The sequence below is a fragment of the Kitasatospora sp. NPDC018058 genome (assembly GCF_044327205.1).
Classification (GTDB): Bacteria; Actinomycetota; Actinomycetes; order Streptomycetales; family Streptomycetaceae; genus Kitasatospora.
Genome location: NZ_JBIRFA010000007.1, coordinates 1 through 53,752, shown reverse-complemented (window position 1 = coordinate 53,752; position 53,752 = coordinate 1). Strand labels below are relative to the sequence as shown.

Below are 53,752 nucleotides of genomic sequence, written 5' to 3'. Positions count from 1 at the left end.
CGGCACCATCCCCGCCGGCACGGTGGGCACCGTCGTCAACGTCACCGTGACCACTCCCGGGGGAACGGTGTCCGGCGGAACCATGACCTACGTGGCCGTCCCGGTCGTGACCGTGCCCATCGTCCCGTCGGTCAGCATCCCGGCGGGTGGCGGTGTGTTCACCATCGCGGGCACCGGCCTCGCAAGTGCGACCGTGACCTTCGGGACGACCACGGCGACGATCACCTCCAACACCGGCACCGTCATCACCGGCACCATCCCCGCCGGCACCCCGAGTACCACCGTCAACGTCACCGTGACCACCCCGGGTGGCACGGTGTCCGCCGGAACCATGACCTACACCGCCTGATCAACCCGGCGGCGCTGCCGGCCTTCGGGTGACACTCCGAAGGCCGGCTACCCGTCTTAACGCGCTGATCCTTTCGGGGTGGGCGCTGGCCGGGTGACGGCCCGGCGGTTGAGGTGAGGGCAGAACAGGCGAGGCTCCGGGCGGTTGAGAGAGACGTCTCATGTCTCAAGCAACCAGCCAGGGAGCCTCGTTGGTCAACGCCGCCGCTCTCGGCGGAGGGGCGGCGAAGACGTGGCAGAAAGCATCTGTGTCTGACACTCGACGCAACTGAAGCCACAGACGTCTGCTGGCAAGCAGTACCTGTTCAACTGCCGCCAGATTCTGGTGGAGTCCGGCCGCTGGCGACCGCACACGGTCACCAGCGGCCGGACTCCCGTTTACCTTCCCGGATGTCTGACAACGCCCCGCGGCCCGCTGGCACGAGGACCTGGAGCGCCGGTTCGAGGAGCGCGAGCAGCGGCGGCAGGGCGAGGCGGGGTGAGGGATTGGGCTCGTTCTCGTGAGCATCCGGTTCAGGTGTTGCCTCCCGAACCGCTGTCGAAACGCTGCTCTGCGACCGCCTCCTCCATAGGGGACAGCGCGGGCCTCCGGTTCGGAGTCCCGCGCTGTCGTTGTTCGTGGTGGGCCGGGTGCCGGTGTCCTCAGGTGCGGTGGTCGCAGCGCGGCCACTCGTCGTGGTCACAGTGGTGCCAGTGACCCGGACCGGGGTCGATGATGGTGGGGTCGGTGGCGGTAGCGGTGCCGTTGCCCCCTCCGCTGACGGTGGCGGTGTTGGTAATCGTGCCGGTGGCGGTGCGGGAGACGCGGACCCGCAGCGTGATGGGCGGGTAGGTGCCGCCGGGGTTGAGGACGCCGCTGCGGGTGCAGGTCAGGGTGGACCGCACGCAGTTCCATCCGGAGCCGACGAGGCGGACGGCGGTGAGTCCTGCCGGGAGGGTGTCCTGGACCCTGACGGTGGTGCCGTCGGTCGGGGCGGTTCCGTTGTTGCCGACGGTGATGGTGTAGGTGCCCTGCCGGCCTGGGGCGAAGGTTCCGGTGTGGGTCTTGGTAATGGTCAGGGAAGGTCTGCTGGCAGGGGCGATCGCGACCTGTTGCGGACTGTTCCCCACGGGGACGGTGGCGGTGACCGTGTTGCTGGCCGTGTCGATCACATCGACGGCTCTGGGGCCTCCGGGGGCGGCGACGTAGGCGTGCGCGCCGTCCTGGGTGATCGCAACACCGACGGTGGAGGCGTTGGTGGCCACGGTCCCGGAGACCGTGTTCGTGGTGGTGTCGATCACGTCCACCCCGCCGTCCGTGCCGACGTAGGCGCGCGTGCCGTTGGGGGTGATCGCGATGCCGGACGGTGCAACATCGACGGTGATGTTGGTGGTGACCGTGTTGGTGGCGGTGTCGATCACCGACACGTTGTGCGAATTGCCCTGGTTGGCGACGTAGGCGCGGGTGCCGTCGGGTGTGATCGCCACAGCGGCAGGGAAGTTGCCCGTGAAGTTGGCGATGGTGGCAGTGACCGTGTTGCTGGCGGTGTCGATCACCTGCACAGCCCCGGCGTTCTGGTAGTTCGTGACGTAGGCGCGCGTGCCGTCCGGGGTGATCGCCACAGCGAACGGGGCGGCGCCGGCGTTGTTGATGTTGGTGGTGACCGTGTTGCTGGCGATGGCGATCACCGACACCGTGCTGTTGGGGCTACCAAAGGGGTTGCCGGTGTCGGCAACGTAGGCGCGCGTGCCGTCGGGCGTGATTGCCACACCGTTCGGGCCAGCGCCGGCGAACAGAGGGATGGTGGTGGTGACCGTGTTGGTGGCGGTGTCGATCACCGACACGTTGTCCGAGCCCTCGTTGGCGACGTAGGCGCGCGTGCCGTCCGGCGTGATCGCGACGCCGAACGGCTTCGCACCGACGGGGATGGTGGCGATGACGTTGTTGGTGGTGGTGTCGATCGCCGAGACCGTGTTGTCGGTCTGGTTGGTGACGTAGGCGGTTGCGGCGGTGGCGGCCCGCGCCGGGGTTGGCGTAACGGCCGGCAGAGCCAGTCCTGCCAGCACTGCCAGCGCCGCCATGCAGATCCGCACCCATGCCGATGGCCTTCGCCACGGTCTATGCCCCGCCTCCTCGGGCCCCGTATCGCGATGCGACCCGGTCTGCTGTCTCCCATGCCTGATCACCAGCACCTCCACCTCACGTAAGGGCAGCCTGCGCCAGCCGTATCGGGCGCGGCGGCGACACGCCAGGGATCACCTAGCGTGAAAACAGAATTACTTTATGTAGCGCATGGTGGTTCCGGTGATCTCGACACGCTTCGATCCAGCACGGCCAGCGCCGCCGACTGCGTACCGCGTCGGAGAGCGACGCCTCGAAGCATGACCAGCAACCCTTGAGCCGGCTCGCGCGGAGCGCGATCCGCTGTACGGGGCGTACGTGATGATCCTGGTCTTGGCCAGCGCAGGGGGGAGGTGCCCGGGCTGCGCTGGTCGGACGTCATGCTGAACCGAGGGGAGATCCCCATTCGGCAACAGCTCCAGCCCCAGCGCAAGATCGCGAAGTCACACTGCAGTATTAGGAGCCGTTTCGCTGGATGCGCAGCGGCGAAGCGTCCCTCACCGTGACCGGTAGGCCCGGAGCAGCAGGGTGTCGGCCGAGCGCGGCCCCGATGCCGTCGGGGGGAGTCGGTCGATGCTGATCGCCGTGAATCCGGCCTCGTCCAGCAGCTTCTCCCAGACGTGCTCCTGGAGGACCCAACGCTGCATGGTCGTCGGGACGCCGTCCGGGGTGCGGGCCGGGATGTCGGTGTGCTGGACGTCCGGTTCGGCGGGCGCTCCGCCGATGTAGTGGCCCAGGGTGGAGGCGGCGAACAGGCCGCCGGGACGCAGGGCGCTGGCGGCGGCCGGGAGCAGCCGGCGGGGGTCGGTGAAGTCGAGGGCGCCGAACACCGAGTAGATGACGTCGTACTCGCCCGGGTGCCCGTCCAGGTGCTCGGCCACGTCGGCGTGCACCGGCCGCAGGCTTGGCGCGAGATGACCGTAGAGGTCGCAGGCCATCGTGTGCTGAGCGAGGGAGGCGTCTACGGCGTCGACCCGGGCGGGCGCCGAGCGGGTGACGAGGTGGGCGGCGTGCCGGGCGGCGCCCGCGCCGAGGTCGGCCACGGTCAGGCCGGTGATGTCACCCAGTACCTCGGCCCCCGGCCCGCCGTCCTGGGCCCAGACCCAGGAGAACGAGCCGGGGACGGACCGGTCGGTGTCGGTGCGGGTGCGGCCGTAGTGGTGCCACAGGTCTGGCGCTGCGCCTTGGGCGGGGGAGGTGATCTTCACGCGGGCCATCCTGGTGCCCCAGGCGCCCGGGCGTTGCGGTTTGGGTGAACTTCACCCGCCCGCGTCGCGGTGGCCCCAGCCGGGCCGGGACCACCGCAACTGGCCGATCAGTGCGAGTCGTTGCCGGGGTGGCAGGGGCTGCAGTTCGCGGCGTCGGCCCACAGTGGCAGGTCCACGTCCCAGCCGTCGGCCGCGATGAGCTGGGCGGTGCGCAGGACGGTGTCGTCCTGCTTGAACTCCACGGCCGGCACGTGGTGCAGGAACTGGCCACCGTTGTGGATCCGGCACAGCTCGGCGTAGGCGACGGTGTCCAGGATGATCGTGTGGACGCCGATGTCGACCAGCGAGCTGGGGCCGAGGCTCAGCTGCTCGCCGCGGTGGGCCATCGCGGTCAGCAGGTAGGCATAGCCCTGTCCGAGGACGCGGGCGGCCATGATGGAGTCGTACGGGTAGTCGCGCATCAGGAGGCCGATCTGCTTGTCCCACAGATCGGTGGGGACGTGGTCGCGCACGTTCCGGAGCGGGCCGATGATCGGGTCGGTGGGTGCAACTGCGGTTGCCATGGTTCCTCCGACTGCTGTTGGGGCACCTGGTGGCGCCGGGCTATGCCCGGCGACCCCGTGAACGCTACGGACCAACCAGGTTGCGCCTCAACGAAGTTGCGAGAATTTGCGGACCTCAGCCCAGGTCGCTGATCGCGGAGGTGATCAGCGCGCGGGCGGCGCCGCCGTGAACGGCGAGCGCGGCGAAGCGGGCGAACGCCTGGGCGTAGAGCGCGAGGTCGGAAGGCGCGGTCACGGTGACCTGCGCCGACAACAGCTCCACTCCCGCCTGCCGGTCGTCGAAGAGGTTGAAGGTCTCGACCGGCCACATGTGGCGGGCGGCCGTGAACGGGATGATCCCCAGCGACACCGATGGCATCGACATGACGCGCAACAAGTGACCGAGTTGGCCGGCCATCACCTCGTCGTCGCCGATCCGGTACCGAAGCACGGACTCCTCGATGACCGCGACGAAGCGGCGCCCGCCCTCGAACACGACGCTTGACCGGGCGAGGCGGGCCTCAACCGCCTCTGCCACGTCGTCCGGGGTCTGGCGGACGTCGGCCACCGTGCGCAGCAGCGCGCCGGCGTACTCCCTGGTCTGCAAGGCGCCGGGGATGACGCGGGAGGAGTAGGCGCGGAAGTGGCGGGTGCGGACGTAGAGCGGCACGCGGGCTTCCTGTGCCTGGCGCAGGCCGGCGCGGGTGATCCGCCTCCACTCGACGTACAGGGAGTCCGCAGCCCTGTTCGAGGCGATCAGGTCGGCGGCCTGGTCGTCGGCCCCGCAGGCCCGGCACCATGCCCGGATGTCCGAATCCGAAGGCGCGATACGGGCGTTGAGGATGCGGGAGGTCTTGGCCGCGTGCCAGCTGCAGCGGGCAGACAGCTCCCCGCCCTTCAAGCCGGCGTCGCGCATCAGCTCGCCAAGGCGCGTTGCCAGAGCCTTGCGGGCCGCCTGGACACTGGAGGACGGGGAGATCGACATCGATGCTGCTGTGGCCGGTGCTCGGGCTCAGACGCTGTACTTCTCGTGCGGCACGGCCCGCTCCCACGCCGAGGCGAAGGCGGTCGAGCACAGCAGGGCCACCGCCGGATCGTCGCTGAACGACGGCCCGGCGGACTCCCCGTCACCGGTGAAGTGGTTGAACCGCACCAGCCGGTCGTCGAACAGCCAGAAGTCGTTGCCCGGCAAGGCGATGTCCGACGCCTGCCGTCGGGGCAGCCATCGGATCTGCTCGCCCGCAGCGATGTTGGTGAAGGTCCCGGAGTGCTCGAACCGGATGTACTCCGACACCGGCTCGGAAACGATCCGAACTCGCCGGACCTCGACGCCCCGGGCGACGGTCTCCTCGATCAAGGTCAGCCATGGACGCCACCAGGACGCCCGGTCGTCAGGGTCGTGACGGAAGCCGTCCCGCCACGCCGCGAACGCCTCGGTCTCCTTGGCCACGCTGTAGGAGTCGCGCATCTCCAGGTGGACCGCGGTGGAGCGAGCCGCGGCCAGCTGCTCAGCGAACGTCGGCACCTTCGGCGGCATCGCACGCCTTCCTCAAGATCGGCACCATCCGCGCCGGCAGCCGGACCACATCCTCCGAATCGGGGATGCTCCCGGTCTCCCGGCACTTGGCGCGCAGCTTCTCGGTGGCCTTCCAGCCCTGCACGACGATCTCGTCAGCTTCGTCGTCGTACCAGACGGTCGGGCACTCGTCGTCCCCTGTGTTGGGGTCGATCCCGATGAACCGTAGTGCCATGCCGACTCCCCCTTACCACTCGGTTGCGTGGATTTGCATGACGATTCCCGACTGAATGGCCATCGTCAAGAGCGCCGCCGCCGAACGCAGTTGGAACCCCCCTGCCGACATCCGGCAGCGCCGCCACGTCGTCACGGAACGCTCGGCGCGGCATTGTGCCCACCCGGACCCCGCAAATCTGCGCAACATTCTGGCACCGTACGCGACCGCCCGACTACGGTCGATCACGTCTGCCAGGGCGAAGCCAGCCGCTCCGCCCCGGAAAAGCAGGCATGCCGACCGCAACCGCAACGCCGCGCCAGCACCACCACTGCCAGCGCCCGACAACGCCCAAAGAAACAGGACCAGTGGCACATCCCTGGGACGCCGTTGCCCAACTCGTCGACTGGCTGGACAGCAACGCCACGCTGCCCCCAGAACAAGAGCAGCTGATGCGCATCCTCAAGATCAGCGAGGAGGCCGGCGAGGTCAGCGAAACCCTGGCCGGCATCCTCAACTCCAACCCGCGCAGGGGTCACAGCCACACCGAAGCCGACCTGCACGCTGAGCTGTGCGACGTGATCCTCACCGCCATGGTCGCCCTGCGCAGCCGCACCCCCGACGCCGACCAGGTCTTCCGCGCGCATCTCGACCGGGTAGTCCGCCGCTCTCTGCCTGATCACCGCGGCCCGGTGAGGACGCACGACCTGCACCTGCGGCCCGAGTACCACCAACTGGTCGCCGCCGGCGCCAAGACCGTTGAGGTACGCACCGCCAGCCCGACCAAGACCGTAATCCGCCCCGGCGATCGGATCGCCTTCCGCACCGACGCCGCCGCGACGGTCACCTGCGAGGTCGTCCGCATCGACCGCTACCCGGACTTCACCGCCCTCCTCGACCACGAGGACCCGGCGGCCCGAGGCCGCCCGCCCGGTCGTGCTGACGGCCTTTCGGATCGTCGTCGGCCTGCTCTTCGCCTGCCACTGCGCCGCCTCACTCTTCGGCGTCCTGGGCGGCGCCAAGGGCGACACCGTCCCGCTCGGCCAGTGGCCCGGCTGGTGGGCCGCGCTGATCCAACTGATCGGCGGCACCCTGGTGTTGCTCGGCGTCGGCACCCGCACCGCCGCCCTGCTCTGCTCCGGCTCGATGGCCTACGCCTACTTCACCGTCCACCAGGAGCACGCCCTGGCACCGCTGCAGAACGGGGGCGAACCCTTGGTGATGTTCTGCTGGGCCTTCCTGGCCATCGCGGTGCTCGGCTCCGGCCCGTACGCCCTGGACCGCGCCCTGACCCGCCGTTCCGCCGCCGGCGCACCGGCCGAACCTGCCGGACCGACCGGACCGACCGGACCGGCCGCGGCCGACGCGCCGAGCACCACGCCCTGAGGACAGGGCCCGCCGTGGGCGGGGCCCCTCAGTTCCCCGTGTCGGCGAGTCCGGCCACCACGCGGTCGATGGCCTTCTCCACCCCGAGCCTGCCCTTGCCCGCGTCGCCGAGCCGTCGCGTCATCAGGCGGACCAGCGCGTGCTGGAACAGGGCCGGGCCGCAGGCCGTCCAGTGCTCCCGCACTTCCGGGTCGAGCATGAAGGCCAGCACGTCATCGGGCTCGGCCGGGACGAAGCGGAACTCGCTGTGCTCCCACTTGTCGCTGCTGGGCGGCGAAGCTGCGCGACCGGGCGGAGGAGTTCCGGCAGGTCCTGGCCTCGGGGCTGGACGAGGCCCTGGACCACGAGATCCGGGCGCTGGACACGGCCGCACCGGGCGCGGCCTCCGCCGCCGGCTGGGCTCTCGGGCTCCTGCTCCCCCTGGCGCTCTCCTTCGGCGCCGGTCTGCCGGAGGACGACGGGATCTGGCTCCTGGCGGCCCGGGCACTGGCCGGGGCGCGGGGGGAGAGCCACAGCTACGAGGCCCGCGACATCGTCGCGATGCGCGCGCTCGGCGGCGCGCACATCGTGGCGCACGGTGAGGCCGGCCAGCCGGTCTTCCGGTTGAACCACGAGGCGCTCGTCAGCCACGTGCTGCGCGCCTCCGGCCTCCCGGACGCCGCGGCGCACGCCACGATGGCCGCGGTGCTCCGGCAGGTCCACGAGACGCTGTACCGGGGACGCGACGTCACCAACCCCTACGTCGCGCGGTACGCCGCCGCCCACGCCGCCCGGGCCGACCGGTTGACCGCTCTCCTGCAGGACGCCGAACTGCTCGTCCGGCTGGATCCCGAGCGGCTCGTGGCGCAGCTCGACCAGCCCGGCGCCGCCGCCTCGGCCGAGGCGCGCCTGTACCGGCCGATCGCCGAGGACCTGGTGCGCAGGTCGCCGGGCGAACGTGCCGCCCTGCTGCAGGCGGAGGCCCTGCGTCAGCAGCCGGAGCTCAGGCCCTGGGCGCGTTCCGCGGCGCACCTGCACTGGACCGACGAGTGGACCACCGCCGAGCGGTCCGCCCCCGAGCGCAGCCTGGGCCTGCCGTTCGGCGACGTCCTCGTCGTGTCGGCGAGCCCGGACGGGGGGCTCTACGCCGCGGCCGAACGCCTCTGGCACTGGAGCAGCCCCGGCGGCCCGCCCGACCTCGTACGGGGCCACGTACCCGCCGCACTGGGGGCGGCGACCCGTCGGCTGACGGCACTGGCCGCTCCCTCCCACGCGTGCGGGATCGCGGCGGTGGCGGCGGACGCCGAACGGGTCCTGGTCTGGCCGCGGGGCGGGCCGGGGGTCGTGCACGCGCTCGGCTGGGCGACGCCCATCAGCGCCGTCGCCGTGGGGGTCGCGGCCGGCCGGGAGATCCTCGCGGCCACCTTCGGCACCCACGTGGCCGTCTGGGAGTGGCGGGAGGGCCGGCTTCGGCACCGCGGGTTCTGGCGGAGCCGGGTGGGCGAGGTGTTCGCGACGGCCGTCACCACCGTCGGGGGCTCGCCCTGCCTGTCGCGGCCGATCTGCTGGCGGGCCGCCCCGCCGCGTACCGGGTGTTCGCCTCGGGCGGCAAGGGCGAGCCGACCGACGTCGCGCTCGCCGTGACCGGGGGGACCATCACCTACACGGACCGCCTCAAGGGCCAGGACCGCTGGCAGGGGGACGGCACCGTACCGTGCGTGTCGGCCACGCCACCCGAGTGGGAGGACGGCGCCCGGGTCGACTGGTTCCGTCTCGGGCACACCGCGCTGCCCAATGACGCCCTGCTCCACCGCCAGCTGTACGACCGTTACGAAGCGCTGGACCACCGCCCCTACCAGACACTCGGCACGGGGTTCGGCATCGACGTACCGGAGGCCGTGGCCGCCGGCACCCCGCTGCCGGTGACCGCGGTGTCCGAGGACCCCGGACTCCTCCTGGAGGCCCGCCTCGTCTCGGCGGACAGCGGGGAGACCATCGAGCGGCGGCGGCTGCGCCCCGACGGCGACGGCGGCTACAGCGCCACCTTCTCGCCCCCGCCGGGCGTGTGGACGGTGGAGGCGAAGGCCGCGCAGGCCACCGGCATCCCCGTGCAGCGGGAGGCAGTGCTGGTCCTGGACTGAGGCCGCGCCCATGTGCTGCCCGGCGTCGCACCGGCTCCCGGCGCCGGACACCACGTGGGCGCCGGTCGCCGAACGAGGGAGGCGCGCTAACCCTCGGCCAGATGCCGCTCGACCGAGGCGACCTTGGCGGTGAGGCCGTCGGTGACCCCGGCCCGGTCGTCGATCTTGATCACCGTGCTCACCCGGTTGCCGTAGGCCTTCACCGCCTCGATCGCCTCCTTGATCACCGGCATCACCTCGTCCCACTCCCCCTCGACGCTGGTGAACATGGCGTCCGTACGGTTCGGCAGCCCGCTCGCCCGGACCACCCGGACGGCGGCGGCCACCGCCTCCCCCACGTCCTCGCCGATCCCCAGCGGGGTCACCGAAAAAGCTGCGATCACGGCTCTGCGCTCCTCACCGTCCGACGGCACCGGTCACGGCCCGGACCTTCGCCGGGCCGCGACCAGGCTAACCGGACGGACTCTCAGGCCACCGTCGGCAGCGGCGGTTCGACGGCCAGGGGCGCCGTGGACCGGGCGCGGTGTTGGGCCGCCCAGGAGGTGAGGGCCAGGGTGCAGGCGTGGTCCAGATGGCGCAGCCCGGACCAGTCCAGCTCCACCGGGCGGTCGCCCGGCAGCCGTTCGAGGGTGTCCAGCAGCCGGGGCAGCCGAAGGAAGGTGGCGTTGCCGCTGAGCCGTACCCGGTGCAGCGGCCGCCCACCCGGCAGCACCACCTCCTCCACGGCGATCTGCAGGTGGGAGGTCTGCCAGGCGGACTTCACCACCGCCAGCCCGACGCCGATCAGCACCCCCTCGAACAGGTCGGTGGCGATGATCGCCGCCGCCGTCACCCCGAGCACCAGCGCCTCGCCCCAGTGGCCGCGGCAGAGCGCGGCGATCCGGCGCAGCGGCACCAGCTTGGCGCCGGCGTGCACCAGGACGGCGGCCAGCGCGGTGAGCGGGACCAGCCCGAGCGCGCCGGGCAGCAGCGCGGTGAACAGCAGCAGCCAGAGCCCGTGCAGGACGCGCGAGGCCTTGGTGCGGGCGCCCGCCTGGACGTTGGCCGCGCTGCGCACGATCACCGCGGTCATCGGCAGGGCGCCGAGCAGCCCGCAGACGGTGTTGCCGAGGCCCTGGGCGGTGAGTTCGCGGTCGTAGTCGGTGCGCGGGCCGTGATGCATCCGGTCGACGGCGGCGGCGCTGAACAGGGTCTCGGCGGAGGCGATCAGGGTGAAGGCGACGACCGTGCCGAGCCCGGCGGTGCCGGCCAGCGCACCCAGCGAGTCGCGTTCGGGCAGGTGGACGACGTCGAGCAGACCGGCGACCCGGACCCGGGCCACCGACAGGTCGGCCGCGGCGGTGACGGCGGCGGCCAGGCCGACGGCGGCCAGCGGTGCGGGGACGGCACGAACCAGGCGGCCCGGCAGGTGCTTCCAGGCGACGAGCACCAGCAGGGTGCCCAGGCCCAGGGCGACCGCACTCGGGTTGGCCGCGGCGGTGACGGCGTCGGTCAGCAGGGCGGGCACTCCGGCGATCTTCTCCGGCCCGGTGGCGGGGGCGCGGCGGTCGGCGAGCGCGTAGAGCTGGCCGAACAGCAGGGTCAGCCCGATGCCGGCCAGCATGCCGTGGACCACGGAGGCGGACATCGCCCGGAACCAGCGGCCGAGCCGCAGGGCGCCCATGGCCAGCTGGAGCAGGCCGGTGCCGAGCACCAGGAGGCCGAGCGCGCCGACGCCGAAGTCCTGGACGGCGTCGGCGACCAGCACGGTCAGTCCGGCGGCCGGCCCGCTGACCTGCAGGCTGCTGCCGGGCAGGGCGCCGACGACCAGGCCGCCGACGATCCCGGTGACCAGTCCCAGTTCGGCCGGGACGCCGGAGGCGACGGCCACCCCGACACAGAGCGGGAGGGCGACGAGGAACACCACCAGCGAGGCGGGCAGGTCGTGCTGCCAGGGCACGGCACGCAGCGCGGCGAGTGGGGGCCGGCGGCGGCCCGGCGGGGCGTTCTTACGGGGGCGGCCCGGCGGACGACCGGGCCGGTGCGGCGGTCGGTTCACCCGGTCACCGCCGGGGGTCGGGCAGGGGTGCAGCGCATGGGGACGTTCCTTCCGCGTACCCGCCGCTGCGGGCACGCCGTTTGCAGGGCACAGACAGGGCGCAGAGAGGAGCCGTTTGCAGGACGCAGGGGGGAGAAGAGCCCAGGAGGACCGCACGGTGGGGGGCGACAGCGGTACGGCCGCGTGTCCGGGCGGGCCGGAGGGCGGCGGCGGATGTCGGGTCGGTGCGGCCGGGGGGCGCGTCCCCCGCTCGGGTGCGGCGGGACCGGGCGCGCTGGTCCTGGACGGGACCGCCGGCGGACTTCCCCCGCTCCTCGGCGCTCCCAAACCCCCTTGCCGCGGCCTCAGTTGGACGTCACGGGCCCGGCGTGCCACCGACGGTACCCAGGTCCGCGGGGCGGACCGACCTCGGGCACGATCCCTTCACCCTCGCTGCACACCGGGGGCGCTTTCCGGGCCGGAGCGTCCGCTTCCCCGGGCACACCAGCACGAACGAGGCTCAGGTGTACGAACCTTCGCCGTTCACCCGACCGCCACCCGCTTCCACATTCTGTTGAATCCCCCCTTGACGCTCCGACGGGCCCGACCCTACCGTGCTTCCACATACAGAAACCGTTCTTCCGTATGGTGGAATTCAGGAGATGAGCCCTCCGAGCCACTGCGGGCCGACGCAGGAGAGATTCGATGCCTCGTATGACAGCCGCCCGCGCGGCCGTGGAGATCCTCAAGCTCGAAGGCGTTGAGGTCGCCTTCGGCGTGCCGGGCGCCGCGATCAACCCCTTCTACGCCGCCCTCAAGGCCTCCGGCGGGATCCGGCACACCCTCGCCCGGCACGTCGAGGGCGCCTCCCACATGGCGGAGGGCTACACCCGGGCCAAGGCCGGCAACATCGGCGTGTGCATCGGCACTTCGGGCCCGGCCGGCACCGACATGATCACCGGCCTGTACTCGGCGATCGCGGACTCCATCCCGATCCTGTGCATCACCGGCCAGGCGCCCGTCGCCCGGCTGCACAAGGAGGACTTCCAGGCCGTCGACATCGCCTCGATCGCCAAGCCCGTCACCAAGGCCGCCACCACCGTCCTGGAGGCCGCGCAGGTCCCCGGCGTGTTCCAGCAGGCCTTCCACCTGATGCGCTCCGGCCGTCCGGGCCCGGTCCTGATCGACCTGCCGATCGACGTCCAGCTGACCGAGATCGACTTCGACCCCGAGGCCTACCAGCCGCTGCCGGTCTACAAGCCGACCGCCAACCGGATCCAGATCGAGAAGGCCGTCGCGCTGCTCCAGGAGTCCGAGCGCCCGCTGATCGTGGCCGGCGGCGGCGTCATCAACGCCGACGCCTCCGCGCTGCTGCTGGAGTTCGCCGAACTGACCGGCGTCCCGGTCGTCCCGACCCTGATGGGCTGGGGCATCGTCCCGGACGACCACGAGCTGAACGCCGGCATGGTCGGCCTGCAGACCTCACACCGCTACGGCAACGAGAACTTCCTCGCCTCCGACTTCGTCCTCGGCATCGGCAACCGCTGGGCCAACCGCCACACCGGCGGCCTGGACGTCTACACCGCGGGCCGCACGTTCGTCCACGTCGACGTCGAGCCCACCCAGATCGGCAAGATCTTCGCCCCCGGGCTCGGCATCGCCTCCGACGCCAAGGCCGCCCTGGAGCTGTTCGTCCAGGTCGCCGAGGAGCTCAAGGCCGCCGGTCGGCTCAAGGACCGCAGCGCCTGGGCCGCCTCCACCCAGGAGCGCAAGGCGCAGCTGCAGCGCCGCACCCACTTCGACAACGTGCCGCTCAAGCCGCAGCGCGTCTACGAGGAGATGAACAGGGCCTTCGGTCCGGAGACCCGCTACGTCACCACCATCGGCCTGTCCCAGATCGCCGGCGCCCAGATGCTGCACGTCTACAAGCCGCGCCACTGGATCAACTGCGGCCAAGCCGGCCCGCTCGGCTGGACCATCCCGGCCGCGCTCGGCGTCGCCACCGCCGACCCCGAGGGCCAGATCGTCGCACTGTCCGGCGACTACGACTTCCAGTTCATGATCGAGGAGCTGGCGGTCGGCGCCCAGCACCGGATCCCCTACGTCCACGTGCTGGTGAACAACTCCTACCTGGGCCTGATCCGCCAGGCCCAGCGCAACTTCGACATCGACTTCCAGGTCAAGCTGGAGTTCGAGAACATCAACGCCCCCGAGCTGGGCGTGTACGGCGTGGACCACGTCAAGGTCGCCGAGGGCCTGGGCTGCAAGGCGATCCGGGTCACCGAACCCGAGGGCCTGCTGCCCGCCTTCGAGGAGGCCAAGAAGCTGGCCGCCGAGTTCCGCGTCCCGGTCGTGGTCGAGGCCATCCTGGAGCGGGTCACCAACATCTCGATGAGCGGCACCGACATCGACAAGGTCAACGAGTTCGAGGAGCTCGCCACCCTCCCCGAGCACGCGCCGACGGCCATCAAGCCGCTCGCGCTCTGACCGGTCGCGCTCGACCGGTCGCGAGGGGGCGTACGAGCCGCTCCGTACGCCCCCTCGCAGCCGGAACACCGGCGGCACCGGCACGGTTGAGCCGTCCGGGGCCGCTACCGTGTGCCCGGGCGAAAACCCGCTACCGACCTGCTGAGAGGACCACCACCGTGAGCCTGTACGACATCCCGCTGCACACCCTGGCCGGCGAGGCCGCTTCCCTAGCCGACTACAAGGGCAAGGCGCTGCTGATCGTCAACGTCGCGTCCAAGTGCGGCCTGACCCCGCAGTACACCGGCCTGGAGAACCTCCAGAAGCGCTACGCCGGGCGCGGGTTCACCGTGCTGGGCTTCCCCTGCAACCAGTTCGCCGGGCAGGAGCCGGGCAGCGCCGAGGAGATCCAGAGCTTCTGCTCCACCACCTACGGGGTGACCTTCCCGCTGTTCGAGAAGATCGACGTCAACGGTGACGGCCGGCACCCGCTCTACCAGCAGCTGACCCGGGTCGCCGACGCCGAGGGCCAGGCCGGGGACGTCAGCTGGAACTTCGAGAAGTTCCTCATCTCGCCGGACGGCACCGTCGTCGCGCGCCTGCGCCCCCGCGTCGAGCCGGAGTCGGACGAGCTGATCGCCGCGATCGAGGCCGTGCTGCCGGCCTGACCGCAGGCACGACGAAGGCCCGGGGCCCGCAGCCCCGGGCCTTCGCGCTCGAGCACACTTGGAAAGCGTGTCGGGGGCAACCCCTCAGGAGTTCGAACCTCGTATCCTCCACCCCGTCACACAGCCGACGGGCCTTCGAACCGGCTCACGCGGGTGTGAGTCAGAGAACATGAGGTCGCGGGCCACACCCGAGACCTCGGGGAAGTGTTCGGAGTCGCCGACGGCCGAGAGACGGTCGCGCGGGCTGTCGACGTCATTCGTCACACTGCGCGAGTCGGATCGCCGTGCTGAGCCGGCGAGCGTCCTGAATGACGCAGGCCACCATCGCCCTGTGAAGCACGTCGCGAAGGCCGTTCGAAGGGTCGATGCTTCCGGCTACCCCGACTCGTCCGCAGGCTGCGGACGTTGGCCTGCCACACTGGTACCGCTCCCGGGGATCGGGCCGATGATCCCCGTGATCTGAGCCCCTTCGATGTTCCATCCCGCCCGCTCTCGTCGGTGACCGGTTGTCCTCTCCTCACCTTGATCTGCCTGCTCGGAGGCCACGCCCAGGACCGCGGCCGACCTGCCGCCGCCCCGTCCGGACGGTCGTTTTCCGACATCGCACACAACCGTTCGAACAATGCAGCGCCATTAGGCGAAACCCGGCCCGGGAGGGCCGGAATTGCGCTGGGATTGCCCGAAATCACCACCGACATCGAGGCGGTTGAGGTCGACATGGCAGAAGCGGGCGGGGCAACGACTGATCCGGCCAGACCCGGAAGCGGTACGTCGGTGGTCGCCGAAGAACTCTTCCGCGGGCTGCTGGAGGCGGCGCCCGACGCCATGGTCATCGTGGACGACACCGGGACGATCAGGCTCGTCAACGCGCAGACCGAGGCGCTGTTCGGCTACCGCCGCGAGGAACTCCTGGGAAAGCCGGTGGAGTTGCTGGTCCCGGGCCGGTTTCGCGGGCACCACGTCCGCCACCGCGAGCACTACGCCGCCAACCGACAGCTGCGCCCGATGGGCGCCGGGCTGGAGCTGCACGGACTGCGCAAGGACGGCACCGAGTTCCCGGTCGAGATCAGCCTCAGCCCTCTGGAAACCGTCGACGGGCCGCTGGTGTCCGCAGCTGTCCGTGACGTCAGCGAGCGGAAGGCCGCCGAGCAGCGCATCAATGAACTGGCCGGACTGGTCGAGTCCTCCCAGGACGCCATCCTCGCCATGACCCTCGACGGGTACATCACCTACTGGAATGCCGCCGCACACCGGATGTACGGCTATACGGCCGCCGAGGCCATCGGCCGGCACGTGGGTCTGTTGGCACCGACCGACCGGACCGACGAGGTCGGTGCGATCCTCGACCGGCTGTGCGGCGGGGAGAAGGTCGAGCACGTCGGAACCCTACGGGTCACCCGGTCGGGTCGGCTGCTGGACGTCGACGTCACGCTCTGGCCCACCCGCAGCGCCGACGGCACCGTCACCGGTGCGTGCGCCATCATCCGCGACATCAGCGACCTCAAGCGGGTCGAGGCCGAACTCACCGCCCTCTACGAACAGCAGCGGCACATCGCCCTCACCCTCCAGCGCAGCCTCATGGGCACACCCCCCTCCATCCCCGGGCTCGCCACCGCCCACCGGTACCGGCCCGCCACCCAGGGCGCCGGTGTGGGCGGCGACTGGTTCGACCTCATCCCGCTCGGCGCGGGCCGGGTGGGAATCATGATCGGCGACGTCATGGGCCGCGGCCTGGAGGCGGCCGCCGTGATGGGGCAACTGCGCTCCGCCGCCCACGCCCTGGCGGCCATCGGGCTGGAACCCCGGCGACTGATGCACGCCCTGGACACCTTCGTCGCCGGCCTGGACGTCCCCGACCAGCTCGTCACCTGCTGCTACCTCGTCATCGCTCCGGACACCCGGGAGGTGACCGTCTGCTCGGCCGGGCACCTGCCCGTCCTGATCACCGCCCCCGGCGAGCGGGTGCGCCGCCTGCCCGCTCCGGTGAGCGCTCCACTCGGTGTCGGAGGCGTACCGCACCAGCAGAGTTCCGTCGTCCTGCCGCCCGGCACCACCCTCGCCCTCTACACCGACGGACTGATCGAGACCCCCGGGAGCGACATCGAGCAGCGGCTCACCGACCTGACCGCGATCCTGACCGGTGCTCTGGCTGCCACCAGCGACCTGGAGGCCGCCGCCGACCACGTCCTCGGCGTCGTGCTCCCCGACGCCGCCGAACACGACGACGACGTCACCCTGCTCCTGGCCCGACTCCCCCAGGCGCCCCTGGCCACCGCCGCGATCGACCTGCCCGCCATCGCCGCTTCGGTGCCCGAGGCCCGGGCCTTCGTCGGCAAGGTCATCGCGTCCTGGGGCGAAGTCCACCGGGCGGCGGACGCCCGACTCCTCACCTCCGAGTTGCTGGCCAACGCGGTCCAGCACGCCAAGGGCCCGGTCCGCCTGAGCCTGTACCGGCACGCCTCCGAACTCGCCATCGAGATTGCCGACCGCAGCCCGCACCTGCCGCAGCCCCGTCTGGCCGAGAACGACGACGAGTCCGGCCGCGGCCTGCTGCTCGTCGACGCCCTCGCCGACAACTGGGGCGTGCGCCCCGCCGTGGAGGGGAAGACGACCTGGTTCACCCTGTCCCTGGACCCGGCGGAGATGCCACCGGACCGGTAGCGGCCGGCCCGGGCCGTTCACGGCAGCAACAGCCTGGTGCCCGGCGGGAGTTCGCCGTCCCGGGCGGCGGCGCGCAGGTGCGCCAGCAGGGTGGTGTGCAGCGCCTCGGCGGCGCGGGTGAGCGGCACCTCGTGCCCGTGCGCGACCGCGATGGTGCGGCCCAGGCCCGGCCCGGCGAACGGGGTGACGGTCAGGCCCGAGCGGGCCGCCACCATGCCGGGGAGGACGGCCGGTCCGAGCCCGGCCCGGACGAAGCCGAGTACCGCGTCCATCTCGCCGCCCTCCACCGCGAACTCCGGCTCGAACCCGGCCGCCCGGCAGGCCGCCAGGGTCGCCTCGCGCAGGTCGTAGCCCTCCCGGAACATCACCAGCGGCCGCCCCTGGAGTTCGGCCACCCGCACGGTGCGCCGGGCGCGCCCCGTGGCGGAGACCAACACCAGTTCCTCGTGCAGCAGTTCGGTGACCGCGAGGGCGGGGGCCGCCTCCCCGCTCGGCGGGGTGATGATCAGCGCGAGGTCCAGCTCCCCCGCCGCCAGCCAGCGCACCAGGTCGCGCGAGCCGCCCTCGCGCACCCCCAGCGCCACGCCCGGGTAGCGGTCCCGGAACACCCGCAGCACGTCCGGCACCAGGCTGGTGCACAGGCTCGGCGGCGCCCCCAGCCGTACCCGGCCACGGCGCAGCTGCACCGTCTCCTGGACGGCGAGCCGGGCGCTCTCGGTGTCCGCGAGGATGCGCCGGGCCAGCGGCAGGAGGGCGTCCCCGGCGTCGGTCAGCGCGATGTTGCCGCGGGTGCGGTGGAACAGCTCGGCACCCAACTCCCGCTCCAGCGCCCGGATCTGCTGCGAGAGTGACGGCTGGGCCACGTGCGCGGCCTCGGCGGCCCGGGTGAAGTGCCGGGTCTCGGCGACGGCCAGGAAGTAGCGGAGTTGCTGGAGCTGCACATGACCAGCTTAGGCGGCTTCGATAGGCCACGGCTATCGTCACCAGCCGCAGCATGTCTTGGACGCACCCTGGCGGCCCTCCCTACCGTTGCCGACATGACAACCGCGACGAGGACGGGCCGGCATCCGTCCACCCTGGTGACCCTGTGGCGGTCGACCGTCGGCAAGAAGGCCGTCATGGCCGTCACCGGACTGGTCATGCTGCTGTACCTGGTCGCGCACATGCTGGGCAACCTCAAGGTCTTCTTCGGCGCCGACGACATCAACGGCTACGCGGCCTGGCTGCGCACCATCGGCCAGCCGATCCTGGGCCACGAGTGGTTCCTGTGGATCGCCCGGGTCGGCCTGCTGGCCGCCGTCGTGCTGCACGGCGTGTCCGCCTACCAGCTCAGCCGCCGTGACCTGGCCGCCCGCCCGAGCAAGTACGTGCACCAGCGCCGACGCGCCAGCTACGCGACCCGGACCATGCGCTGGGGCGGGGTGATCCTGGCGCTGTTCATCGTCTGGCACATCCTCGACCTGACCACGCTGACGGTGAACCCGGTCGCCGAGCACGGGCACGTGTACCAGAACGTGGTGGGCACCTTCGGCCGCTGGTACAGCGACGTGATCTACATCGTCGCGATGCTGGCCCTCGGCCTCCACATCCGGCACGGCTTCTGGAGCGCCGCGCAGACCCTCGGTGCCAACAACGCCCGCCGCGACAAGGTGCTGAAGCTGGCCGCTAACGGCCTGGCGCTGGTGCTGACGGCCGGCTTCCTGTCCGTCCCCGTGGCCGTGATGTTCGGAGTGGTGAAGTGAGCTACCTGGAGTACACCGTCGGCGAGTCGATCGCCGACACCAAGGCCCCCGCCGGACCGATCGAACAGCGCTGGGACCAACGGCGGTTCGACGCCAAGCTGGTCAACCCGGCGAACCGGCGCAAGCACACCGTGATCGTGGTCGGCACCGGCCTGGCCGGCGGCGCGGCCGGCGCCACCCTCGCCGAACAGGGTTACCACGTCGTCCAGTTCTGCTTCCAGGACTCCCCCCGGCGCGCCCACTCGATCGCCGCCCAGGGCGGCATCAACGCGGCCAAGAACTACCGCAACGACGGCGACTCGGTCCGCCGGCTGTTCTACGACACCGTCAAGGGCGGCGACTTCCGTGCCCGCGAGTCCAATGTGCACCGGCTGGCCCAGGTGTCGGTGGAGATCATCGACCAGTGCGTGGCCCAGGGCGTGCCCTTCGCCCGCGAGTACGGCGGCCTGCTGGACACCCGCTCCTTCGGCGGCGTGCAGGTCTCCCGGACCTTCTACGCCCGCGGCCAGACCGGCCAGCAGCTGCTGCTCGGCGCCTACCAGGCGCTCTCCCGGCAGATCGCCGCCGGGAACGTGGAGATCCACCCGCGCACCGAGATGCTCGACCTGCTGGTGGTCGACGGCCGGGCCCGCGGCATCGTCGCCCGCGACCTGGTCACCGGTGAGATCACCAGCTACACCGCGGACGCCGTCGTCCTCGCCACCGGCGGCTACGGCAATGTCTTCTACCTCTCCACCAACGCCAAGAACTCCAACGCCACCGCGATCTGGCGGGCCCACCGGCGCGGCGCCTACTTCGCGAACCCGTGCTTCACCCAGATCCACCCGACCTGCATCCCGCGCTCCGGCGACCACCAGTCCAAGCTCACCCTGATGAGCGAGTCGCTGCGCAACGACGGACGGATCTGGGTGCCCAAGGCCAAGGGCGACGACCGCCCGCCCGCGCGGATCCCGGAGGAGGAGCGGGACTACTACCTGGAGCGGATCTACCCGTCCTTCGGCAACCTGGTGCCGCGCGACATCGCCTCCCGGGCCGCCAAGAACGTCTGCGACGAGGGCCGCGGCGTCGGCCCCGGCGGGCAGGGCGTGTACCTGGACTTCGCGGACGCCATCCGCCGGATGGGCCGGGACGCGGTGGAGGCCAAGTACGGCAACCTCTTCGACATGTACGAGCGGATCACCGCCGAGGACCCGTACCGGGTGCCGATGCGGATCTACCCGGCGATCCACTACACGATGGGCGGGCTCTGGGTCGACTACGACCTGCAGACCAGCATCCCGGGCCTGTTCGCGGTCGGCGAGGCCAACTTCTCCGACCACGGCGCCAACCGGCTCGGCGCCAGCGCGCTGATGCAGGGCCTGGCCGACGGCTACTTCGTCCTGCCGCCCACCCTCAACGACTACCTGGCCCGCCACCCGCTGGCCGCCGTGCCCGCCGACCACCCGGTGCTCACCGAGGTCGAGGCGGAGGTCGAGGACCGGCTCAACCTGATCCTCTCTGTCGACGGCGACCGCACCCCGGACTCCTTCCACCGCGAACTCGGCGAACTCCTCTGGGACGAGTGCGGGATGGCCCGCGACGAGGCCGGGCTGAAGCGTGCGCTGGAGCGGATCCCGCAGCTGCGCGAGGAGTTCTGGCGCCGGATCAAGGTGCCCGGCACCGGCCAGGAGCTCAACCAGTCGCTGGAGAAGGCCAACCGACTGGTCGACTACTTCGAGCTGGCCGAGCTGATGTGCCTGGACGCGCTGCACCGCGCCGAGTCCTGCGGCGGCCACTTCCGCACCGAGAGCCAGACCCCCGAGGGCGAGGCCGCCCGGCGCGACGAGGAGTTCACCTACGCGGCCGCCTGGGAGTTCACCGGCACCGGCGCGGCACCCGTCCTCCACCGCGAGGCGCTCGACTTCGAGTACGTCCACCCCACCCAGCGGAGCTACGCATGAACCTCACCCTGCGCATCTGGCGCCAGGCGGGCCCGGACGCACCCGGGTCGATGACCACCTACCAGGTCAGCGGGATCAGCCCGGACATGTCCTTCCTGGAGATGCTCGACACCCTCAACGAGGAGCTGATCACCCGCGGAGACCAGCCGGTCGCCTTCGACCACGACTGCCGCGAGGGCATCTGCGGCGCCTGCGGCATGGTCATCAACGGCCAGGCGCACGGCCCCGAGCGGACCACCACCTGCCAGCTGCACATGCGGCACTTCAAGGACGGCGACACCATCGACGTCGAGCCCTGGCGGGCGGCGGCCTTCCCGGTGGTCAAGGACCTGGTGGTGGACCGCACGGCCTTCGACCGGATCATCGGCTCCGGCGGCTACATCACCGCCCCCACCGGCAGCGCCCCGGATGCACACGCGACGCCCGTCCCCAAGGAGGCCGCGGACACCGCCTTCGAGCACGCCGAGTGCATCGGCTGCGGCGCCTGCGTGGCCGCCTGCCCGAACGGCTCGGCGATGCTGTTCACGTCCGCCAAGGTGGTGCACCTCAACGTGCTCCCGCAGGGCGCGCCCGAACGCGCCGCCCGGGTGCGGAACATGGTCGCGGCGATGGACGCCGAGGGCTTCGGCGGCTGCACCAACACCGGCGAGTGCGCCACCGCCTGCCCCAAGGGCATCCCGCTGCCCAGCATCGCGGCGATGAACCGGGAGTTCCTGCGGGCCGCCCGCAGTTGACCCTCTCCCCCATGGTCGGTCGGTCCCTCGCACAGGTGCTCGTGCGGGGGACCGACGCCGTTTGCGGCCGGGCGTGCGCGGGCATCTCACGCTCCCCGTAAGGGTGGTGGATCGCCGGGAGCGGTGCTGCACGACCGGAAATCGCGCTACGGTGGTCCTCCGCTACGGAAGGACGGCATATGCCCGAGGTTCAGTCCTGCTCCGGCTGCGGCGGGTCCGGGGGGACCCAGAAGACCGAGGCAACGGTCGAACTGGACGAGGAAGGAAGCATGGTGCCCAGGGTTCACACCTTCTGGTCGCCCTGCGGTCGGTGCCACGGATCCGGGACGGTGATCGTCGGATGAGGTTGGTCTTCGAATGTTTCGAGTGCGGTGGGCACTACCTGCCGCCGGAGGGCATGGTCTATCCGGACGGACCGGCTTCGCCGGTCTGGTGCACGTCTTGTCAGACGGCCAAGCGTTCGGCGGGCGAGCGGGAGGACCCGGTGCTCGCCCGCATCGCGCTGGCCTCCGCCCGGGCCGTGCTGGCCCGCCGGGCCGCCGAGGCCGTCGAGCCGGCCGCCGGGCGCGGTGACGTCCGCCCGTCCCGGCCGCCGCTGTCGCGCCGGGCCCGCTCGGGGCCGGGCGGGGTGCGCAGCAGGCTGGGCTGAACCGGGGGCGGCCCGGCCGAGCGGTCGAACGAGGCATCGTCCGATCTGACGGTCAATCAAAGTTCGTTCACGGCACCAAACTTGTGCATGGCTCAAACATGCTGGTTTATTGTCGTACCTCGTTTGAGAGCCTTGGGGGGCGCCATGCAGCCGACCGAACCGGCTGGCTCGACCTGGGCCGGACACACCGGCCCCACTCCGTTCATCCCGCCGCCACCGTCGCCACCTCCACCAGCGGCCGCACCGGTCCCACCCCCGGTGTTCTCACCCACCCGGCGCACCATCCGGGTGGCCGTGACCAAGCGCATCCTCTGGGTCGGGGAAGCGGCGTACCCGCTGGCGACCGTCGCCCGGGCGAGCATCACGATCATCGTGCCGGACAAGTTCGGCGCGATCGGACGTCTCTTCAAGTTCGCGGGGACGGTCTTGACGGCCGCGTTCCTGCTCAATGCTGCCAACAGCGCCGCCGCCGGCGCACTGGGCGGCGGCCAGCAGGGCTCCGACTCGGGGTGGCCCGTGGTGCTGGCGCTGATCGCCGTGGTGCTCTACTTCGTGTTCGCCACCCTTCCGGTCCTGCGCCAGAACCGCCTGTACGCGCTGACCGTCGACACGGCGGGACCACCGACCGCGCTGCTGGCCTGGGAATCGCCGGGGCCCGCGTACGAACTGCAGGCCGCCGTCACGCGGGCGATCGAGAACCCGCAGATCGAGTTCCAGCAGTTCGTCAGCAGCATCATCGTCGACCTGCGGCACTACCAGTTCGGCGACAGCGTCAACATCTACGGCGGCAACGGCAACACGGGAGTCAGCAAATGAGCGGCAGCAACCCGCAGTTCCACATAGGTGACAGCGTCACCATCCACGGCGGCCACCACAACGTCGGCGTCCAGCACAACAACGGCCAGGCCGGCGAGGCCCTGCCGCCCGAGATCGCCGCGATGTTCGCCCGGCTCGCCGCCGAGGTGGCCGAGTTGGCGCACGACTCGCGGGTGCACGAGCAGGACCGGCAAAGCCTCACCGAGACCCTCCCCGTACTACGCGACCCGGCTTCCGAGGAGCAGCGCGGCTGGCGCAACACCCTCCTCCTGCTGGCCGGCGTGACGCAGAGCATCGGCGATGCGGCCGCGCCCGCGCTGGGCCTGGCGAACCAACTGCTCGCCCTGATCAGCGGCTGACCGGTCGGCCGGCGCCTGCCGCGGGCGCCGGCCGATCTGCCGAAGTCGTCCAGCAAGAGGGTGAGTTCGCGCAGGCCCAGGCCCTCCTCCGGGGTCAGGGGGGGCAGCCGGGGTCAGAACAGCGCCTCCTGGGTGTCCGGCTCCGGCGGGCGGACCCTCCCCTCCAGGACCAGCCCCGCCGAGCCCCGGCCGGTGACCGGCGTGAGCGTCCAGCCGGTGAGCCGTCGGGTGTCCAGCAGCAGCGGGCCGGAGCCGTCCGGCTGGTCCAGGAAGAGGTGCCGCCCCACCGGCGGACGCAGCGTGCCCGCGATCACCGCCCCCGCGGTCAGCCCGGCGATCTCCCGGTAGCCCTCGGGGGCGCCGCCGCTCAGGCCGAAGCGGTCGACGTGGTCCACCACCGGGCGGTCGGCGAGCAGTTCCAGGGCGTGGCCGTCCAGCAGCCGGTGCGCCTGGACGCGGGCCTCGGTGAGCACCGTACGGCGGTACGCGGCGTCGCCGTGCGCCCACCAGTGATCCGTCTTCAACCGGGACTTGAACCGCTCGCGGGCCATCCCCGAGGCGGCGACGGTGAGTTCGGCGCGGCGGATCGCGGGCAGGCTGCCGCGCGCGGTGAACGCGTACGCCAGCGCACCCTGTTCGAGCAGTCGGCTGTCGCCGCGCTGCTCCGCGGTCAGGCCGATCTTCAGCAGGCCCTCGCCGAACCAGGCGAGGTAGAGCAGATAGGTGCGGCCGTCGTCCAGGATCTGGTCCCGGGCCAGGGCCAGGCCCCGGTCCACGCTCTGGCAGGCCGGGCACTGCGTCGCGCTGCCGTCCGGGTCGATCACCGCGCGGTGCGGGCAGGGCGTGCGCTCCGTCGCCCCGGCCAGCCAGGCCCCGGTGCAGCGGCGCGGGCCCCCGAGCAGCCAGCCGACCTCCGTACCCGGGGCGACGGCGCGCTCGTGCACCGTGGTGCCGCGCACGGCGCCGAGCAGGGCCCGGCCGTCGTGCCAGCTCAGGCCGGTGGAGATCCAGCCGGCGGGCCGGTCCGGGTGCTGCGGTGCGGGGATCGTCACGGGCATCCCTCCCTGTAGGTCCTCGATCAGGCGAGGCTACCTGCCGCCGCTGACAGCGTTGACCTCAACCTCACCGCCCAGGAGCATGGCGGGCACTTCGTCCCCCGGGAGGCCCCGGGACCTGGGTCGAGGCCTGGGTCGACGGCCTGCGCCGCACCTTCCGGGGGCGCAGGCCGTGACGGCGGGGGTGCGGGGCGGAGGGGAGCTGATGCCCCGTCGGGGCGAAGGTGCCCGGCTGCCCGGGCGGAAGCCCCGCAGGTCGTAGGCGCTTGGCCCGGTGGGGTGTCCACGTTCTATTGTGGCGGGCGCGGTCGGCGGTGTCGCCGGGAGGTGGCGCGGGCGGCCGGGTCGGTGCGGAGCGCGAAGGGGTGGACGGTGGCGGGGCGGCGGAACAGCGGGGTGCTGGCGGTCTGGGCGGAGGCGCAGCGGCAGCAGCAGCGTCGGGAGGAGGCCCGTTGGCGCGCCGAGGCGGCGGAGTTGCGCCGGCACGAGCGCGCGCAGCGCGAGGCGCAGCGGGCGGCCGCCCGTAACGAGCGGGAGGCGCAGCGGGCGTACCAGCAGTCGCGGGAGGCGGAGGCGGCCCGGCAGACGGCCGAACTGGACGCCCGGGTCGAGGAGTTGCGCGGGCTGTTGGCGGCCGGCCTGGCCGCGCCGGGGTTCGGGCCGCAGGCGCTGCTGGCGCCGCGCCCGGTGCCGCCGTTCGATCCGGGTCCGCTGGGCGAGCCGGTGCCGATGCCCGACCAGAGCTCCGCCGCCTACCACGTGCCGCCGCCGGACGCGGTGCAGGCCCGCAACGCCGGGGTGCGGCGGCAGTACGAGCAGTACGTGGCCCAGGCCCGGGCCCGGTTCGAGCAGGACTGGTACGCCGCGCAGGCGCGGGAGGCGGACCGGCAGCGTCGGCTGGCCGCGTACCACCAGGAGTACCTGGCCTGGGCGGAGCGCTTCCGCCGCGAGGAGGAGGAGCGCGGGGCCGGTACCGAGGAGTTGCTGCGGCGGCTGCGGGCGGGTGAGCCGGAGGCGGTGCAGGAGTACTTCACGGCCGGGCTGTACGCCTCGGCGGCCTGGCCGGAGGGCTTCCCGCACCGGCTGGTGGCGGCCTGGGAGGCGACCGGCCGTCAGTTGGTGGTGAACTGGGAGCTGCCCGGTCCGGACGTGGTGCCGGCAGCCTCCCGGGTGCGGTACGTGAAGACGGACGACCGCGAGGCCGAGGTGGCCCGCCCGGCGACCGAGCGCAAGGCGCTGTACCGGGAGGTGCTGGCGCAGTCGGCGCTGCGGGTGGCCGCGGAGCTGTTCCGGGCGGACCGGGACGGGATGCTGGACTCGGTGGTGCTGAACGGTTTCGTCCTCGGCATCGACCCGATGACCGGCCGGGAGGCCGAGCGCTTCCTGTCCACGCTGACCGTGTCCCGGGCCGAGTTCGCCGGGCTGGCGCTGGACCGGGTGGCGCCGGTGGAGTGCTTCCAGGGCCTGGGCGGCAAGGTGTCCGCACGGCCGGAGCGGTTGGACGAGGTGAAGCCGGACCGGTTGCCGGAGACGGTCGGCGGGAGCCTGGCCGGACACGGCGGCGAGGACGAGCCGGACCTCTTCGAGATGGACCCGATCGAGTTCGAGGAGCTGATCGCCGAGCTGTTCCGGCTGCGCGGCTTCCGGGTGATGACCACGGCCCGCAGCGGTGACGTCGGGGTGGACGTGATCGCCGAGGACCTGGACCCGGTGACCGGCGGCAAGATCGTGATCCAGGCCAAGCGCTACAAGAAGACCGTCCCGCCGACGGCCGTGCGCGACCTGGAGTCCACCGTCCGCCACCACGGCGCGATCAAGGGCATCCTGGTCACCACCGCGGGCTTCGGCCGCGGCTCGTACAGCTACATCGAGGGCAAGCCGCTGACCCTGCTGAGCGGGCCGGAACTGGTCGAGCTGCTGGCCGAGCAGGGGCTGCGCGGCCGCCTCGGCGGCGGGAGCGCCCCGGCCCCGGCCCGGGAGCAGCCCCGCGAGGAGCCGCCCGCCGCGCAGAGCGCCCTCACGGTCAGCTGGCAGAGCCGCACCGCCGGCGGGGACGCGGTGGAGCTGGACGTGACCGCCTTCCTCTGCTCCGGGCGCCGGGTGCTCAGCGACGAGCACTTCGTGTTCTTCAACAACCCGCAGGACCCGGACGGCGCCGTCCGGCTGCACCCGACCCGCTCGGTGCCGGGCGAGCCGACCCGGGCGGCCCGGCTGACCCTGGACCTGCACCGGCTGCCGGCCGCCGTCGACGAGGTGGTGGTCGCGGTCTCCACCGAGGAGGAGGAGCCCCCGGCGCTGCCGCTCGGCTACGTGTACGGGCTCGCCGTAGCCGCCTCGTACGGGCCGGGCGCCGCCGGACCGGCCAAGTGGCCGGGCGCCAACGGCGGCATCCCGGACTCGGCGATGCTCCTGGGTGCGTTCCGACGGGCCGACGGCGGCTGGCAGTTCGCACCCTCGGGCCGCGCGGTGACGAACGGCCTGGCCGGGCTGGCCACCGCCTTCGGCGTCGCGGTGGAATAGCCCGCCGGGGACTTCGGTCCTCAGGGAGAGGCGTCATACCTGAGGAGGAGACGGCCCCCGTCGCACCGCCGGGTCGGCGGGGGTCGGTCGCCTCCTCGGCATACACGTCACATTCGAACGGCTTGGGAGGATGGAACGGTAGGAAGATCCGATTCATCCCAGGAGTCCACGTGACGTTCCCCGCAACCGCAGTCCTCACCGGCCGGGCGGCCGCCCGCGCCACCGGCCTGAACAAGGTCTACGGGGAGGGCGAGACCCGCGTGGTCGCCCTCGACAACGTCAGCGTCGCGTTCCCCCAGGGCGAGTTCACCGCCATCATGGGCCCCTCCGGCTCCGGCAAGTCCACCCTCATGCACTGCATGGCCGGCCTCGACACCGTCTCCTCCGGCTCCACCACCATCGGCGACACCGAACTCGTCGGCCTCAAGGACAAGCAGCTCACCCAACTGCGCCGCGACCACATCGGCTTCATCTTCCAGGCCTTCAACCTCCTGCCGACGCTGACCGCACTGGAGAACATCACCCTCCCGATGGACATCGCCGGCCGCAAGGCCGACCGGGCCTGGCTCGACCGCGTCGTCGACACCGTCGGCCTCTCCGGCCGCCTCAGCCACCGCCCCTCCCAGCTCTCCGGCGGCCAGCAGCAGCGCGTCGCCTGCGCCCGCGCCCTCGCCGGAAAGCCCGACATCATCTTCGCCGACGAACCCACCGGAAACCTCGACTCCCGCTCCGGCGCCGAGATCCTCTCCTTCCTGCGCAACTCCGTACGCGAACTCGGCCAGACCGTCGTCATGGTCACCCACGACCCGGTCGCCGCCTCCTACGCCGACCGCGTCGTCTTCCTCGCCGACGGCCGGATCGTCGACGAACTCCACGGCCCCACCGCCGACACCGTCCTGGACCGCATGCGCCGCTTCGACGCCAAGGGCCGCACCAGCTGACCCGGCTCGAAACCCCGACGCCACCGAACCACGAGCACCCCCAGGACTGACACTCCCCCATGTTCCGCACCGCTCTACGCAATGTGCTGGCCCACAAGGGCCGACTCCTCATGACGACGCTCGCCGTCATGCTCGGCACCGCCTTCGTGGCAGGCACGCTCGTCTTCACCGACACGCTCGGCAGCGCGCTCAGGTCCCAGAACTCCAAGAGCTACACCGACATCGCCGTCACGGTCAGCGACCGGGAGGCCGTCGGCCGCGGCTACGACCACGGCACCAAGGCCCACACCGGCCCGACCCTCACCGAGGACACCCGCAAGGCCGTCGCGGCGCTGCCCGGCGTGGCCGACGTGCGCGGGGTGGTCAGCGGCTTCGCCGGCATCGCCGACAAGAAGGGCGCGCTGATCGGCAACGGCTTCTCCACCACCGGCACCAACTACGTGCCGGGCGCCGACGGCACCGACCCCCGCTACCCGCTGGTCGAGGGGCGCGGCCCGAAGAGCGCCGGCGAGATCGCACTGGACGCCAGGACCGCCGAGAAGGGCGGCTACAAGGTCGGCGACACCGTCCGGGTGGCCGTCAACGGCCCGGTGATGGAGCTCAAGCTCACCGGCACCCTGCGCACCAACGACCCGCGTGTGGTGGCCGGCGGCTCGCTGGCCGCGTTCGACAGCGCCACCGCCCAGCAGCTCTACCTGAGCCCGGGCCGCTTCGGCGAGCTGGACGTCAAGGCCAAGCCGGGCACCGACGACTCCGCGCTGCTCGCCGCCGTCAAGCAGACCGTCCCGCACGGCAACAACCTCGACGCCAGGACCGGCCGCGAACTGGCCGACGAGCAGGACCGGATGATCCAGCAGGGCACCAAGGGCATGAGCACCGCCCTGCTGGTCTTCGCCGGCATCGCGCTCTTCGTCGGCATCTTCATCATCGCCAACACCTTCACCATGCTGGTCGCCCAGCGCACCAAGGAACTGGCCCTGCTGCGCGCCATCGGCGCCAGCCGCAAGCAGATCACCCGCTCCGTCAAGATCGAGGCGGCGCTGGTCGGCCTGACCGCGTCGGTGGCCGGTCTGGTGGCCGGCATCGGCATCGCCGCCGGGCTCCAGGCCCTGCTGAACGGCCCGCTGGAGGCCAACCTGCCGGACGGCCCGCTGGTGATCGCCCCGAGCACCGTCATCGCCGCGCTCGCGGTCGGCGTGCTGGTGACCCTGGTCGCCGCCTGGCTCCCGGCCCGCCGCGCCTCCCGGATCGCCCCGGTGGCGGCGATGAGCTCGGCCGAGCAGCCCGCCACCCAGAAGAGCCTGGTGGTCCGCAACACCATCGGCCTGGTGTTCGCCCTGGCCGGCGCGGCCGCGCTGGCCGCGGGTGCGGCGAGCAAGGAGGTCAAGCTGGTCGGGGCCGGCGCGGGCGCGCTGCTGATCGGTGTGTTCGTGCTGACCCCGCTGCTGTCGCGGCCGCTGATAGCGCTGTTCGCCCCGCTGCTGCGCGGGCTGTACGGCACCCCGGGCCGGCTGGCCAAGGAGAACGCGATCCGCAACCCGCGCCGCACCGCCGCCACCGCCTCGGCGCTGACCATCGGCGTCACCCTGATCACCGCACTGACCGTGGTCGGCGCCTCGGTGAACAAGGCCGTGGACAAGGAGACCGCGAGCGACCTCAAGGCCGACTTCACGGTCACCATGCAGAACTTCTCGATGCTCTCCCCCGAGGTCGCCGCCCAGATCGCCAAGGCGCCCGGCGTCAGCGCGATGAGCGTGGAGCGCACCATCCCGGTGACGACCGGCTCGCACGGCGCGGACGGCTCGCACGGCGCGGACGGCTCGGACGACTCGGACGGCGCGGACACCGAGTGGATGACGGCGGTGGACGCCGCGACCATCGACCAGCTGGCCACCGTCAAGGTCAAGGAGGGCGCCGCGGACGCCCTCAAGCAGGGCAAGCTGCTGGTCGGTTCCGGCTCCGCCGGGCGCACCCGCTACAAGGTCGGCGACACGCTCGCCGTCACCTACCCGGACGGCACCAAGGGCTCGCTGACCGTCGGCGGCGTGCTGGAGTCCAACAGCTCGCTGGCCGGGATCGTCGCCCCCGACGCCGTGGTCGGCCCGCACGCGGCACCCGGCACCGGTCCGAACCGGGTCCTGGTGAAGGGCACCGACGGCCCGACCGAGAAGCTGAAGCAGGCGCTGCGCGACGCGACCGGCGGCAACCCGCTGATCGCCGTCAAGAGCGAGAAGGATATCAAGGCGGAGAACCGCCAGATCGTCACCGGCATCCTGAACATGATGTACGGGCTGCTCGGGATGTCCGTGGTGATCGCGGTGCTCGGCGTCGTCAACACCATGGCGATGTCGGTCTTCGAGCGCCGCCGGGAGATCGGCATGCTGCGGGCGATCGGCCTGGACCGGCTCGGCATCCGCCGGATGGTCCGGCTGGAGTCGCTGCTGATCGCGCTGTTCGGCGGGCTGGTCGGCGTCGTCCTCGGCATCGTGGTCGCCTGGGCGGGCCTGCGCACCCTGGCGGACACCTTCAAGGGCATCACCACCGAGGTACCGCCGTTGCAGATCCTCGGCTTCCTGCTGGCGGCCGCCGTAGTCGGCCTGGTGGCCGCCCTCTGGCCCGCTTACAAGGCGGCGAAGATGGACATCCTGGGCGCCATCAAGAGCGAGTAGGCCCGGGGCCGTACGAAAGGAGCCCCCGGGGCGGTTCGGTCGAACCGCCCCGGGGGCTCCTTCGCGTCACGGGCCGACGAACACCACGCTCTGGTTGGACGGTTGCAGCGAGCCGGTGGTCAGCCCGGCGGCGGAGACCAGGAGTTGGACGACCGGCTTGGCGTCGACGCCCTGCACGTCGGCGATCAGCTGCGTGGTCTCGTCCGGCGGGGTCTGCCGCAGGCCGGACGGAACGTGGCAGGTCGGGTCGGACTTCGCACAGTCGGACCACTCGAGGCCGGCGAAGGCCGTCGTACCCGATTTGAGGGTGACCGGGACCGGCGGCCCGGGGTGCGGCTCGCGCTTGACGGCCACGACCTCCGCGCTGTTGGTGAAGCGAGGCCGTCCACCCCTCAGCACGACGGTAGGGCGCGTGCGGTTCCACCCCGGCAACGGTTTGTCAGTGGCGTGTGCGAGCATCGGTGCGCACGATCGGTACACCGCAAGGGGGTTGGTCATGGAGTCGAGCCGGATCACGGGCGAAGGCCCGGACGGCCACCAGCACGTCATGCGGATCACCCGCGGCTACGGCAACGTCCGTCACGTGAAGTGCGAGACCTGCGGCTACCGCAAGCAGGCCGTGTTCTCGGCCCGGGCCAAGGCCGAGGAGCACCTGTCCTCCGACCACGAGGCAGGCGGGTTCCGGCAGGAGTTCAGCCCGGCGCCGTTCGTCCTGGGGATCATCGGGTTCGTCGTGCTGGTCATCGGTCTGGTGGTGCTCCGGCCCGGCCACTGACCGGGGCGGAGCGCACACGCGACCCCCCCCGGCCGACGGGGTGCCGGGCGGGGCGGTGACGGTGCCGGTGAACTGCCGGGTCAGGCGGCCGACTTGGCGGTGACGGGCCGGGCGGGCTTGGCCTTGCCGCTGCCGAACAGGTTGAAGAACACGGCCAGGGTCGGCAGCAGGTAGAGCAGCCAGATCACCAGCTGCAGCACGGTCGGGTCCGGCTGGAAGTTGAACACGCCCTTCAGCAAGGTGCCGTACCAACTGTCCTTGGGGATGGTGCTGGAGATGTCGAAGGCCAGGTCGTGCAGGCCGGGCAGCCAGCCTGCCTCCTGCAGATCGTGCACGCCGTAGGCGAGCACACCGGCCGCGACCACGACCAGCATCGCGCCGGTCCAGGTGAAGAACTTGGCCAGGTTGATCTTCAGCGCGCCGCGGTAGAACAGCCAGCCGAGCACCACCGAGGTGAGCAGGCCGAGCGCGGCACCGATCAGCGGGTTCCAGCCGTCGTCGGTCGCCTGCACCGCGGACCAGATGAACAGCGCGGTCTCCAGGCCCTCCCGGCCGACCGCCAGGAAGGAGGTGACCACCAGGGCCGTCGTCCCCATCGCGATCGCCGCGTCCAGCTTGCCGTGCAGCTCGGACTTCAGGTGCCGGGCGGTGCGCCGCATCCAGAACACCATCCAGGTCACCAGCCCGACCGAGATGATCGACAGCGAGCCGCCGAGCGCCTCCTGCGCCTCGAAGGTCAGCTGCGAGGAGCCGAACTGCAGCACCGCGCCGAAGGCCATCGAGAGCACCACGGCCGAGCCGACGCCGAGCCACACCGGCGGCAGCTTGTCCCGCCGGTCGGTCTTGACCAGGTAGGCGATCAGGATGCAGACGACCAGGCTGGCTTCGAGGCCTTCGCGCAGGCCGATCAGGTAGTTGCCGAACACGCGGGCTCCTGGGGTGTCGTGGGGGGAGGTACAGGGGGACACGGTCGGGGCCATGGGCCTAGCCGAACAGGGCCTGGCCCCACCACTCCCCCGGCTTGCGCACGCCCGCCGGGCAGGCGAAGTGGGCGGAGCCGACGTGCTGGATGTACTCGTTGAGCTTGTCGGAGGCCGCGAGCCGCTGCTGCAGCGGCACGAAGGCCTTGCGGGTGTCCCGCTGGTAGGCGAGGAAGAACAGTCCGGCGTCCAGGCGGCCGAGGCCGTCGGTGCCGTCGGTGAAGGAGAAGCCGCGGCGCAGGATCATCAGGCCGTTGTTGGCGTCCGGGTGGGCCAGCGCGACGTGGGAGTCGGCGGGCATCGCCTTGAGGTCGGGGGCGTCGTGCTCCTTGGCCTTGCCGTACGGGGCGCCCTCGCCCTTGGTGCGACCGAAGACGTCCTCCTGCTCCTTGAGCGAGGTGCGGTCCCAGGTCTCGATGTGCATCCGGATCCGCCGGGCGACCAGGTAGGAGCCGCCGGTCATCCACTCCGGGCCGTCGCCGGGGGCGGCCCAGACGTGGTCGGAGAGCCTCGCGGTGTCGGTGCCAGCGATGTTGTGGGTGCCGTCCTTGAACCCCATCAGGTTGCGCGGGGTCTGCGCGTCCGGGGTGGTGGAGGAGGTCTTGCCGAAACCCAGCTGGGACCAGCGGATGCTGACGGTGCCCATGCCGATCCGGGCCAGGTTGCGGATCGCGTGCACGGCGACCTGCGGGTCGTCGGCGCACGCCTGGACGCAGATGTCGCCGCCGCTGCGCAGCGGGTCGAGCTTGTCGCCCTTGAAGTTCGGCAGGTCGATCAGGGCCTCGGGGCGCTGGGCCTTGAGGCCGAAGCGGTCGACGCCCTCCTTCTCGAACAGGCTGGGCCCGAAGCCGACGGTGAGGGTGAGCCGGGAGGCGGGCAGGCCCATGGCCTCGCCGGTGTCGTCCGGCGGTGCCTCGGGCAGACCGCTCGCCGCTCCGGTGCCGACCTCGCGGCCGCCGGTCATCGCGGCGGCCGCCTTGGTCCAGTCCTTCAGCAGCTTGACCAGGGACTCCCGGGTGGCCTTCTCGGAGACGTCGAAGGCCGCGAAGTGCAGCCGGTCCTGGACCGGGGTGGCGATGCCCGACTGGTGGTCGCCGTAGAAGGGCACCTCCCCGCCGCCGGCCGCGCCCGGCGCCGGGGCCGGGTCGTCGTCCTGTCGGCCGGCCGCGGCGACCGAGCCGACGGCGGCGGCGCCGAGCGCGACGCCCGCGCCGGCCCAGCCGATGACGGCGCGTCGGCTGACCGTGCCCCGGTTGGTGGTGGTGGCGGCAGCGGCCGGCGTGCCGTTCTGCTGCTCGTTCTCGGCGTCCATCGGCGGGCGGGCCCTTCTCACTCTTGCTGAACTGCTCTGCTACTGGGGTGCGCCGTCGCTGAACTGCTCGGCGCGGGGGTACTGGTGCCGGTGGCCGGTTACTTGACGACCACGGCGGCGGCCAGCTTCGACAGCGGCTCGCCCAGCGAGTTCACCGCGTCGGAGAAGGTCTTGCGCTCGGTCTCGGCGACCTTGTCGTAGGGGGTGAAGGTGCCGTCGGCCTGCTTGTACTTGGCGAGCAGGGCGTTGATGGCGGCGAACTCGGAGTCGAGGGTCTTGGCCAGCTCCGGGTCCTTCTCGGCGGCGACCGGCTTCAGCAGCTCGTAGGCCTTCTGCGCACCCTCGACGTTGGCCTGGAAGTCGGCCAGGTCGGTGTGGCTGTAGCGGTCCTCCTCGCCGGTGATCTTGTTGGTGGCGACCTCGTCCAGCAGCTCCTTGGCGCCGTTGGCCATGCTGGTCGCGGTGATCTCGGCGGAGGGGATCTTCTTCTGCCAGTCCTTGAGGTCGTTGACCAGCTGGTCGGCGAGCTTCTTCTCGTCGTCACCGATCTTGGCGTCGGCCCAGAGGGCCTTCTCCAGCCGGTGCCAGCCGGTCCACTGCTGGCCCTGCTCCAGCTTGTCCTCGCGGGTGTCGGTCTTGGGGTCGACGTCGCCGAAGCTCTCGGCGACCGGCTCGGTGCGCTCCCAACCGGTGCGCGAGGGGGCGTACAGCGACTTGGCCTTCTCCAGGTCGCCGCCCTTGATCGCGGCGGCGAAGGCCTCGACGGCCGGGATGGTGGCGTCGGCCTGCTCCTGGGCGTACGTGCGGTAGGCGTCGACGGCGGTGGCCAGGCGCGGGTCGGCCGCGGCGGAGCTGCCGCCCTCGCCGGTCACGGTGATCTTCTGCCGGATGCCGTCGCCGACCATGCCGGGCTTGCAGGCGATCTCGTACGAGCCGGCCTTGATCTCGGCGTTGATGGTGGCCTTGGTGCCCGGGCCTATGTTCTCGCGCTCGGTGACGATCTTGTCGCCCGCGGCGTAGACGTAGACCTCGGTGGTCTTGGAGCCCTTGTTGCTGATGTCCAGCACCACGTGACCGGCCGGGAAGCTGCTCTTGGAGACCTCGCAGGCGGTGTCGGTGGCGTTCACCTTGACGGCGTCCGAGCCGCCCGCCTTGTCGTCCTTCTTGGACGCGCAGCCGGCCAGGGTGGCGGTCGCCACGGCGAGGGTGAGCAGCGCGGCTGCGGTGGAACGGCGACGGGCGGACATGGGGGCTCCAACGGAAAAGGGCATGGGGGTGCCAAGTCGTGGTAAAGCGCCGACCAGGCCGGCGCCTCCGCATTTAGCTAAGGCATACCTTACGTAAGAACCCTTTACCGTCGATACCCACCCCCCTCGAACCCGGCTCGAACCGCCGACCCGGCCGTTGCCTCCCAGGCACGCGAGGGGTCGCGAGGGGGTCGCGAGGGGGTCGCGACTACCGCCCGGGCGCGCGGCGGGCGGCGGCGCGGGCCGTCCAGCGGCCCTCGTGACGGGAGATCCGGATCGGGTGGCCGAAGGTCTCGCTGATCAGCCCGGTGGTCATCACCTCGGCCACCGGCCCGGCCGCGACGCACTCGCCCGCGCGCAGCAGCAGGGCGTGGGTGGTGCTCTCCGGCAGCTCCTCCAGGTGGTGGGTGACCAGCACACTGGCCAGCTCGGGGTGCTGGTGGCGCAGCAGGTCCAGGCTGTCCAACAGCAGCTCGCGGGCGGTCAGGTCCAGCCCGGTGGCGGGTTCGTCGAGCAGCAGCAGGCGGGGGCTGGGCATCAGCGCGCGGGCGATCAGGGCCCGGCCGCGCTCGCCCTGGGAGAGGGTGGTCCACGGGGCGTCGGCCATCGCGACCATGCCGAGCGTCTCGATCAACTGCTCGGCCCGCTCCACCACCTCGGGGGCGGGCTTGCGGTGCCACTCCGGCTCGATGGTGTTGGCGTGACCGGTGAGCACCACCTCGCGCACGGTCAGCGGCGAGCGCAGCGGGTGGCGCGGGTTGACGTGCCCGAGATGGGCGCGCAGCTCCCGGATGTCCACCCGCCCGAGCCGGCGGCCGAGCACGTCCACCGTGCCCCGGGTGGGGTGGGAGACCGCGCCGAGCAGGGCGAGCAGGGTGGACTTGCCCGCGCCGTTGGGGCCGAGCAGTGCCCAGTGCTCGCCGGGCTGGATCTCCAGGGTGATCCCGCGCAGCAGGTGGCGGCCGTCGCGCACGACGTCCACGCCGTGGGTGCGCAGCAGCGGGCCGTCGAAGGGCGCGTCCATGGTGCGGATCTCCGATCACGATGCCGGTTCAGGGGGCGGAGCGGGGGCGCCGCACCGGACCGGCCGGCGCCGACCGTCCGTGTGCACCGTACAACCGCCGGCCGGGGCGGGCCCCGGACGTCCGAGGGGTGGACTTGCCAGAACCCTGTTGCCCGACGGGAGTTGGGAGGAGGATTGTGCCTTTCCGAGGGGGACGAGGGGGAGGATCGATGACTGCGGACTCGATGACCACGGACGGGGAACCCGCGGCCACGACGGTGCACGAGCTGGTCGAGCGGCAGGCCCGCCGGGCGCCGGTGGCGGTGGCGGTGCGCTGCGGCGACAGCGAGCTGACGTACGGGGAGCTGGACGCGCGGGCGGACCGGCTGGCCGCCCACCTGGCGGCGCGCGGGCTCGCCCCGGGCGGACGGGCGGCGGTCGCGCTGGGCCGGGGCACCGAGGTGTACGTCGCACTGCTGGCGGTGCTCAAAACCGGCGCGGCGTTCGTGCCGCTGGAGCCGACCGCGCCGGACGCGCTGCTGCGGCACGTGCTGAGCGACGCGGCGCCCGACCTGGTGGTGACCGAGGAGCGCCACCGGGTGCGGCTGACGGACGCGGGCGGGGCGCAGCTGGTCTGCGTCGACGAACCGGCCTTGCCGCAGTGGGAGTTCGTTCGGCCCGAGATCTCCCCGGGCGACGTCGCCTGCGTCTTCTACACCTCCGGCTCCACCGGCCTGCCCACCGGCGCGCTGGTCGAGCACCGCAACCTGCTGGCCGCGTACGAGGGTTGGCGCGAGGTGTACGACCTCGTGCCCGAGGACCGGATCCTGCAGACGGCGAGCCTGGAGTTCGACGTCTTCACCGCCGACTGGGTCCGCGCGCTGGGCACCGGCGCGACCCTGGTGGTCACCCCGTTCAACCTGACCCTGGACCGCACCGCCGACCTGGCCGCCCTGCCCGCCCTGGTGGCGGAGGAGCGGATCACGGTCATGGAGCTGAACGTCCGCACCGCGCGCCGCCTCACCGCCCTGCTGACCGCGACCGGCGGCTCGCTGCCCGGGGTGCGGCTGCTCACCGTCGGCGCCGAGAAGTGGTACCTGGACGAGCAGTTGGGCCTGCAACGCCTGCTCGGCGAGGGGACGCGGGTGCTGAACGTCTACGGTCTGGCGGAGGCCACCGTCGACAGCACGTACTTCGAGGTGCGCGGCGCGGCCGCCGCCGAGGGCGCCGAGCGGGTCTCCCTGGTCGGCCGCCCCTTCCCCGGCATCCGGGTGTACGTCCTGGGGCCGCACGCCACCCCGGTGGCGCCCGGGCAGGTCGGCGAGATCGCGATCGCGGGGAGCGGCCTGAGCCGCGGCTACCTCAACCGGCCGGTGGACACCGCCCGCCGCTTCGTCCGGGCGGACTTCGACCCGGACGGGCGGGTGCTGCTCACCGGCGACCTCGGGCTGCTCCGGGCGGACGGCGTACTGGAGTTCGTCGGGCGGGCGTCGACGGTGGTCGGGTCGCTCGGCGCGGAGCGGGCGACCTCGGTGACCATCCGGGTCGAGGCGGCGGCCCGCGCGGAGGGCGCGCTGCGCGCGCACCCGGCGGTGCACGAGGCGGCCGTGGTCGAGGTGGAGCCGCTGCCCGGGCAGCGGGTACTGGTCGGCTACGCCGTGCCCGGGCAGGGGGCGCCGGAGGCGGAGGGGGTGGACGGCTGGTCGCTCACCCAGTACCTGCTCGCGGAACTCGCCGGCCACCCCGCACCCACCGCGGTCGTTCCCGTCCCCGAACTGCCGCGCACCCGGGCCGGAAAGCTGGACCGCGCCGCGCTGCCGCTGCCCGCCCCACCGGAGCACACCACCCCGCGCTCCGCCAAGGCGGGCGGCCGGAGCGGCGGCAAGGGCGGCGGCAAGGGCGGCGGCAAGGCCGGGGGCGGACGCGCCGGGGACTCGCGCTTCGTGAACGGCTGCGGGGTGCTCTTCTGCGTCCTGGTGTTCGCCAGTGCGGCCTGGGGGATGAGCTTTGCGCTCTTTCCCGGCTCGACCGACGTCACCGGCGTCCCCACGCCGTACAACGCCCTGTTCGAGCTGCTCTACCTGTGCGAGAACCTCGCGGTCGGCGCCGGGGTCGTCTACCTCGCCATCGGCTTCGAGGCCGTCCTGCGACTGGGCAGGCCGTACCGGTTGTCCGTGCTGACCCATCTGTCGATCACCTGGCTGCTGGTCAACTGGTGGCCGCAGGACAACCTCTACCGGCTCACCAGAGCCACCGACTGGCCGCGCGAGGCGGCGATGGTGTTCGCGTTCAACGTGCCGCTGATGCTGGCGGCGCTGGTGGTGATCCGCTTCGTCCTCTGGCGTCCGCCGGTCGGGAAGGGGTGACGGCGCCCCGAGGGGTGGCGGCGCTTCATCGGAGCGCCTCGAACATCTCCGCCAGCCCGTGGTTCGCGGCGGCGACCAGCGCCTCGGCCGCGTCCAGCGCCTCGGCGTCCGGCCCAGCGAGGGCGAGGCCGACGACGGGCTCGGGCTCGTGGCAGGCCGTCGGGATCAGCGGCAGCAGGGTGACGCCGAGCCGGGCGCAGCGCGGCCGCAGCCGCTCCAGGTGGTCGTGCAGCGCCGCCGGGGCGAGCCGGGCGCCGAGCGGCATCCCGTCCAGGGTGCGCACCAGGTGGCCCGGCCCGCGCACCGCGTCGAGGCGGGCGGCCAGCACGAAGGCGACAGCGGGGCCGGTGAGCCGCAGGTTGATCTCGGTGGGGGCGAGCCGGCGCTGCCGGTCGGTGACGAAGTCGACGTCGTACCAGCCGCGGTAGCCCTCGGCGGCCAGCCGCTCCCCCACCGCGACGGCGAACCGGTGGGCCGTCCCGGCGGCGGCCCTCGGCAGCACGCCGGGGCCGACGGTGACGCCCTGGTAGCGAGTGCCGGCCACCTCCATGACGCCCGCGCCGACCGGGTGGACGGTGCCGTCCGGGCCGACCACGGCGTCGTAGGTGAGGTCGCGCAGCCGGGCGGCCGGGCCCGCGTCCACGTACTGCTCCAGCAGCAACTCGCCCTGGGGTGGCAGGAGTTCAGCGCGCACCAGGCGGCGCAGCAGCGCGCCTCCGCCGCCGGCGGCGAACAGTTCGGCGGGCTCGACCACGATCGTGCCGTATCCGCCGACGCCGTGCGGGCTCTTCACGACGGTGGTCAGGCCCCGGGCGGCGCGGGCGGTCAGCCGACGGGCGGCGCGGCGGCGGCCGTCCGGGCGCTCCTGTGCCGGAACGACGATCCCGGGGTGCTCGGGCGCGAGGGCCGCGAAGAGCTCGTGCGCGGCGGCCTTGGACTCGTACCGACGGACGGCGGCCAGTTCGGGCCCGTCCTCGTCCGCCGCGGTGCGGCCCCACCGGACCACCGGGAGGCCGGAGTCCGCGATCCGCGCGGCCAGTGCGGGCCGGTCGGCGAGCGCCTCGGCCATCGTCCGGCCGACGGCCACACCGCTGTGCACCTCGACCTGCCCCCAGGCCAACTCCCGGGCCAGCCAGTCGGTCCACTGCCGGTCGACCTCGGCGGGCAGCACCAGCAGCGCCGGTTCCGGGCTGTAGCAGGCGGCCAGGCAGGCGTAGTGGTGGGCCTGCCGCAGCCGCCGGGCGCGCTGCGCTCCGTCCATGCCCGGGGCGAAGAACTGTGCGTTGAAGTCCGCGACGTTGCCGACGTGAACCGCCGCCCGCCCGCCGGTCCAGGCCCCCACCCATCCGTCCATGGAGGCAGAGCCTAGGCCTCGGCGGTCACAGCGCCAACAGCCCCGCGTCGGTGGGCTTCAAGCCGCACGCGTCGAGGTAGAAGGCGCGCAGGTGCGGCTCGTAGTCGACGTGCAGCCAGGCGCAGCCGGCCGCGCGGGCGCCGTCGGCGGCCTCGGCGACCAGGCGGGTGGCGATGCCCTGTCGGCGGGCCCGCGGTGAGACGACGGTGTCGAGCAGGAAGGCATGGACGCCGCCGTCCCAGGCGAGGTTGACGAAACCGACCAGGGCAGCGTCGGCTGCGCGGCGGGCGGTGACCCAGCCGAGGCTGTGCCGCTCCAGCCGGGCGAGCCGGCCGCCGGGTTGGGCGGGGTGGCCGAAGCCCTCCGCGTGCAGGGTGTCGAGTTCGGGGTCGGTGAAGGCGCCGCGCCACTCGTAGTCGATCGTCACGACGGCACTATAGAGCGCTTGTTAACTTTCGATCATTTTTGACCATCCAAGGACACAACTTGGCAAAGTTATGACCATTCCTCTAGCTGGACCTGACTGATCGCCGTCAATCTCTGACCCAGCTCCTATCCCTGCAGCTAACCCCCACTGGAGTCAGAGTGACCCCCACGTCCTCCTTCCGCCGTGCCCGCGTGGCCGGAGCCATCGCGATCGTCGCCGCCCTCGCCGGCGCGACCGTCCCCGCCGCCACGGCCTCCGCCGCGCCCGACCCGCGCGAGGCCGCGATAGCCCAGGCCCGCGCCAACGTCACCCACAACGCCGGGGTGTTCGGCTTCGGCGCGGGCCAGGACCTCGTGCTCAAGGACGTCGTGCTCGACCCCGACGGCGCCTCCCACGTCCGCTTCGACCGCACCTACCAGGGCCTGCCGGTGGTCGGCGGCGACCTGGTCGTCCACCAGGACGCCCGCGGCCGGCTCAAGGACTCCTCCCGCGCGGCCGCCCACGAAGCCGCCGTCAAGTCCACCACCCCCAAGGTCCCCGCCCAGTCCGGCGCTGCGAACGCGCTCGCCGAAGCCCCCGGCGTCAAGGACGCCACCAGCACGCCCGAGCTCGTCGTCTGGGCCGCCGACGGGACCCCGCGCCTGGCCTGGCGGACCGTCGTCGAGGGCACCGGCGACCACGGTCAGCCGGCCGGAAAGGTGGTCGTCACCGACGCCACCACCGGCGAGCAGATCGAGTCCTACGACGCCGAGCACCAGGCCTCCGGCACCGGGAACTCGGAGTACACCGGCACGATCACCATCGACACCACCCCGGTCAGCGGCGGCTACACCCTGACCGACCCGGTCCGCGGCCACGTCACCAAGGACGCCCACAACCTCTCCGCCAGCTCGGTCAAGGCCTCCTCGGGCACCGCGTTCACCAGCGCCACCAATGTGTGGGGCGACGGGAAGAAGTTCTCCACCGACCGCTCCACCGCGGCCGTCGACGCCCACGCCAACACCGCCTGGACGTACGACTACTACAAGAACACCTTCGGCCGGAACGGCATCAAGAACGACGGCAAGGGCGCCACCGTCTTCGTCCACGTCGGCACCAACTGGGACAACGCCCAGTGGTCCGACGCCTGCTTCTGCATGATGACCGGCGACGGCAACGGCAGCACCGACCCCGAGCAGGTCGACCTCGACACCATGGGCCACGAGATGACCCACGGCGTGACCAGCGCCACCGCCAACCTGCGCTACAGCGGCGAGTCGGGCGGCCTCAACGAGTCCACCAGCGACATCTTCGGCACCATGGTCGAGTGGTACGCCAACAACAAGGTCGACACCCCCGACTACCTGTTCAGCGACCAGTCCACCCCGCCGTGGCTGCGCCGCTTCGACAAGCCCTCGCTGGACGGCAGCTCGGCCGACTGCTGGAGCAGCTCGGTGGGCAGGCTGAACGTGCACAACTCCTCGGGCGTCGGCAACCACTGGTTCTACCTGGCCAGTGAGGGCAGCGGCACCAAGACCATCAACGGCTTCACCTACAACAGCCCGACCTGCAACAACTCCACGGTCACCGGCATCGGCAACCAGAAGGTCGCCAAGATCTGGTACCGCGCGCTGACCGTCTACATGACGTCCACGACCACCTACAAGGGGGCCCGCGCCGCCTCGCTCAACGCCGCCCGCGACCTGTACGGCGCCGGCAGCACCGAGTACAACGCCGTCGCGGCGGCCTGGAGCGGCGTCAACGTCAACTGACGTTCGCGGATCAGCTGTCGAACCCGACGTGGACGTGGTCGTGGTGGGTGTCGTCGGTGAAGAACTGGCTGCCGACGCCCGCGATCGCCACCGGCCCGCCCACGTTGTAGGAACCGGCGGCCGCCGCGTCCCGCATGAGGGACTCGACCAGCTGCCGGGACGTGGCCGGGTCCACCACCGCCCGGCCGTCGATCCGCCAGACGTCGAAGGCCCGGCCCAGCGGATGGTCGCTGGGCCGGGTCGTCCCGAAGACGTCCAGCGGGTGTCCGCTGCGCACCACGCTCACCGACAGCGTGTACGGGCCGGCCAGCCGCAGCATCGCCTCCAGCACGCTGTCGTGGACCGCGCCGCTGCGCAGGTCGGCCGCGGCCGCGGGCGGCAGCTCGATCCTCGGCTCGGCCAGCACCCGCGCCACCGCCGGGGCCGGCGAGGCGGCCGCCGGACCCGGCTCCCCCGGGTGCAGCGCGGTGACGGCCCAGCGCGGCTCGGCCCGGCTCAGCCGTACATCCACGGTGGTGCCGCCCTCGGCCACCGAGCCGTCGGAGGCCCTGGTCCACTGACGGCAGACCACCAGCACGCTCGCCGAGTCGGCCAGGATCCCGCCGTACTGGGCGGTGATCACCTCCAGGGTCGCCTCGGCCGCCGCCGGGGCGAGCGGCCCGGCCTGGTCCGCCAGCCCGGGCGGCAGGCCCAGCGCCGCCACCCGGGCCCGGGCCGCCTCCGCGCCCTGCCCGCCGGGCGGCCAGGCCCCGAGCGCGGCGACCAGCTCGACGGCGCGGCGCTTGACGTCGGGCTGGATCTCGCCGGGGCCGGGCTGCCAGAGCGGGGGGTTGGGCAGCGGGCTCGCGGTTGACGTCGGCGTCCCGGACGCGCTCGGCGTGTGCGTTTCGGTCGACGCGGCATGCGTTTCGGTCGACGCGGCACCCGAACTCGTGGCCGATGTCCGGGGGTTACCCCCGCTCGAACACGCCGCCAGACCCAGCACCACCGCCGCCGCACCCGCCCGCAGCAATTCGCGTCGGCCCGCGCCCCGGCCGTCGTCTCCGCTCGCCATGCGGTCAGTATGCGACCGGCGGCCCCGCCGGGGGCGCAGGCAGCCGGTCGGTGATGATGCCGTCCACACCGGCGGCCACCGGGTGCTCAGCCTTCCGGAGTCGGGGGAGCCAGCGGCGCCAACAGCGCCTCCGCCGAGGCCGTCCGGGCGTACAGCACCCAGCGCCCGGCCCGGTGGGCACTCACCAGACGCGCGTCGCGCAGCGCCGCCAGGTACTGCGAGACGGCCGAGGGCGACAGGCCCGTGCGCCGGGCCAGCTCGGTGGTCGAGGCCGGGGCGGCCAGCTCGGACAGCAGCAGGGCGCGGGAGCGGCCGAGCACCCCCGCCAGCGCCTCGGTGCCGGGCATCGGCGCGGCGGCCGCCCAGAGGCCGCCGATCCCGCGCGCCGGGTAGGCGAGCTGCGGCGGGTCCGACGGAGCTGACGGATGCTGTGGGTGTGACGGGTCCGGCGAGCCTGACAGGTCCAGCCGACCGATCCGGGTGTACAGGCCCGGACCGGTGAAGGCCGACGGGATCAGCAGCAGGCCCGCCCCCGCCGTCCGACGCGGCAGCGGGCGGGTGCGGTGGCGCAGCCGCAGGGTGTCCTCCGTCCAGCACAGCTCCGCGTGCAGGTCGTTCAGCACCCGTGCGGCGCCGTGCTCGGCGGCCTGTCGGGCCCGGTGCAGCACATCCGCGTCCAGCACGGCCCGGGTCCTCGCCCAGTACGGCGCGAGCGCCAGCTCCCAGTACGCCTCGACCGCCTCGGTCAGCCGGGCCAGCCCGGCCGCCGGATCCGCGTGCAGCGCCCGCAGCCGGGGCCCGAGCCGGCCCTGCTCCTCCGCCAGCCGGTCGAGGTCGCGCCGCACCTGCCCCACCGGGGTGGCCCGGATCGCGGCGAGCTCCTCGGCCAGGGTGGGCGCGGGCCCGGCCGGAGCCGGGTTGACGAAGTCGGGTACATAGCCGGCCGGCGGCACCAGTTCGGCGAGCAGCCCGTACGCCGGGCCGAGCGCCGCCAGCCGGGGCCGCACCTGCTCCGCCCACGGCCGGTGGACGGCGTGCGGGAGGCCGGAGCGCAGCAGACGCAGGCTCGGGCCGACCTCCCACATCGGCGAGACCGCGAACCGCATCCGCGCCAGGTCCCCCGCCGTGAACAGCAGCTCGGCCGCCAACACCCACCCCCGTGGATTCGCACATTCTCGAATCAGTGGCGATCAGGCTAGTGCAGTCACGATCATGACGGGCATGACTTCCAACACCACTGTGACCGCCACCGTCTCCGGCACCTGGACCCTCGGCGACCGCGCCGTCCACCGGATCGGTTTCGGCTCGATGCGCCTGCCGCAGACCGGCCCGGCGCTCACGCCCGACGCCGTACCGCGCGACCGCGAGCAGGCCCTGCGAGTGCTGCGCCGCGCCGTCGAACTGGGCGTCAACCACATCGACACCGCCGCCTTCTACTTCTCCCCGCTGCGCTCCGCCAACGAGCTGATCAACCGGGCACTCGCGCCGTACTCCGACGACCTGGTGATCGCCACCAAGGTCGGCCCCGCCCGCGGCGTCGACGGCCGATGGACCGAACACGCCCGCACCCCCGAACGGCTGCGCGCCCAGGTCGAACAGAACCTGCGCCAACTCGGCCGCGACCACCTCGACCTGGTCAACCTGCGCATCCTCGGCACCGACTCGGTCGCCGAACGCTTCGGCGCCCTCGCCGAGTTGCGCCGGGAAGGACTGATCCGCCACCTCGGCCTGTCCAACATCCACCCGCACCAACTCACCGAGGCCCAGGCCATCGCCCCCGTGGTCTGCGTCCAGAACCCGTACGGCATCGGCGCCCCGGCCGAGCAGGACGAGCTGCTGCGACTCTGCGGCGACCAGGGCATCGCCTTCGTCCCCTTCTACGCCATCGCCGGCGCCGGTCGGCAGGACGGCGCCGGCGAGACCGAGGCCGCCCAGGTCCAGGCGGTCGCCCGGGCCCGTGGGATCAGCACCGCCCAGGTCCGGATCGCCTGGACCCTGCACCGCGGCCCGCACGTCCTCGCCATCCCCGGCACCGGCGACGTGGCCCACCTCGAGGACAACATCGCCGCCGGCGCCCTCCGACTGACCGCCGAGGAACTCGCCCTGCTGGACCAGGCTCACACCGGCTGACCGGAACCGTCACCGCCCCGCCTGCGTCGCTCCGTCACATCACCCTTCCGTGAGGAGCCCCGCAGCATGGCCGACACCGCCACCCGCTACCTCTACCTCGCCCGCCACGGCGAGGCCGCCACGGAGGACAGCGGCCTCACCGCCGCCGGCCGCCGCCAGGCCGTCCTCCTCGGCCGCCGGCTCGCCGACCGGCCCATCACCGCGGTGCACCACGGCCCGCTGCCCCGGGCCGCGCAGACCGCACGGCTGATCGGCGAGCAACTGGGCGGCGGGGTGGCGGTGTCGGCCTGCGCGGAGGCGGGGGACTACGTTCCGCACCTGCCGCCGCGCGGCGAACTGCCCGAGGACAGCGCCGAGTTCCTGCTGCGCTTCCTCGCCGACACCACGGCGGAGGAGGCCGCGGACGGCCAGGACCTGGCTCGCCGGGCCGTTGCCCGCTTCACCGGCCCGGTGGCGGGAACGGAGGAGCGCCACGAACTGGTCGTCACCCACGCCTTCCTGGTCGCCTGGCTGATCCGCCACACCCTCGACGCCCCCACCTGGCGCTGGCTCAGCGTCAACGCGGCCAATGCCGCCCTGACCGTCCTCCGCTTCGCCCCCGGCCGCCCGGCCTCGGTCCTGCTGCTCAACGACCAGGGCCACCTGCCGGAGGAGCTGCGCTGGACGGGCTTCCCGCCCGAACTGCGGATCTGAGGGCCCGAGGATCGGAGAGTCCAAGAGTCGGAGGGGCGTCGACCAAGACCCGTGCGTCCGCCGCCGCCCCAGCACCGTCCAGTACGGGCCCCAGCGGGCACCTACCCCTGCGCGGCGGCCTGGAGCAGATGGCGGCTCAGATCGCCGACCAGGTTGACGCGGACCCGCCGCTTCACGAAGCGCCACCGCCCGTCACGGCGCTCGAAGCGGTCGTGGTACCGACCGCCGGCGATGACTTGCAGCGGCAGCTCGGGCAGCGCCTGCAACACGGTGACGTACGAGCGCGAGACCGCGGTTCCCGCCCGTTCGTCAACCTCGATCGCGACATTGGTGACGACGTGCTGGGTGCGTGGCGTGCCGTCGGCGTAGACGATCAGCGTCTCCCGGAACATCCGCTCGATCGCCTCCCGCCCGCTCACCGGCTCGGCGCTGCCCGTGAAGGTGGCATCGGCGAGAAGGTCGCCGAGCCCCGCGAAATCCCCGTCGTCCACGAGCTCGGCGTACCGCGCGATCAGGTTCTCAATGGCCCGATGGCTCGACGCGGGGTCGAGGGGAGGGCGGGTCGATGCGGTCATGGGCTCCCCCAACGAGATGTGTGAGCTGAAAGGCCTTCAGTTTCCCTGAACCCATGGAGCTCCCGGGTCTCCAGGGGCCCGCGCGGCTCGACCGTCCGGCGCCGACATCGGGCCATGTGTGAGAGTTGACTCTCACACATTATGAGAGAACACTCTCACAACATGGAGCACGGGAATCGCCTGGGCGATATCGAGATCACCGACCCGAAGGCCATGCGAGCGTTGGCGCATCCGGTACGGCTTGCGATCCTCGAGCGTCTGCAACGGCGCGGGCCGGCGACGGCGACGCAGTTGTCACCGGATGTCGGAGCCACCCCGTCCGTGACCAGCTGGCATCTGCGCCACCTGGCGGGCTTCGGGCTGGTCCGCGACGCCCGGGCTGGAACGGATCGCCGGGAGCGGCGGTGGGAGGCTGTGGCACGGGGTTTCCGATTCGAGATGCCGGAGGACGAGGAGGGCCAGTCCGCCGCACGGGTGCTGTCCCGGGAGATGTTCGCCCGCTCCGCCGGCCTGCCGCACCGGTGGGTGACCGAGACCGAACCCGGACTCGATCAGGTGTGGCGCAGGCACGCGGGGCTGGCGAACACCCGCGTGGTGGTGTCCCCCGAGGAACTCGCGGCCATCGAGGACGCGATCGAAAGCGTCCTCGCGCCCTATGTGACGCGCGACCCGGCGCAGCGGCCGAGCGGCAGCCGTGGCGTCCGGCTGCTGCGCTACGTCCTGCCGGAGGCCGCCGAGGAGCAGGCGGGTGACACGGCATGAACTCCCCACAGGACACGGCCTCCTCCATATCGCTGTGGCGGGATCGGCGCTTCGTCCGCTTCTGGGCCGGACAGTCGGTGTCGCAGTTCGGCGACCGGATCTCCGAACTGGCGTTACCCCTGATCGCCGTGGCGGCGCTGAACGCCTCGGCCGGCCAGGTCGCATGGCTGACCGCGCTTGCCTGGGCCCCGAGTCTCCTCGCCATCGTGCTGGGCGCCTGGGTCGACCAGCGCGTCCACAAGCGTCGCCTGATGATCCTCGCCGATCTGATCCGCGCGTGCGTGCTGCTCACCGTGCCCGCCGCGTACCTGTCGGGCAGCGTGACGCTTCTCCAGTTGTATGCCGTGGCGCTGCTGACCGGCGCCGCGGCGGTGCTGTTCAACACCGCCTATCCGCCCTTCTTCGCCCACCTCGTGCCACGCTCGTCCTACGTCGACGCGAACAGCAAGCTCAGCGCCAGCCGATCCGCTTCCTTCGTCGTCGGCCCTGCCGTGGGCGGTGCCCTCGTCCAGGTCCTGACCGCGCCCGTCGCCGTGATCGCCGATGCCCTATCCTTCCTGGCCTCGGCCGCTCTGGTCGGGCCGATCCGGGTCGACGAACCAGCCATCGCCGCCGGGGAGACGGCAGGGCCCTCGCTGCTGCGCCGGGCCACCGAGGGGCTGGTCTTCGTCGTTCGTCACCCGGTACTACGGGCGAGCCTCGGCTGCGCGACGACCCTCAACTTCTTCACCTTCGTGTCAAGCAGCGGCTTGACCGTTCTGTTCGCCGTCCAGGTGCTCGGCCTTTCCGCAGGGGCCGTCGGGCTGGCATTCGGCATCGGATCGACCGGAGCTCTCGCGGGCGCGGTGATAGCCCCGAAGATCTCACGATGGATCGGCGTGGGACGCAGCATCGCGGCCGGCGCCGTACTGTTCCCGGCTCCCATCGCGATCGCCGCCACCGCGAGCGGTCCCACATGGGCCCGCGCAGGGGCCCTGGGTCTGGCGCAGTTCCTCGCCGGAATCGGCGTGATGCTGTTCGATGTCAACCTCAACTCCCTTCAGGCCGCGGTGATACCCGACGGCATGCGCAGTCGCGTGGCCGGCGCGTACAGCACGGTGAACTACGGCATACGCCCCATCGGCGCCATCGTCGGAGGCACGCTCGCCACCTTCGTCGGACTCAGGACCACCCTGATCACGTCCGCCGTCGGAGGAGCGCTGTCGCTGCTCTGGCTGCTCCCCTCACCGATACCGCGCATCCGCTCCCTGGATCCGGACGATCCGCTCGCCGCCGACGGCGGCACCAAGGCGGACAGCCGACCGGTGGCTCGATGACACACAGGTGAGGCTTCCGGCCGATGGCTCAGCGGGCCGTCGTTCGCGCTCCGGGCCTGGACGGCGGGACTACCGCCCCCGCTCGAAGACCAGCTCCGTCCACCGAACGCCCTCGCGTCCGTGCAGGTCCGGGCGCCCTCCCCGGTGCAGCAGGTGCAGGCCGCGCGCCGCCGCGAGGGCGATGGTGTGCTCGGGCGGCAGGTCGAACATGCGACGCCCGGGCGGGACGGGCCCGTGGCGGAGGGTGAGGGCGAGACGGCCGCCAGGGGCCAGCAGGCGGGCCAGGGCGTCCATCCCGGGCGGGCATTCGGCCGGCGCGAGGTGCATCCAGACGGCGGTGAGCAGCACGAGGTCGTAGTGCCCGCCTTCAGCGCCCAGCACGGGGAGTGTGGGCAGCGCGTCCGCCACCCACCGCACGCCGGACCCGGCGTGCAACCGCTCCCCCACGGCCCGTAGTTCGGGCGTCGGCTCGGCCGCCACCACCCGGTGGCCGAGGGCGGCGAGGGCGGCTGCGTCACGTCCGGTGCCCGCGCCGATGTCGAGGACGGCGGCGGGCGGGGCCGGGTAGAGGTGCAGCAGCGAGCGGTGGACCTCGGCGAAGGTCACACCCTCGTACTGGACGGCGAGTCGCTCCGCCGCCTCGCCGTACCCGGCCGTGCTCGCCGGCCTGGTCATGTGTCCACCTCACCGTGCTCGCTCATTCGGCCTCCCGGACGACCACCGCGTCGCCGGCCGCCGCCGCGCCCGCGAAGAAGTCCCGCAGTTCGCGCAGGTCGCCGACCACCCGGGCCGCCCAGGACTCGGACCAGGGCGTCGGGTAGTCGAGCTCCGCGACCGTACGGGCGAGCACGGTGTCCTGCTGGCGCACGAGTTCGCCGAGCGCCGAGTCGCGCAGGAACAGGAAGGCGGCCGCGACCTGCTCGGGGCGCAGCACCGGCATGTCGGTGCCGGATTCCCGGCGCGTGCCGCCGTAGACGGGCAGCCGGGCGGTCGGGTCGGGGTGCAGGCCGTTCTCGGTGAGCGCGAGTTCCATCAGGACGGCCGTCTGCCGGACGCCGAGGGCGAGTCCGGCGGCGGCCAGCCGGTCGTACCGCTCGTCGCGGTGGCGGGGCACCAGCTCGCCGAGTTGCTCCGGCGAGCAGGTGTCCACGGCCTGCCCGGGCAGGCGGCGCCAGAAGTGATCCACGCTCACCCGGAAAGCGTAGCGAACGGGGGCTCGGTGATCACTGGCTCAGGCCTCGCCAGGGTGCCAGGCCGGCCATTCCCAGGGGCGGTCGGCCCAGTGCACCTTCACCGGATCGCGCGGGTCGAGGCCGGGGAAGAGCTGGTGGATGCGGGGTTCGAACTCCTCGGGGGCGAGCGGCTCCCAGCCGTGGCCCTCGAAGTGGACGAGGCGGTAGCGGCTGTCGGTCCGGAACTCGGCTATCTCGACCAGGGGTGCGGTCGTGCTGTTGGTCTCCATGACCCCCAGCATGTGGCGCGGTGGCAATCAGCGCCCCTTCAGACCCCTCTTCCGGGTCATGTCCCGGCGTCGGCGCGCTCGTTGAGCACGGAAAGGTACGGCGGGGGGAACGCTGGAAGGACGAGGACATGACTGGGCAGCCCACCGGAGAGCAATGGCAGTGGCCGTCGAACGCCTGGCAGCCGCCTCCGGTCCCCGCTCCTCCCCCGCCGGGCGCGCCCTTCGCGCCCGTGCCGGAGCCGCTGCCGCGCCGTTCCCGGAAGGTGTGGGCGGCCGCGGCGGGCGGGACGCTCGCGGTGCTGGCCGCCGTCCTGGTGATGTGCGGGCCGGGCTCGGACGACGACGTCCGCGCGGTGGCCCTGCCGGGTGCCTCGCCCTCCACCGCCACCCCGTCGGGCCTGCCGCCGGTCTCCCCGCCGGCCGCGACGCCCGCGCCGGCGCCCTCGCTCTCGCTCTCGCCCTCACCGCTGCCCTCGCCCGGCCCGGAGATCGCCCGGCTGGGCGGCACGAGCGGGCCGACGGCCCAGACGGCGGCCCAGGCTGCGGCCCCGGAGGCGTCCGACGCCCAGCGCCCCACGGCCGGCGCCCACCCGAAGCCCGGCCACACCCCGCGCCCGAGCCCCTCCGCCCGCCCCGGCCCGCCGCCCCCTGGCGCCTCGGTCCCCACCTTCGGCCCGGGCACCATGTGTGACCAGGCCGAACGCATCGGCCGCTGGCCCGCCGGCTCCGAACAGGCCCGTCTCTGCCACAGCATCTACGGCTGAGCACCCCGGCCCCTGAGCGGGGTGCCGTGACCGGCCACGGGTCGGGCCGCCGGAGCCCGCGACCCGGCGACCCGGCGACCCGGCGACCCGGCGACCCGGCGACCCGGCGACCCGGCCGAATCACGGCGCGCCCGGCAGCCCCTTGTCCAGCCGCGGTGCCAGCACCTGCGCCAGGGTGTCCGTGATGCGCCCGGTGTCCCGGTGCAGCACCACGCCCTCCAGGACCGCCGGACAGCTCGGCCCGCTGCCCGAGCAGCGCGCCGGCGGTACCGAGCACGGGAAGGCGCGCGGCCGCCCCCGGGAACGGCGTGTCGCGGCCGTACAGGAGGACCGGCGCGAGCACGGCCGCCAGCCCCGCCCATCCGAGCAGCCGCAGCGCCCGGACGGCGGGACGCCCCGGCGTGCGCGCCGCCAGCGCGCCGCCCGGCAGCGCGGCAGGCGCCCCTGCCGCGAACTCCCAGAGTCGGCTGCCGGTGGAGAAGTGGGCGAGCGGCGCCGAGGTGGCCGTCCGGCGCAGGCATATCCGACCATCAAACGATCACCGAATGAGCCCCTTCCCGGACTCCTCCCCGACCGCCCTCCACCCCTTCCTCGCCCGACCGCCCTCAGACCGTCTTCAGTTCCTTGGTCAACTGCTCGAAGCGGAGGTCCGGCCGGAGCGGGATGCCGAAGCGCTCGTCCCCGTACGGGAACGGGCTGTAGACGCCGGTGCGGCGGAATCCGCGCCGCTCGTACCAGGCGATCAGCTCGCTACGCTGCTCGACCACCTTCATCTCCAGCAGCCCGACGCCCCACTCCTCCCGGGCCACCCGCTCCGCCTCGGCCAACACCACCCGGCCGATCCCGCCGCCCTGCAGGGTGGGGCGCACCGAGAACATGCCGAAGTAGGCGCGGTCCGCGCGCCGCTCCAGCTGGCAGCAGGCGACCAGTTCGCCGTCGCGCTCGACCAGCAGCACCACGCCGCCCGGGTCCTGGACCGCCGCGGTGACGCCCTCGGGGTCGGTGCGCTGCCCTTCCAGCAGGTCCGCCTCGGTGGTCCAGCCGGCCTTGCTGGCCTCGCCCCGGTAGGCGGACTCGACCAGCTCGACCAGCGTCGGGACGTCGGCAACGGTCGCGACACGGAAGACGGGTTCCCCGACGGGGCCCGTAACGGTCTCGGACATGGCGGTTCCTCTCCACGGAAAAGTCGACTTCCCGGGCATGGTGCCACAGCACCCTCGACACACGGACCGGGCCCCCGCGCCGGGCAATGGCGCCCCGCGCCATGTGACACGGGTTCAGGATGGGGTCGCGGACACCTGGCGTCCCTGGCGGGTACATGGCTACCCTGCTCCCCGACCGGACCAACCGCCGGTCGCACCAGGCCCGTTGGGCCACCGCGCCGCGGGCCGTCCACCGGAACCAGAGGAGTGTCCATGCCCCGCTCTTCCCGCTCCGCCCGCCCCACCGGTACCAGCAGATCCGCCGTACACCGCAGGCTGCCCCTGGCGGCCGCGCTGGCCGCCGTGACCGCCCTGGTCTCCGGCGTCGCCACGCCCGCCCACGCGGCCGACCCCGCCCCTCTTGCCCCTGTCGTCGAGGGCCGTACGGCCTTCCACCCCGACCGCGACTTCGCCGGCTCCACCGTCGCCGCCCACGAGGGCCGCTCCGGCACCGCGCCCCTCGCCTCGCTCGCCGTCACCCAGACCCCGGGGCTGGACGTCGCCAGCTACCAGGGCAACGTCGACTGGTCCTCGGCGGCCGCCAACGGCGCCCAGTTCGCCAACATCAAGGCCACCGAGGGCAGCAGCTACACCAACCCGTACGTCGCCCAGATATCACGAGTTTGACGTTTCTGCCCAGCTCAGGGGCGTGATCGACCATCCGGGGTCAGCAAAAGGTCAGCAAGACTCCCGGAGGTTCCGACCACCATGGCGACCACAGGCCTCACCCGCGGCATGGGTAGCTTCTTCAAGGAGTGTGAGCACCCCGAGTCCCGCTGGAGCAAGTGCCCGCACGAGTACAAGATCAGGTACCGCAACGCGGCGGGGCGACAGACGGAGGAGTCCGGCTTCGCCACTCAGGACAAGGCCAAGACCCGTCTCGCCGAGGTCTACCACGCGCGGAAGAACTCCCCGCAGAGCCAGCGCAAGGCCGAGCGCATCCAGAAATAGAGCAATAGTCAAGAGTTGTGGGTGAGGCCCTCCGACTCGGCTGCGGTGATCTCGGCTGCTGCGAGCCGGGCTTCTTCGCGCACCTCTGGGTCGGGGTGGTGGAGGAAGGGCTCGATCAGCGGCCGGGCCTGCGAGGCGTGGGTGGCGCCGAGGATGTAGAGGGCATGTTCGAGGAGTTCGCGCCCCATCGTCGGCATGGCGGCGGTCAGTGGTTCGACCAGGCTCAGGGGCAGGCGGTGGTGGTTGAACGCCTCGCTGATCGAGTTCAGGGCGGACTCGCGCACCCTGGTCACCGGTTCATTGATGGCCAGGCTGACCAGCTGTCCGACAACCAGGCAGGCCGAGTCCGCGTCGAGTGCGGTGCCGCGCAGGAGGTCCCCCAGGGCGTCGGCGGCGACGTCCCGGCGGTCCGGATCGCGGCCCGTCAGCGCTTCAAGTGCCGCAATCATGGCGTTCATGCCGCCACCTCGGACCGCTCGACCAGGACGCCATTCTCGAAGCGTGCGCCGGCGCGGACCAGGGGCACCAGGTGGGCGCCGGTGATCGCGCGCCATCGTGCCTGGGCGGACTCGACGAGCTTGAACACCATGGCCAGGGCCGCGGCCGGGCTGCCCGCGCCGCGGGTGACCTTGGTGCGGAGCTTGACGGTGGAGAAGGTCGACTCGATGGGGTTCGTGGTCCGCAGGTGGATCCAGTGCTCGGCCGGGAAGTCGTAGAACGCGAGCAGTTCGTCCCGATCCTCGGTGATCTTCGCGACGGCCTTCGGGAACTTGGCGCCGTAGGTCTTCGCGAACGCCTCGATCGCCTTCTCGGCGTGGCCGCGGTCCTCCGCGTTGTAGATCTCCTGCATCGCCTTCGTCGCCCCGGGCTGTGCGGACTTGGGCAGGCAGTTCGTGACGTTGCGGGCCTTGTGGACCCAGCACCTTTGATGACGTGCGGCCGGGAACACCTCGGCA

At 72.4% G+C, this 53,752-nt stretch carries 53 protein-coding genes and 1 pseudogene; 27 read left to right on the top strand and 27 right to left on the bottom strand.

The features are described from left to right. Positions 1 to 349 (top strand): IPT/TIG domain-containing protein (locus ACH4E7_RS11775; protein WP_396248871.1); only part of this gene is annotated, 349 nt, incomplete at its 5' end. A gap of 641 nt (positions 350 to 990) precedes the next feature. Here the strand turns inward: ACH4E7_RS11775 and ACH4E7_RS11770 are convergent. The 6 genes from ACH4E7_RS11770 to ACH4E7_RS11745 form a co-directional block, all read right to left on the bottom strand. Then, a complete protein-coding gene (locus tag ACH4E7_RS11770) occupies positions 991 to 2,526 on the bottom strand; it encodes a YncE family protein (RefSeq protein WP_396248870.1) in 1,536 nt (511 codons plus the stop codon). A 420-nt stretch (positions 2,527 to 2,946) separates the two neighbouring features. Beyond that, positions 2,947 to 3,651 carry a class I SAM-dependent methyltransferase gene (locus ACH4E7_RS11765; protein WP_396249110.1) on the bottom strand — a complete coding sequence of 235 codons (705 nt, stop codon included), beginning with the start codon at positions 3,649 to 3,651 and terminating at the stop codon, positions 2,947 to 2,949. Positions 3,652 to 3,764: 113 nt separating this feature from the next. Next, entirely contained in the window at positions 3,765 to 4,220 is a 456-nt protein-coding gene (locus ACH4E7_RS11760) for a hypothetical protein (RefSeq protein WP_396248869.1), read from the bottom strand. 115 nt (positions 4,221 to 4,335) lie between these two features. Then, a complete protein-coding gene (locus ACH4E7_RS11755) occupies positions 4,336 to 5,184 on the bottom strand; it encodes a helix-turn-helix domain-containing protein (RefSeq protein ID WP_396248868.1) in 849 nt (282 codons plus the stop codon). A gap of 27 nt (positions 5,185 to 5,211) precedes the next feature. Further along, positions 5,212 to 5,736, bottom strand: a complete 525-nt coding sequence (locus ACH4E7_RS11750) for a DUF6879 family protein (protein WP_396248867.1) — start codon at positions 5,734 to 5,736, stop codon at positions 5,212 to 5,214. After that, positions 5,708 to 5,950, bottom strand: coding sequence for a hypothetical protein (locus tag ACH4E7_RS11745; protein ID WP_363369153.1), 243 nt, complete (start codon positions 5,948 to 5,950; stop codon positions 5,708 to 5,710). The genes ACH4E7_RS11750 and ACH4E7_RS11745 overlap by 29 nt, the downstream gene beginning before the upstream one ends. A 272-nt stretch (positions 5,951 to 6,222) precedes the next feature. Between ACH4E7_RS11745 and ACH4E7_RS11740 the strand changes: the two are divergent. Together ACH4E7_RS11740 and ACH4E7_RS11735 are read left to right on the top strand one after the other, a co-directional pair. After that, positions 6,223 to 6,768, top strand: a pseudogene (locus ACH4E7_RS11740) (hypothetical protein); the annotation flags it as partial. A gap of 97 nt (positions 6,769 to 6,865) precedes the next feature. Then, complete coding sequence (locus ACH4E7_RS11735; RefSeq protein WP_396248866.1) at positions 6,866 to 7,315, top strand: DoxX family protein; 450 nt, start codon at positions 6,866 to 6,868, stop codon at positions 7,313 to 7,315. 28 nt (positions 7,316 to 7,343) lie between these two features. On the opposite strand, the gene ACH4E7_RS11730 is transcribed toward ACH4E7_RS11735, so the two are convergent. Further along, on the bottom strand, positions 7,344 to 7,514 hold the full coding sequence (locus ACH4E7_RS11730; RefSeq protein WP_396248865.1) for a hypothetical protein: 171 nt from the start codon (positions 7,512 to 7,514) through the stop codon (positions 7,344 to 7,346). Between the two features lie 341 nt (positions 7,515 to 7,855). On the opposite strand from ACH4E7_RS11730, the gene ACH4E7_RS11725 reads away from it, so the two are divergent. Beyond that, complete coding sequence (locus tag ACH4E7_RS11725) at positions 7,856 to 8,938, top strand: hypothetical protein (RefSeq protein WP_396248864.1); 1,083 nt, start codon at positions 7,856 to 7,858, stop codon at positions 8,936 to 8,938. After that, positions 8,935 to 9,435 (top strand): hypothetical protein, encoded by a 501-nt coding sequence (locus ACH4E7_RS11720; RefSeq protein ID WP_396248863.1) that lies wholly within the window; start codon positions 8,935 to 8,937, stop codon positions 9,433 to 9,435. Before ACH4E7_RS11725 ends, ACH4E7_RS11720 begins: the two co-directional genes overlap by 4 nt. Before the next feature lie 86 nt (positions 9,436 to 9,521). Here ACH4E7_RS11720 and ACH4E7_RS11715 read toward each other — a convergent pair whose 3' ends face one another. Next, entirely contained in the window at positions 9,522 to 9,818 is a 297-nt protein-coding gene (locus ACH4E7_RS11715; RefSeq protein WP_396248862.1) for an MTH1187 family thiamine-binding protein, read from the bottom strand. Positions 9,819 to 9,901: 83 nt separating this feature from the next. Then, positions 9,902 to 11,383: a SulP family inorganic anion transporter gene (locus ACH4E7_RS11710; protein WP_396249109.1), complete on the bottom strand. Its 1,482-nt coding sequence runs from the start codon at positions 11,381 to 11,383 to the stop codon at positions 9,902 to 9,904. Between the two features lie 774 nt (positions 11,384 to 12,157). Between ACH4E7_RS11710 and gcl the strand changes: the two genes are divergently transcribed. The 3 genes from gcl to ACH4E7_RS11695 all read left to right on the top strand — a co-directional run bounded on the left by gcl (position 12,158) and on the right by ACH4E7_RS11695 (position 17,247). Then, positions 12,158 to 13,939 carry a glyoxylate carboligase gene (gene gcl, locus ACH4E7_RS11705; protein ID WP_396248861.1) on the top strand — a complete coding sequence of 594 codons (1,782 nt, stop codon included), beginning with the start codon at positions 12,158 to 12,160 and terminating at the stop codon, positions 13,937 to 13,939. Between the two features lie 158 nt (positions 13,940 to 14,097). Then, on the top strand, positions 14,098 to 14,586 hold the full coding sequence (locus ACH4E7_RS11700) for a glutathione peroxidase (protein WP_396248860.1): 489 nt from the start codon (positions 14,098 to 14,100) through the stop codon (positions 14,584 to 14,586). Between the two features lie 717 nt (positions 14,587 to 15,303). Next, on the top strand, positions 15,304 to 17,247 hold the full coding sequence (locus ACH4E7_RS11695; protein WP_396249108.1) for a PAS domain S-box protein: 1,944 nt from the start codon (positions 15,304 to 15,306) through the stop codon (positions 17,245 to 17,247). A 17-nt stretch (positions 17,248 to 17,264) separates the two neighbouring features. Here the strand turns inward: ACH4E7_RS11695 and ACH4E7_RS11690 are convergent, their stop codons facing one another. Further along, positions 17,265 to 18,188 (bottom strand): LysR family transcriptional regulator, encoded by a 924-nt coding sequence (locus ACH4E7_RS11690; RefSeq protein ID WP_396248859.1) that lies wholly within the window; start codon positions 18,186 to 18,188, stop codon positions 17,265 to 17,267. A 96-nt stretch (positions 18,189 to 18,284) separates the two neighbouring features. Here ACH4E7_RS11690 and ACH4E7_RS11685 point away from each other — a divergent pair, with 96 nt between their 5' ends. The 6 genes from ACH4E7_RS11685 (at position 18,285) to ACH4E7_RS11660 (ending at position 23,487) form a co-directional block, all read left to right on the top strand. Next, positions 18,285 to 18,989, top strand: coding sequence for a succinate dehydrogenase cytochrome b subunit (locus ACH4E7_RS11685; protein ID WP_396248858.1), 705 nt, complete (start codon positions 18,285 to 18,287; stop codon positions 18,987 to 18,989). Beyond that, the gene (locus ACH4E7_RS11680) at positions 18,986 to 20,929 is read left to right on the top strand and encodes a fumarate reductase/succinate dehydrogenase flavoprotein subunit (RefSeq protein ID WP_396248857.1); all 1,944 of its coding nucleotides are present in this window, start codon (positions 18,986 to 18,988) and stop codon (positions 20,927 to 20,929) included. Before ACH4E7_RS11685 ends, ACH4E7_RS11680 begins: the two co-directional genes overlap by 4 nt. Beyond that, a complete protein-coding gene (locus tag ACH4E7_RS11675) occupies positions 20,926 to 21,663 on the top strand; it encodes a succinate dehydrogenase/fumarate reductase iron-sulfur subunit (RefSeq protein WP_396248856.1) in 738 nt (245 codons plus the stop codon). The genes ACH4E7_RS11680 and ACH4E7_RS11675 overlap by 4 nt, the downstream gene beginning before the upstream one ends. Before the next feature lie 340 nt (positions 21,664 to 22,003). Continuing rightward, complete coding sequence (locus tag ACH4E7_RS11670) at positions 22,004 to 22,312, top strand: hypothetical protein (protein ID WP_396248855.1); 309 nt, start codon at positions 22,004 to 22,006, stop codon at positions 22,310 to 22,312. Between the two features lie 294 nt (positions 22,313 to 22,606). Further along, the gene (locus ACH4E7_RS11665) at positions 22,607 to 23,128 is read left to right on the top strand and encodes a DUF6232 family protein (protein ID WP_396248854.1); all 522 of its coding nucleotides are present in this window, start codon (positions 22,607 to 22,609) and stop codon (positions 23,126 to 23,128) included. Further along, positions 23,125 to 23,487: a hypothetical protein gene (locus ACH4E7_RS11660; protein WP_396248853.1), complete on the top strand. Its 363-nt coding sequence runs from the start codon at positions 23,125 to 23,127 to the stop codon at positions 23,485 to 23,487. The genes ACH4E7_RS11665 and ACH4E7_RS11660 overlap by 4 nt, the downstream gene beginning before the upstream one ends. Positions 23,488 to 23,600: 113 nt before the next feature. Here the strand turns inward: ACH4E7_RS11660 and ACH4E7_RS11655 are convergent, their stop codons facing one another. Next, entirely contained in the window at positions 23,601 to 24,539 is a 939-nt protein-coding gene (locus tag ACH4E7_RS11655; RefSeq protein ID WP_396248852.1) for a DUF2797 domain-containing protein, read from the bottom strand. Positions 24,540 to 24,914: 375 nt separating this feature from the next. On the opposite strand from ACH4E7_RS11655, the gene ACH4E7_RS11650 reads away from it, so the two are divergent. The 3 genes from ACH4E7_RS11650 to ACH4E7_RS11640 all read left to right on the top strand — a co-directional run bounded on the left by ACH4E7_RS11650 (position 24,915) and on the right by ACH4E7_RS11640 (position 30,672). Further along, entirely contained in the window at positions 24,915 to 27,062 is a 2,148-nt protein-coding gene (locus ACH4E7_RS11650) for a restriction endonuclease (RefSeq protein WP_396248851.1), read from the top strand. Between the two features lie 170 nt (positions 27,063 to 27,232). Then, entirely contained in the window at positions 27,233 to 28,003 is a 771-nt protein-coding gene (locus tag ACH4E7_RS11645; RefSeq protein ID WP_396248850.1) for an ABC transporter ATP-binding protein, read from the top strand. 59 nt (positions 28,004 to 28,062) lie between these two features. Continuing rightward, a complete protein-coding gene (locus ACH4E7_RS11640; protein WP_396248849.1) occupies positions 28,063 to 30,672 on the top strand; it encodes an ABC transporter permease in 2,610 nt (869 codons plus the stop codon). 66 nt (positions 30,673 to 30,738) lie between these two features. Here ACH4E7_RS11640 and ACH4E7_RS11635 read toward each other — a convergent pair whose 3' ends face one another. Beyond that, positions 30,739 to 31,026 (bottom strand): DUF4232 domain-containing protein, encoded by a 288-nt coding sequence (locus tag ACH4E7_RS11635; protein ID WP_396248848.1) that lies wholly within the window; start codon positions 31,024 to 31,026, stop codon positions 30,739 to 30,741. A 142-nt stretch (positions 31,027 to 31,168) separates the two neighbouring features. Here ACH4E7_RS11635 and ACH4E7_RS11630 point away from each other — a divergent pair, with 142 nt between their 5' ends. Beyond that, positions 31,169 to 31,447: a hypothetical protein gene (locus ACH4E7_RS11630; protein WP_396248847.1), complete on the top strand. Its 279-nt coding sequence runs from the start codon at positions 31,169 to 31,171 to the stop codon at positions 31,445 to 31,447. 80 nt (positions 31,448 to 31,527) lie between these two features. Here ACH4E7_RS11630 and efeU read toward each other — a convergent pair whose 3' ends face one another. From efeU to ACH4E7_RS11610, 4 genes are all read right to left on the bottom strand, one after another. Then, a complete protein-coding gene (efeU, locus tag ACH4E7_RS11625) occupies positions 31,528 to 32,373 on the bottom strand; it encodes an iron uptake transporter permease EfeU (RefSeq protein ID WP_396248846.1) in 846 nt (281 codons plus the stop codon). 58 nt (positions 32,374 to 32,431) lie between these two features. Then, positions 32,432 to 33,739: an iron uptake transporter deferrochelatase/peroxidase subunit gene (gene efeB, locus ACH4E7_RS11620; RefSeq protein ID WP_396248845.1), complete on the bottom strand. Its 1,308-nt coding sequence runs from the start codon at positions 33,737 to 33,739 to the stop codon at positions 32,432 to 32,434. 98 nt (positions 33,740 to 33,837) lie between these two features. Next, positions 33,838 to 34,986 (bottom strand): iron uptake system protein EfeO, encoded by a 1,149-nt coding sequence (gene efeO, locus ACH4E7_RS11615; protein WP_396248844.1) that lies wholly within the window; start codon positions 34,984 to 34,986, stop codon positions 33,838 to 33,840. A gap of 208 nt (positions 34,987 to 35,194) precedes the next feature. Then, on the bottom strand, positions 35,195 to 36,010 hold the full coding sequence (locus tag ACH4E7_RS11610) for an ABC transporter ATP-binding protein (RefSeq protein WP_396248843.1): 816 nt from the start codon (positions 36,008 to 36,010) through the stop codon (positions 35,195 to 35,197). 209 nt (positions 36,011 to 36,219) lie between these two features. On the opposite strand from ACH4E7_RS11610, the gene ACH4E7_RS11605 reads away from it, so the two are divergent. Then, positions 36,220 to 38,355, top strand: coding sequence for an amino acid adenylation domain-containing protein (locus ACH4E7_RS11605; RefSeq protein WP_396248842.1), 2,136 nt, complete (start codon positions 36,220 to 36,222; stop codon positions 38,353 to 38,355). A gap of 25 nt (positions 38,356 to 38,380) precedes the next feature. On the opposite strand, the gene ACH4E7_RS11600 is transcribed toward ACH4E7_RS11605, so the two are convergent. Together ACH4E7_RS11600 and ACH4E7_RS11595 are read right to left on the bottom strand one after the other, a co-directional pair. After that, the gene (locus ACH4E7_RS11600) at positions 38,381 to 39,709 is read right to left on the bottom strand and encodes a hypothetical protein (protein WP_396248841.1); all 1,329 of its coding nucleotides are present in this window, start codon (positions 39,707 to 39,709) and stop codon (positions 38,381 to 38,383) included. 25 nt (positions 39,710 to 39,734) lie between these two features. After that, positions 39,735 to 40,136, bottom strand: a complete 402-nt coding sequence (locus ACH4E7_RS11595) for a GNAT family N-acetyltransferase (RefSeq protein WP_396248840.1) — start codon at positions 40,134 to 40,136, stop codon at positions 39,735 to 39,737. 158 nt (positions 40,137 to 40,294) lie between these two features. Between ACH4E7_RS11595 and ACH4E7_RS11590 the strand changes: the two genes are divergently transcribed. Beyond that, positions 40,295 to 41,887, top strand: coding sequence for a M4 family metallopeptidase (locus ACH4E7_RS11590; RefSeq protein ID WP_396248839.1), 1,593 nt, complete (start codon positions 40,295 to 40,297; stop codon positions 41,885 to 41,887). A 10-nt stretch (positions 41,888 to 41,897) separates the two neighbouring features. On the opposite strand, the gene ACH4E7_RS11585 is transcribed toward ACH4E7_RS11590, so the two are convergent. Together ACH4E7_RS11585 and ACH4E7_RS11580 are read right to left on the bottom strand one after the other, a co-directional pair. Further along, positions 41,898 to 42,941, bottom strand: a complete 1,044-nt coding sequence (locus ACH4E7_RS11585; protein ID WP_396248838.1) for a hypothetical protein — start codon at positions 42,939 to 42,941, stop codon at positions 41,898 to 41,900. Positions 42,942 to 43,027: 86 nt separating this feature from the next. Further along, entirely contained in the window at positions 43,028 to 44,089 is a 1,062-nt protein-coding gene (locus tag ACH4E7_RS11580; RefSeq protein ID WP_396249107.1) for an ArsR family transcriptional regulator, read from the bottom strand. Between the two features lie 73 nt (positions 44,090 to 44,162). Here ACH4E7_RS11580 and ACH4E7_RS11575 point away from each other — a divergent pair, with 73 nt between their 5' ends. Then, the gene (locus ACH4E7_RS11575) at positions 44,163 to 45,071 is read left to right on the top strand and encodes an oxidoreductase (protein WP_396248837.1); all 909 of its coding nucleotides are present in this window, start codon (positions 44,163 to 44,165) and stop codon (positions 45,069 to 45,071) included. A 66-nt stretch (positions 45,072 to 45,137) separates the two neighbouring features. Further along, entirely contained in the window at positions 45,138 to 45,764 is a 627-nt protein-coding gene (locus ACH4E7_RS11570; RefSeq protein ID WP_396248836.1) for a histidine phosphatase family protein, read from the top strand. Positions 45,765 to 45,865: 101 nt separating this feature from the next. On the opposite strand, the gene ACH4E7_RS11565 is transcribed toward ACH4E7_RS11570, so the two are convergent. Further along, positions 45,866 to 46,339 carry a nuclear transport factor 2 family protein gene (locus tag ACH4E7_RS11565; protein ID WP_396248835.1) on the bottom strand — a complete coding sequence of 158 codons (474 nt, stop codon included), beginning with the start codon at positions 46,337 to 46,339 and terminating at the stop codon, positions 45,866 to 45,868. Positions 46,340 to 46,501: 162 nt separating this feature from the next. Here ACH4E7_RS11565 and ACH4E7_RS11560 point away from each other — a divergent pair, with 162 nt between their 5' ends. Together ACH4E7_RS11560 and ACH4E7_RS11555 are read left to right on the top strand one after the other, a co-directional pair. Then, positions 46,502 to 47,101, top strand: coding sequence for an ArsR/SmtB family transcription factor (locus ACH4E7_RS11560; protein ID WP_396248834.1), 600 nt, complete (start codon positions 46,502 to 46,504; stop codon positions 47,099 to 47,101). After that, positions 47,098 to 48,417 carry an MFS transporter gene (locus ACH4E7_RS11555; RefSeq protein ID WP_396248833.1) on the top strand — a complete coding sequence of 440 codons (1,320 nt, stop codon included), beginning with the start codon at positions 47,098 to 47,100 and terminating at the stop codon, positions 48,415 to 48,417. Before ACH4E7_RS11560 ends, ACH4E7_RS11555 begins: the two co-directional genes overlap by 4 nt. Positions 48,418 to 48,486: 69 nt before the next feature. Here ACH4E7_RS11555 and ACH4E7_RS11550 read toward each other — a convergent pair whose 3' ends face one another. The 3 genes from ACH4E7_RS11550 to ACH4E7_RS11540 are packed head-to-tail and all read right to left on the bottom strand — an operon-like array spanning position 48,487 to position 49,879. Beyond that, the gene (locus tag ACH4E7_RS11550) at positions 48,487 to 49,092 is read right to left on the bottom strand and encodes a class I SAM-dependent methyltransferase (protein ID WP_396248832.1); all 606 of its coding nucleotides are present in this window, start codon (positions 49,090 to 49,092) and stop codon (positions 48,487 to 48,489) included. A 22-nt stretch (positions 49,093 to 49,114) separates the two neighbouring features. After that, positions 49,115 to 49,609 (bottom strand): hypothetical protein, encoded by a 495-nt coding sequence (locus ACH4E7_RS11545; protein WP_396248831.1) that lies wholly within the window; start codon positions 49,607 to 49,609, stop codon positions 49,115 to 49,117. A 39-nt stretch (positions 49,610 to 49,648) separates the two neighbouring features. Next, on the bottom strand, positions 49,649 to 49,879 hold the full coding sequence (locus ACH4E7_RS11540) for a hypothetical protein (protein ID WP_396248830.1): 231 nt from the start codon (positions 49,877 to 49,879) through the stop codon (positions 49,649 to 49,651). Between the two features lie 128 nt (positions 49,880 to 50,007). Between ACH4E7_RS11540 and ACH4E7_RS11535 the strand changes: the two genes are divergently transcribed. Next, positions 50,008 to 50,643, top strand: coding sequence for a hypothetical protein (locus tag ACH4E7_RS11535; RefSeq protein ID WP_396248829.1), 636 nt, complete (start codon positions 50,008 to 50,010; stop codon positions 50,641 to 50,643). A 605-nt stretch (positions 50,644 to 51,248) separates the two neighbouring features. On the opposite strand, the gene ACH4E7_RS11530 is transcribed toward ACH4E7_RS11535, so the two are convergent. Continuing rightward, positions 51,249 to 51,806, bottom strand: a complete 558-nt coding sequence (locus ACH4E7_RS11530; protein WP_396248828.1) for a GNAT family N-acetyltransferase — start codon at positions 51,804 to 51,806, stop codon at positions 51,249 to 51,251. Positions 51,807 to 52,058: 252 nt separating this feature from the next. On the opposite strand from ACH4E7_RS11530, the gene ACH4E7_RS11525 reads away from it, so the two are divergent. Then, a complete protein-coding gene (locus ACH4E7_RS11525) occupies positions 52,059 to 52,472 on the top strand; it encodes a GH25 family lysozyme (RefSeq protein ID WP_396248827.1) in 414 nt (137 codons plus the stop codon). An 81-nt stretch (positions 52,473 to 52,553) separates the two neighbouring features. After that, entirely contained in the window at positions 52,554 to 52,796 is a 243-nt protein-coding gene (locus ACH4E7_RS11520; protein WP_396248826.1) for a hypothetical protein, read from the top strand. Between the two features lie 8 nt (positions 52,797 to 52,804). Here the strand turns inward: ACH4E7_RS11520 and ACH4E7_RS11515 are convergent, their stop codons facing one another. After that, complete coding sequence (locus ACH4E7_RS11515; RefSeq protein WP_396248825.1) at positions 52,805 to 53,254, bottom strand: hypothetical protein; 450 nt, start codon at positions 53,252 to 53,254, stop codon at positions 52,805 to 52,807. After that, a partial coding sequence (locus ACH4E7_RS11510; protein WP_396248824.1) for a transposase occupies positions 53,251 to 53,752 on the bottom strand: 502 nt, incomplete at its 5' end. The genes ACH4E7_RS11515 and ACH4E7_RS11510, both read right to left, overlap by 4 nt.

Bases quoted from the DNA above. Each gene is read 5' to 3' on its own strand.
- ACH4E7_RS11520 (WP_396248826.1), top strand. From the start codon at position 52,554: ATGGCGACCACAGGCCTCACCCGCGGCATGGGTAGCTTCTTCAAGGAG.
- ACH4E7_RS11535 (WP_396248829.1), top strand. From the start codon at position 50,008: ATGACTGGGCAGCCCACCGGAGAGCAATGGCAGTGGCCGTCGAACGCC.
- ACH4E7_RS11640 (WP_396248849.1), top strand. From the start codon at position 28,063: ATGTTCCGCACCGCTCTACGCAATGTGCTGGCCCACAAGGGCCGACTC.
- ACH4E7_RS11560 (WP_396248834.1), top strand. From the start codon at position 46,502: ATGGAGCACGGGAATCGCCTGGGCGATATCGAGATCACCGACCCGAAG.
- ACH4E7_RS11730 (WP_396248865.1), bottom strand. From the start codon at position 7,514: ATGCTCGACCCGGAAGTGCGGGAGCACTGGACGGCCTGCGGCCCGGCC.
- efeB (WP_396248845.1), bottom strand. From the start codon at position 33,739: ATGGACGCCGAGAACGAGCAGCAGAACGGCACGCCGGCCGCTGCCGCC.
- ACH4E7_RS11695 (WP_396249108.1), top strand. From the start codon at position 15,304: ATGGCAGAAGCGGGCGGGGCAACGACTGATCCGGCCAGACCCGGAAGC.
- ACH4E7_RS11605 (WP_396248842.1), top strand. From the start codon at position 36,220: ATGACTGCGGACTCGATGACCACGGACGGGGAACCCGCGGCCACGACG.
- gcl (WP_396248861.1), top strand. From the start codon at position 12,158: ATGCCTCGTATGACAGCCGCCCGCGCGGCCGTGGAGATCCTCAAGCTC.
- ACH4E7_RS11750 (WP_396248867.1), bottom strand. From the start codon at position 5,736: ATGCCGCCGAAGGTGCCGACGTTCGCTGAGCAGCTGGCCGCGGCTCGC.
- ACH4E7_RS11565 (WP_396248835.1), bottom strand. From the start codon at position 46,339: ATGACCGCATCGACCCGCCCTCCCCTCGACCCCGCGTCGAGCCATCGG.
- ACH4E7_RS11550 (WP_396248832.1), bottom strand. From the start codon at position 49,092: ATGACCAGGCCGGCGAGCACGGCCGGGTACGGCGAGGCGGCGGAGCGA.
- ACH4E7_RS11555 (WP_396248833.1), top strand. From the start codon at position 47,098: ATGAACTCCCCACAGGACACGGCCTCCTCCATATCGCTGTGGCGGGAT.
- ACH4E7_RS11600 (WP_396248841.1), bottom strand. From the start codon at position 39,709: ATGGACGGATGGGTGGGGGCCTGGACCGGCGGGCGGGCGGCGGTTCAC.
- ACH4E7_RS11610 (WP_396248843.1), bottom strand. From the start codon at position 36,010: ATGGACGCGCCCTTCGACGGCCCGCTGCTGCGCACCCACGGCGTGGAC.
- ACH4E7_RS11585 (WP_396248838.1), bottom strand. From the start codon at position 42,941: ATGGCGAGCGGAGACGACGGCCGGGGCGCGGGCCGACGCGAATTGCTG.
- ACH4E7_RS11670 (WP_396248855.1), top strand. From the start codon at position 22,004: ATGAGGTTGGTCTTCGAATGTTTCGAGTGCGGTGGGCACTACCTGCCG.
- ACH4E7_RS11745 (WP_363369153.1), bottom strand. From the start codon at position 5,950: ATGGCACTACGGTTCATCGGGATCGACCCCAACACAGGGGACGACGAG.
- ACH4E7_RS11755 (WP_396248868.1), bottom strand. From the start codon at position 5,184: ATGTCGATCTCCCCGTCCTCCAGTGTCCAGGCGGCCCGCAAGGCTCTG.
- ACH4E7_RS11570 (WP_396248836.1), top strand. From the start codon at position 45,138: ATGGCCGACACCGCCACCCGCTACCTCTACCTCGCCCGCCACGGCGAG.
- ACH4E7_RS11675 (WP_396248856.1), top strand. From the start codon at position 20,926: ATGAACCTCACCCTGCGCATCTGGCGCCAGGCGGGCCCGGACGCACCC.
- ACH4E7_RS11515 (WP_396248825.1), bottom strand. From the start codon at position 53,254: ATGAACGCCATGATTGCGGCACTTGAAGCGCTGACGGGCCGCGATCCG.
- ACH4E7_RS11725 (WP_396248864.1), top strand. From the start codon at position 7,856: ATGCGCGCGCTCGGCGGCGCGCACATCGTGGCGCACGGTGAGGCCGGC.
- ACH4E7_RS11530 (WP_396248828.1), bottom strand. From the start codon at position 51,806: ATGTCCGAGACCGTTACGGGCCCCGTCGGGGAACCCGTCTTCCGTGTC.
- ACH4E7_RS11540 (WP_396248830.1), bottom strand. From the start codon at position 49,879: ATGGAGACCAACAGCACGACCGCACCCCTGGTCGAGATAGCCGAGTTC.
- ACH4E7_RS11760 (WP_396248869.1), bottom strand. From the start codon at position 4,220: ATGGCAACCGCAGTTGCACCCACCGACCCGATCATCGGCCCGCTCCGG.
- ACH4E7_RS11525 (WP_396248827.1), top strand. From the start codon at position 52,059: ATGCCCCGCTCTTCCCGCTCCGCCCGCCCCACCGGTACCAGCAGATCC.
- ACH4E7_RS11575 (WP_396248837.1), top strand. From the start codon at position 44,163: ATGACTTCCAACACCACTGTGACCGCCACCGTCTCCGGCACCTGGACC.
- efeO (WP_396248844.1), bottom strand. From the start codon at position 34,986: ATGTCCGCCCGTCGCCGTTCCACCGCAGCCGCGCTGCTCACCCTCGCC.
- ACH4E7_RS11630 (WP_396248847.1), top strand. From the start codon at position 31,169: ATGGAGTCGAGCCGGATCACGGGCGAAGGCCCGGACGGCCACCAGCAC.
- ACH4E7_RS11685 (WP_396248858.1), top strand. From the start codon at position 18,285: ATGACAACCGCGACGAGGACGGGCCGGCATCCGTCCACCCTGGTGACC.
- ACH4E7_RS11660 (WP_396248853.1), top strand. From the start codon at position 23,125: ATGAGCGGCAGCAACCCGCAGTTCCACATAGGTGACAGCGTCACCATC.